The following is a 57,671-nucleotide window of genomic DNA, read 5'->3' as shown; positions in this document are numbered from 1 at the left end:
ACTTCCCAACGGTGCAAAACGTTCTCCTGATGCTGCTTGGGTAAAATTGGAGCGATGGGAAGCTTTAACACCAGAACAACGAAAAAAATTTCCGCCACTTGTACCCGACTTTTTGATTGAATTGCGATCGGAGACAGATCGCCTTGCACCAATTCAAGAGAAAATGCAGGAATACATTCAAAATGGTCTGCGTTTGGGTTGGCTGATTAATCCTCAAGATCGTCAAGTTGAAATTTACCGACTTTTGAAAGCTGTAGAAGTTATACAAATGCCAGCGATTGTTTCTGGAGAAGATATATTACCTGGATTTGAGTTACAGGTATAAGTAAATGATAAGCCGACGGTATAGCTTTGCGATACCGCATTGTCCCAAAAAATACTGCGCTTATAGGCCAATACGCTTGGGTTAGCGCCAAGAACCTTAAACTGCGTAGGTTGGGTTGAGGAACGAAACCCAACATTTTCGGTGTTTTGTTGGGTAACACTAAAGCTCAACCCAACCTACGATTATCCTTAACCCAAGCGTATTGGCTTATAGGCGCGATCGCGTACCTGCCCTTTCCGGTGGCGATCGCATATCGCAACCGAGCATTTCCGACAGAGAAATTAATCTAAAGGAAACGTCCTACGAAATTCAACAAAGCGTGTTAAAAATGGTAACTGAACTAAAAACACAGCTTTTGAAAGAGTAGGGAAGGTTGATTACCAAAGTATCATCAACATCTAGGGTGGAAAAATTTAATATAATTAGCTGTTCTAAAGAATGGTTAAACCTGTTGGTGTACTTGACTAATCAAGCAAGTAATAAGTTTGCAAGTATAAGGTATAGGTTTCAATGGCACCGCCTCTTGTGTCTGTTCCGATGAAGAAAAATAAGAAACCGTCTCTGGTGCTGACGCTCTCGGCTGCTGGGCTATTGATTGGTGCGGGAAGTGCAGCATACTGGTTATTAAGCCAGAGACAACGATCTTCTAGCGATTTGCTAGTGGGTGCAAATATTATTCCTGGTGATGCCCTATTTGCGGTTTCTCTGACAACAGATCCCCAGCAGTGGCAGAAATTGCGGGAGTTTGGCACAAAAGAAACCCAAGCAGAACTGGACAGAAATTTAGTAGAATTGCGCGATCGCTTTCTCACTAATAATGGTTACGACTTCCAGAAAGATATCGCTCCTTGGGTAGGTAATGACGTTACAATCGCAATTCTTGCCCCAGCAATAGCAAGTAAACCTGCACCCAAACCAGTTACCACCAATGAAGATGCTGTCAGTGATCAGCAGTCGATGGTAATGGTATTACCAGTGAAAAATCCAGAAATCGCCAAAAACATTTTGGCACAACCCAAAACCCTAAAACAAGGCAAATGGATTGACCGTATTTATCAAGGAATCGCCATTAAACAAAGTGAGGGACAAGCAGGAGAAAACATCTGTGCAGCATTACTAGATGGGCGTTTTTTAGTTATAACTGATAGCCCCAAAGCCACAGAACGAGCGATCGATGCTTATAAAAATCAAACATCCCTAGCGACAACAGGGGGCTTTGCTGAGAATTTGCCAAAAATTGCCAACTACCAACGCTTTGGCCAGTTTTACGTAAATGTGCCAACAGCAGCTAAAATAGCCGCAGCTTCTCCAAACCGCCCAATACCAGCTCAAGTTTTGGCTCAACTGCAAAATAACCAAGGTTTAGCGGGGACAATGATCTTAGAGGCAGAAGGAATCCGGTTCAAGGGCGTTTCTTGGTTAAACCCTAATAGTCAACGGGTGCTGGCGGTAGAAAACAAAGCTGGGCAAATGCAAAGCCGCCTACCAGCAGAAACCTTAATGATGCTTTCGGGGGGAAACTTACAGAGGTTGTGGGGAGATTACGTTTTAACATCTCAAGGAAATCCCCTCTCGCCGATCGCACCAGAACAACTTAGAAATGGGATAAAATCTCTTACCACTCTCGATTTAGATAAGGATTTGCTCAGTTGGATGAAAGGCGAGTTTTCCTTATCACTAATTCCTACTACTCCCAAACAAGGTTCACCAGATGATTTTCGTATGGGTTTGGTGTTCATGGTACAGGGAAGCGATCACAATTCAGCTGAAACATCCATAAAACAGCTGGATGACGTGATGAGAAATCAATACCAGTTCCAAGTCCAACCGGCGAAAGTCGCAGGGCAACCCGTTGTTAACTGGGTTTCACCCTATGGTACCTTAACTGCAACCCACGGCTGGTTAGATGGAGATGTCGCCTTTCTAGTAGTGGGCGCTCCCGTTACTGAGAAAATTCTTCCCAAACCCAACAACACACTAGCTAGCACGATCCCCTTCCAAAAAACAGTTCCTACAGATCCAAATCCGACAAATGGTCAATTTTTCCTGGATGTGGAACGAACTGTGAAAAATTTTCCTTTACCAACTCTAATTCCCAATCAACAAGCTTGGCTTGATGCAACGCGCTCAATTGGCATGACATCCGCCGTCAGCGACAGTCGCAGTAACATCTACGACATTTTTCTAACACTCAAAAAAGTTAGTAACACGACTCCCTTGCCTAGTCCAGAAAGTAATAAGAACAACTCTGTTAAATAGGGGAGTGGGGAGTAAGAATTTTAGATTTTAGATTTTGGATTTTGGATTAAATTTTAATCTAAAATCCAAAATTTAATTGCCCCATTCCCGATTCCCCTCTAACCATATAGGATCAGAACAGTCAGAATCGATATTTTAAATCATCCACGGAGAGAAGACTTTATGAATTTGGTTGTACTCCAGAACTGGCTGGACAATGCCTCCTTTGCCATTTTATTTCTAACAATGCTGGTGTATTGGGGAGGAGCGGCTTTTCCGAATCTGCCTTATCTAGCCGCTTTGGGGACAGCTGGGATGGCGATCGCTAATTTGTGCATAGCTACTCTATTAGGGGCACGATGGATCGAAGCTGGTTACTTTCCCTTAAGTAATCTCTATGAATCCCTGTTTTTCTTAACTTGGGGAATTACCGCAGTCCATCTAATTGCTGAAAATAGTAGCCGTAGCCGCTTAGTAGGAGTTGCAACAGCTCCGGTGGCAATGGCTATTACTGCTTTTGCTACTATGACACTACCATCCCAGATGCAAGCGTCAGAACCCTTAGTACCTGCCTTGAAGTCAAATTGGCTGATGATGCATGTCAGCGTTATGATGTTGAGTTATTCTGCTTTGATGGTGGGTTCGTTATTAGCGATCGCTTTTTTAGTTGTGACTCGCGGTCAAAATATTCAACTACAAGGCAGTTCTGTTGGTACTGGTGGCTATCGCAGCAACGGCTACCGCTTAAACAAAGCATCTGAACTAATTTCTCAATCACCAGCCCCTGCTGTCGAAAATAACGGCTTTGCCCGTTTTGAAAGTAGTAGCAACGGCAACGGTAACGGTAACACTGCTGTTTTGAATTTAATAACTACCCCTGAATCTCAAGCTGTAGCATCTGCCGAACCCCTTTCACCCCAGCGCCTTAGCCTTGCCGAAACCCTCGACAACATCAGCTATCGCATCATCGGACTAGGATTTCCCCTGCTGACAATTGGCATTATTGCCGGTGGCGTTTGGGCTAACGAAGCTTGGGGTTCCTACTGGAGTTGGGATCCCAAAGAAACTTGGGCATTAATTACCTGGTTAGTGTTCGCCGCCTACCTTCACGCCAGAATTACTCGTGGTTGGCAAGGGCGCAGTCCCGCAATTTTAGCCTCCACCGGCTTGCTTGTGGTTTGGGTTTGCTATCTGGGTGTGAATCTTTTGGGTAAAGGTTTACATTCTTACGGTTGGTTTTTCTAAAAACCTCACTAAGACAGTACTGAGTGTTGAGTATTTTACTTTTACTCATAACTCAGCACTTAGTAAAATCCCACGTAAAACTATGGTGAGTTAAGTATTTAAGTTGAAATGCAGAGGGGTGAAGAGTTTTTCTTCGCCCCTTTGTGCAATACAAAAATTATTACGATAATAATTAACGACTAATGCTCAATGACCAAATTATCATTTTATTTCGGATGAACTGTTATATCTCTGGAAAATATAGATTTATTGACAGGAGATTTTTATGGAAGATGGATTCGAGAGACTAAACCATGATGAAGTTGTGTCTATAGAACCAGACACTTTTAATAAGTTAAATATTGCTAAAACTTTTAAAGTCCGTGATTTGATTACAGCAATTAAAGAATATATTGGAGCAGACGAGGCAGATGAAGTAAATTTGTATACCCAAGGATTAAATTGTGAGGTTTTGCAATTCAGTACTCAGGGGTGGAAAAAAGGAAAAGTTAGACTTGCTTTAGAATTTTGTCCTGAAGATTCGGAATCACCACTTGATGAAATTTTTCAAAGACTCAAACAAGTAGAAAATTAATATCCAATGAGCAAAAGATCCCCGACTTCTTTAAGAAGTCGGGGATCTGATTCTCTCACCTGAATTGCTATCAAAATCTATTAATGAAATAAATCCCATAATCACGAAGACGCGATAAATCGCCGTCTCTACAAAGGAATGATTATTGTAGAGACGGCGATTTATCGCGTCTTTTGCCTTAACCGAACAACATTGCGAGGTTCACAAATGAAGCTCCGAGGTTCATCAACGAAGCTCTGAGGTTCATTAACGGAGTTCAAAGACTCATTCACGAGTATCAAAGACTCGTCCATGAGTATCAAAGACTCATTCACGAGTATCCAAAACTCATTCACGAGTATCAAAGACTCGTCCGCGAGTATCAAAGACTCTCGCGCGAGTATAAAAGACTCGTCCACGAGTATAAAAGACTCGTCCGCGAGTATCAAAGACTCATTCACGAGTATCAAAGACTCTCGCGCGAGTATAAAAGACTCGTCCACGAGTATTAAAGACTCATTACAGCAATTTTGATTTATTTAGAAAACACTCTCGCGTTCTTCTTTGCGCCTTTGCGTGAGACAAAAAATCTTTCCGTCCTGTAATTACGAATTACGAATTACGAATTACCCATTACCCTATCAAGACTTGCACTCACACTTTCAGCATCCGGTGACTTCAATCGCTGCAAAATCTCTAAAGCTGGTTGCAAATAGGATATCGCTTTAGTGTATTCACCCTGCTGTTCTGCCAAATATCCTAACCACCACAGAGTCATTGCTTTGCCTTGGACATCACCAATGCTTTCAAATATTTCCAAAGACTGATTGAAAAGTGCGATCGCTTGATCCACTTCCTCTTGTTGGCGTAGATATATCCCAGATTGTTCAACGTCATCGCTTTGGTTAGGACATTACCAATGCGTTCATTTATTTCCAAAGACTGATTGTAGAGTGCGATCGCTTCATCCACTTCCCCTTTGTTGGCGTAGATCATTCCCAGTTGGTGCAAAGTTACGGCTTTACCTTGGACATTACCAATACGTTCAGTTATTTCCAAGCACTGATTGTAGAGTGCGATCGCTTCATCCATTTCCCCTTTGTCATCTTTCAGCATCCCAAAATGATTATAAATTAATGCTAATTCTCGTTCGTCTTCTGCGGGACAAAGATTTAAAGCTTGTTCGTAATAGTTTAATGCTTGATCAACCTCACCTATTTGGTGTTCACAATAAGCAATTTCTCTGAGAACACTATGGTTTTTAGTAATTTCTAAAGTTGATTTGCACAGATGTATTGCTTCTCGAAATCGACTTTGATTCCACAAGCGGTTCGCCAATGAACTACCTATTTTCCCTGCAATTTCTTCATCCTTCCCCAGCAAAGCCAAGCGATGAATTTCTAAGTCTTGTACCTCCGTAGAACTTTCCACCTCTTCCCACCACAGGCGATACAAAATTTGTGCAGCTTGTTTATACAACTCTTCACCCTTGGGGTTTTCTGGAAACTCTAGCAACGGTGACAAAATCCGGGGAACACGATACAACCTCTCTGTGTTGTTGGTGAGGGTAACTTCCAACAAACCCAAAATTTCAGCGCGTTGAATATGACTTTCCCAACTTGAGATATCCTCACAAATCGGGGAAATAGCAGCTAGAGGAACAGGTAACTCATACACCAACAACTTCCCCAGCATAAGACGCAAAGCTGGAGTTTGCTGCTTCAGCAATTCCTGTGCCAAAATATCCTCACGAAATTCCTTTTCCTTATCTGCCATCTTTTGCAGAATCATCTCAACTCCCCTCTCGGCTTCTGGCGACTTCGGGGAATTTTGCAAAATCTGATCTAACCATTCCAACAGCCGAGGATTTCCATCTGCTGCTTGTTTGGCACGTTCCGGCAAATCTGGCTGAAATTGCCAACTGCCATTAAACGAATCCAGACGATTATACTTTTTAATTAAATCTGCCCCAGCCAAAGCACCCAGAGGTTCGAAGTTAAGATTTGAAACGGTATTAGCAATGTAGGAGCATCATTATCAATTACTTTAAGTCCTTTTTTAGCAGGTGAACAATATGGTTCAGACTCCAGTTAAAAAACTAACTTTTGAAGAGTTTCTAGAGCAATACCCTGATGGTGGCATTTACGAACTGATCGATGGAGTGATTATACCAGTGGAGGCAACTAGAGCGCATAAGAATGTCGCAAGGTTTTTAATGCTTGCTTTCAATGATGAAATTAGACGCTTGGGACTTGAATATATTGCTGACAAAGATATCATCATCAGGACGTTTACTGATGCTGGGCAAGAACAAGGCAGAAATCCAGATGTAAGCGTAGTTAGTGCATCACAGTGGAACAGTAATGTTTTAGCTTATGGGGCGCTGATTGAGCCGATTCAACTTGCTGTAGAAGTTACCTCAACAAACTGGGATGATGATTATGTTGACAAATTAGATGAGTATCAGCGACTTGGTATCATTGAATATTGGATTGTGGATTATCTAGCGATCGCTTCTCGTGCTTATCTCGGTAATCCCAAACTCCCCACGGTTTTTGTTTACCAATTGGTTGAGGGCCACTACCAAGTCCAAAAGTTTACCGGCAATGACCGCATTCTCTCTACTACTTTCCCCGAACTAGCGTTAACTGTTAAACAAGTTATTGCTGCAAGTCAAATCCAAAAACTATGAGAAGTTCTAAAAATGGTATGGACTCCTCTACATGCAAAAATCCATCGCACCATGCGATCGCGTCACTTATTTGAACGCAACCAGCGTTTATTAATCGCTGTCTCCGGCGGACAGGATTCTCTGTGTTTAATAAAATTACTTTTAGATTTACAATCCAAATGGGGATGGAATTTAGGTATTGCTCACTGCGATCATCGTTGGCGTTCTGACTCCGAAGCTAATGCTAACCACGTCGAAAACTTAGCTAAAAGTTGGGGTGTATCCTTTTATTTAGAAACAGCGAAGGAATCTATAAATAGTGAGGCTGCTGCACGCGATTGGCGCTATCAAGCTTTAAGTGCGATCGCCAAAGCAAATAATTATCAGTATATTGTTACAGGACACACCGCCAGCGATCGCGCCGAAACTCTCCTCTACAATTTAATTCGCGGTACTGGTGCTGATGGCTTACAAGCCCTAACTTGGCAACGCCCTCTAACTACAGGCATTATGCTAGTGCGTCCACTGTTAGAAATTACTCGCTCACAAACAGAGCAATTTTGTCAAGAATTTAAATTGCCAATTTGGGAAGATTCCACCAATCAAGATTTGCAATACGCCCGCAACCGCATTCGCCAAGAGTTATTACCATATTTGCGGATAAATTTCAACCCTCAAGTAGAATCAGCCTTAGCCCAAACAGCAGAACTTCTCCAAGCAGAAGTGGAATATTTAGAAAAAGCTGCCCAGCAGTTACGGGATGAGGCATTGGGCATGTGTGATGAAAAATTACCTCTTTCTCCCCTACTCCCCACTCCCCACTCCCCACTCCCCTTACGCTTAAATCGTCGGGTATTGCAGAAAGCACCATTGGCGTTGCAACGTCGGGTGATGCGTCAGGTATTGCAGCAAATACTGGCTGATGCCCCCAGTTTTGAACACATCGAGAAATTAACGGCTTTAATTATAGCGCCCAACCGATCGCAAACCGATCCATTTCCTGGTGGTGCGATCGCTCAAGTAGAAGGCGACTGGATTTGTTTGAAATAATTATTTCAAGTCTTTTTGTTATCAGTGACGATGCACATTATTAGTTTTAGAATCTTAAGAGAATATGCAGAAAACCATGCAGATTGTCAGGAAGCATTAAGCAATTGGTATAAAGTTGCTACTAAAGCGAAATGGTCAAATTTAGTTGAAGTACAGCAAATTTTTATTAAAGCTGAAGCTGTTGGTAACTTTACAGTATTCAATATTAAAGGAAATAAATATCGCTTGATTGTTAGTATAGATTATGAAGGACAGTTAATTTATATTAAATATATCCTCACTCATGCTGAATATGATAAGGAGAACTGGAAAAATGACCCTTACTTTTAATCCAGAGAAATACAAGGAATTATTAACAGCTTATCTTCCCAAGCTGATAAAAAGTGAAGTTGAAAATGAGCAAGCTTTAGGAATAGTGGAAGATTTAATGCATCGGGAACGCACCCCAGAAGAAGACGAACTTTATCAGTTATTAATTACTTTAATTGAAAAGTTTGAACAAGAATATTATCAGCTAACCCAGCAGAATAATCCTTTATCTATGTTGTTATTTATTTTAAAGGAATCTGAGATAAGTAGAGATGATTTAGTAGCGCTTTTAGGGACAGAAGATTTGCTTGATAATATTTTAAATGGACAAGAGAAGATAAATACAGAACAAGCGCGTAAGCTGGGAGATTTTTTTAATGTAGAATCTAGTTTATTTATGGAATAATAACGAAGTTCGTAGTTTGGCTAAAGCCCAAAAAAATAAGTTAGGGCTAAAGCCTAACTAAATAGCAGAGAAATACTATATAATATTTGATTTCATAAAAGCCCCAGAACTTGTTAAGAGGCTAATAATTGTGGCTGAGACATTAAACTTTGGAGAGTATGACGCAACTGAGCGATCGCTTGGACTTGATAATCACCAGTTTCCTGGAATTGATCCAAAGATTCTCTAATTCCTTGCAGCTTTTGCCGTAATCCATCTAGACAATCCTGAATTGGTTGTAGTGCTTCTTGATAGAGATTCACTCGACCACAACATTGGGCAGTTGTTCTTCGTAGAGATAGCAAGTTTTCCTCGATCGCTTTCAGTTCTTGGCGCTTTTCGTCTAAATCGTGAGTTTGATTGTCAATCATTCCCTGATTTAGCTCAATACCAGAACGAATCTGATCAATTTCACGTTCTAGCTTTTGGACTTCCTGTGAATATTGTTGTCGCTGGGTTTCAATTTGTAACAGAATCGGTTCTAAATTAACTTTATTACCCTCTTCTTCTTCAACAACAGTATGTCCTTGTCGCCGTAGCAATACAGCTTGGTGTTGCTTGAGAAACTTTTGATGCTGCAACATATTGCGGCGTTGCCCCACCAAACTGGAGTTTAGCATCTGATAGAGGTCTTTTTCATCTGTTAGTTCCAGTTGCAAATTGATATGGTCTTGGTCAGATGCGTGATTTAATTTAGTTTGCAGTTCTTCTATAGCTTCTTGTTTATATTTCAATTCTTGTTCTTGATCATGAACAAAGCTAGCATCTATTTCTAACTTATACTGCAAATCTTGCACTATCTTTTGCAGTTCTTCTAAAGGCATTTTATCTAAAGCTTCCACATCAGCTTGCTGGCCGATAATTACACCACCAGACGCGGACAAAGAGTGAATCTGTTGATATAACTCTTCGGCGTTTCGTAGCTGCTCTTTGATTATCCGAACATACTCTTGCTTGCTGCTAAGGTCTGCTGTATTTATTTGCAATTGGGCTGTGTGCTGGACTAGAGAATTTTGTGCTTGTTGCAATGCATTTTGGCGATCGCTAAAGGTTTGTGACAAACGCTCCACTTCTTCTTGCTGTTGTGCGATCGCAATTTTTTGCTCCTCCAGTTTTTGCCAGTGCGGGGTAAGAGTCGCTTGCTGCTTTTCGACCAATTCAAAGGCCAGATGCAGGTGTTCTCTGACTGCTTCCGTGGGAGCAACACGACTAGACAAGCGATCGAGTAACTCACTCATTACCCGACTTTGCTCCTCATCTAAAACCGTCCCCTGTTGGAAATCTGCAAGACGTTCCTCCAAGCGGCGCTGCTCACCCCGCAAATGCTCCCAAGCGCCTTCCAATTCTAGGCGGTTGCGCTCAACTTCTGTTTGTAACCGTTCAATTTCCTGGCGGGATGTGTCAACTTCCTGTTTTTGCTGCTCCAGTTGTTGCAACTCATCCTCCATATTTTGCAACTGTTCTGAGCGCACTTCCATGTCCATTTCCCGGCGATTCAACTCTTGCGCCTGAAACGTTAGCGATTGCTTCCACTGATCAATTTCATCTTCCTTGAGCTTAAATTTCTCCAATTGGCGGGAAAAATTCTGCAAAATGTTGACTAGTGGCCGCCCTGCTTCTTGAATCCGTTGTACTTGACGATTTGGATTCAGTTCAACCAGTACCAAAGCACCATCATTTAATTTGCTTGCGTCCTCGGCGCCAATCACTTCTTCTGACACAGTACTCCAATTCTGGTCAGTTCGCTGACAAGCCAATAGCTTCAGTTCAGTTTTGCCACCGCCACTGAGTAAACCACCTTTCTGTTTTTGTACTTCTGCTAAATACAGCACACCGTTAGTCCTTTATTGATGCACTTAAAGTTTATGTTTTGGGATATACCTTAAATAATTCTGTTAACTTGTCTCGCTGAACCCAAGCTTAGGAGAACAAGACAGACAAAACTATAGACGTGAAGATATTACGTCTTGATATTTATAAAAGCGAGTTGATCGCGCCTTTATATTTTGTACTGATGACAGTGATGATGACTTCCGTGTTAACACTAGCTTTATCGAAATATATTACGAAATATTAAGGTTTATGGCTTAATGTATTTCCTAATGACAATAAAAAACAGGGTATAAATATTTTCAGTACCCCATAATTAATACTTAAAGAAGAAGTCGTAATTCACAATTTAGCAATACTTAAGGAGCGCTTTTTAGCTAAATGCAGGGAAATTTAAATGAAATTGATATTTGCAGTATCCTGCAATTGATTGAGTTGGGACAACGAACTGGGCAACTATGGGTAAGAGCTACTAGCTCTCACCATAACAACAAACTGGGTGGAGAGGGAGCAAGCATTGATCGTCTCAAACACCAGTCTTGGTTCGTCTTTTTCCGCAATGGTCAAATTATCTATTGCCAAGAAGGTGAGAGTAATTTATCCAGAATTAGCGATTATTTACGTCATTATCGAGTCGAGATGCGACTTAGCGACAAACAAATTGCCTCCTTACCACCAACCGACGCGCCAGAGTATGCCTATCTGTGGGCACTCTTGGAGCGGAATATTATCAACCCCAAGATAGCTGGTAGTATCATTCACGGCTTGGTACATGAAACTCTCTTTGACCTGCTGAGTTTACACCAAGGGAACTTCATTTTCCATCAGGGTGCGGCACTTGCCCCGCAATTAAACACTTTCGAGATTGCTCCACTTATTACAAAAATTACGAAGCAGGTGCAAGAGTGGAAGCAACTGTATCCACATATTCAGTCTCCAGAACAATTGCCAGTGCTATCTGACAAAGTTCAGCTACAATCCTCACTACCAGAAGCAACTGTAGAGAAATTACAGCATTGGGCTGATGGTAAAACATCCTTGCGTCAACTGGCTCGCTATCTCAACCGAGACATTTTGACAGTCGCCAAGGCCATATATCCTTATGTGCAACAGAGTTGGCTACAGCTAGTATATTCAGATACAACTAAAACAGATGTACCCACTGATAACGAGGAATTGAAGGGAAAACACAGGGGGCGGATAGTATGTATTGACGATGCGATCGCCATCGGTGAGACTATAAATTCGATCTTACAAGCACAAGGTTATGAAGCTATCGCTCTTACCAATCCTTTAGAGGCACTGAGTCTGGTTTTTCAACTCAAACCAGATTTGATTTTATGCGACATTGCCATGTCGGAATTGGAGGGGTACGAGGTTTGCGCCATGCTGCGACATTCAACAGCATTTCGGCTCACACCAATTATCATGCTTACTGGTAAAGATGGATTTATTGATCGAGTCAAAGCTAGTATGGTCGGGGCAACAGATTATTTAACAAAACCATTTACAGACACTGAGTTACTTATGCTCGTAGAGAAATATATCAACAACCAATGAAAATAGGGCATTGGGCATTGATCATTTCTCCCTCATCTCCCCCATCTCCCTCATCTATGGAGTATATAAAGAGATCAAAGATTTGTTGATCTACTAAAAGATGAGTTAAAAGATGTTATCACAGAGTCAGCTAACTTAGTGAAACGTCGATATCCAGGAAAATAGTGAGAACATACAATTAATTTATACAGTTAATATTTGCGGGGGAATCAAAGAATGTTCCAAATAGGAACGTTTACATCAGGAGGTAAATAGACATTTATGAGTACAGTTCTGATAGTGGAAGACAGTATCGCGCAACGGGAGATGATTACAGACCTCCTGAAAGCAACTGGACTAACAGTAACCCATGCCAGTGACGGATTAGAAGCATTGGAGGCAATTCAAATAGCACCTCCCGATTTAGTGGTATTGGATATTGTCATGCCCCGAATGAACGGCTACGAAGTTTGTCGGCGCTTAAAATCCGATCCAAAAACCCAAAATGTCCCTGTGGTGATGTGTTCTTCCAAAGGCGAAGAATTTGATCGTTATTGGGGCATGAAGCAGGGTGCAGACGCTTACATAGCCAAACCGTTTCAACCAACCGAGTTGGTGGGAACAGTCAAACAACTGCTGCGAGGATAAGGACAAAAGCAATATGGTCAGCAAACCGGACTTTTTAAGTGGCAGTGGTCAAGACCATTTCCGACCAGAATTACAAGTAGAAAGTCCTGAAGGTGAGTTACATTTGAGATTTTACATTCCCTCGCATCAGGAGTTTGCACTACAAGCAACTGGCATTCGGGAGGTAATTGAACTAAGTCCTGATAGAATCACCCCGATTCCTAATGCTTCTCCTTTACTTTTGGGTACTCTAAATTTACGAGGTCGAGTTATTTGGGTAGCTGATTTGGGTCAATTTCTTGGGGAAGCAAGTGCATTAAACACGGATAGAGCTGAAATTCCGGTGATTGCCATTGAAGAGCAAGACACAATAGTGGGTTTAGCTGTAGAGGAAATTGGTGGTATGCATTGGTTGGATGTCCAGAATCTCATGCCAACAACTAATGTTACAGATACTATGGCTCCCTTTTTACGTGGAGAGTGGTTATTAGGTGCTAAAAACAATCAGTGTCTGCGACTGCTCGATCAAATGGCAATTTTACGGAGTGCTAGGTGGGCAGGATGAAATTGGAGGAGGAAATGGCAGCAAGTATTGATAATTACGAGCCAACATATCAACAGGCGATGACCGCCTATGTTCAAAGGAATTATGAGGTTGCCGCCACTTTAGTTGACCAAGTGGTGCAAAATTTACCAAATGACCCCAACTCCCATTTATTACGGGGTCACATCTACTATGTTTTACAGCAGTACGATGTAGCAAAAGAAGAATATCAACAGGTATTACACTTGACTGACGATCAAGAAATTATTGGTTTTGCCAATAATGGAATTGAGAATATCAATCAATATTTACAGTCATTCGGTGGGGAGATTGATACATCAGATAGTCATGAGCAAATCAATTCCCCAGAGATGTCTGATGCACTGGCATATAACGAACAAGAATTAGAATATTTGGGGGCTACTGAGGAGTTTGACAGCAATAACCTTGATTTGAACTTTTTTGGAGAGCATCCAGAAACTGTGAATGGTGTTGAAGAACTATCTTCAAAAAGTCCATTTGATATCCCAACAGAAGATACTATTGAAACGGAAAAAATATCAGATTCTTCTATAACTTTTGGTGACGATCCTTTTGCCTTCAATGAAGAACTACAAGAACAAGAGTCTAATAGCAGCAAGTGGGAGGAGAAAACAGAATTAGAGTTGCCTGCTTTCTGGCAGGAAGATTTAACAGAAGAGAGCCACGAAGAATCATTAGTAAATAGTCAGTTTTCAGATAATGGGATAAATTCTGATTACGGAAATTCAGCTATTGACAATAATAACTCTTCATATTCTAATTCAAAAACTGGGAATAACGAGAATAATTTCCCTGATTTGTTGAGTGAGCCAAATTATCCAGAGCCTAATTTTGGGAACTTAGAATATACAGACTCTAGTTTAGGAGATGAAACTTTACTTATTGTTGAAGAACTTAAAAATAGTTCGTCAAAAAATAACAATAGTCAATATGATTTGCCTGAAACCGAAGCACCCAATTGGTTGAAGTCAAAAAATTTTGCAGCCGAAGAAGCTTTTGCTCCAGATTTATCTGATGATGCTTCATCTTTTAGCAGCAATCTTCCTGTAAAGGAAAAGCAGTTTAAATCAAGTGAAAGTATCGGAAAAAATAGCTTTGATGACGATGATAATTTTGATATGGAAGCATTTGAGTCTGCCTTTGGCTCAGAGGGAATAAGCTCTTATGAAGACTCAAACAATATACTGAATGGAGAAAATTCTAAGAGCAATATAGAATTTTTAGATGACTTTGAGGAATTTGATGATTTAGGTAACATTCCAGGGTTTGACCTGCTTGAAGGAGATTCTGACTTCGGCGATCTCGCAATGCATTCTGCTGGATCACAAACCAGTGGCAGTGGACGTTCTCAAGTCGTGGAGGCTTCTGCAAGTAGTGCAGCGAGCGATCGCGAAGAGGAACTATTCACAATGACTGGTTCCCATGAAGGAGTTCCAGTCTTTAGCCAAACAGATGTCTCGAAACTAGAACCCAACGTCAGCGTCGAACAAGGATGGTTAGCACCATTAGAAAATGCCTCTATAGAAAGGAAACAATGGTTAATTGCTGGAAGTGTGGGCATTGTCTCGGCGCTGGTTGTAGCCACAGTTAGCTTTGTCGCTACCACATTCTCGCCAGCCCAACAACGAGAATCAGTGCGGAACACAGGTTGGGCAATGTCACTTGCAGCTGGGATTGCAGGTTTTGCTACCGCAGGTGTCATGGGAAATCTTGCACTCAAACAAATTCGGCGCACAACTGATGATCTCCAAGCTCAGTTTGAGGCTGTACGTCAAGGAAATTTGAATGCTCAAGCCACAGTGTTTTCCGAAGATGAATTGGGCCATTTGTCCACTGGCTTTAATGAAATGGCGCGGGTAATTTTCACAACCACAAGTGAAGCCCAACGGAAAGCCGATGAACAAGAGGAAGCCAAAGAAAACCTGCAACGCCAGGTGATTCGCCTCTTGGATGATGTGGAAGGTGCTGCTAGAGGTGATTTAACAGTCCAAGCTGAAGTTACAGCCGACGTATTGGGAGCGGTAGCTGACGCCTTTAACCTAACAATTCAAAACCTGCGGGATATTGTGCAACAGGTAAAAGTGGCGGCGAAGGATGTAACAAAAGGTGCAACCAACTCCGAAACCTTTGCAAGAGCCTTATCTAGTGATGCTTTGCGCCAAGCAGAAGAGTTAGCGGTGACGCTAAATTCTGTACAGGTAATGACTGACTCGATTCAACGGGTAGCAGAGGCGGCGCGGGAAGCCGAAACCGTCGCTCGTGATGCTAGTACGATCGCTCTCAAAGGTGGCGAAGCAGTAGAAAATACCGTAGCAGGGATTTTGGAAATTCGAGAAACCGTTGCCGAAACCACTCGCAAAGTGAAACGGTTAGCGGAATCTTCTCAAGAAATTTCTAAAATTGTGGCGTTGATTTCCCAAATTGCTTCCAGAACAAACTTACTGGCACTCAATGCTAGTATTGAGGCGGCAAGAGCAGGAGAAGCTGGACGTGGGTTTGCGATCGTAGCAGACGAAGTGCGCCAGTTAGCAGATAAATCTGCTAAATCCTTGAAGGAAATTGAACAAATTGTGATGCAAATCCAAAGCGAAACAGGCTCTGTAATGACCGCAATGGAAGAAGGCACACAACAAGTAATTAAAGGAACAAAATTGGCAGAAGAAGCCAAGCGATCGCTCGAAAACATTATTCAAGTAGCGAATCGCATCGATATTCTTGTACGTTCGATTACCAGCGACACAGTGGAACAAACTGAAACTTCCCGCGCCGTCGCTCATGTAATGCAATCAGTAGAACTCACCGCTCAAGAAACTTCCCAGGAAGCACAGCGAGTTTCAGGTGCCCTACAACACTTAGTAGGTGTATCCCGTGACTTGATCGCCTCCGTTGAACGTTTCCGAGTGGAAACTACAGAAACCAGGTAACAAAGTTAGGAGTTAAGAGTGAGAAGTTAGAAATAAAAATCACAACTCACATCTCATAACTCATAACTCGGAAAAAAGTTAGGAGTTAGGAGTGAGAAGTTAGAAATAAAAATCACAACTCACATCTCATAACTCATAACTCATAATTCATAACTCATAACTCATAACTCATAACTTTTGCTATGCTGCCGGAACAACAACAGCGGATTTTGGGTTACTTTATCGAAGAAGCCAGGGATCACCTGAATACCATTGAGCAGGGCTTGCTGAATTTAGAGGGTACTCTGAACGACCCGGAAATGATCAGTGAAGTCTTCCGGGCGGCTCACTCCATCAAAGGAGGAGCGGCGATGCTTGGATTGACTAGCATCCAGCATACCTCTCACCGTTTAGAAGATTGTTTTAAAATTCTCAAAGATAATCCAGTTCAGATTGACCAAAAGCTAGAGTCTCTATTTCTCGGTGTATCTGATACCTTAAAAGCGCTGTTAGAGCATTTGAGCGGGCCTTATGGTCTTTCTGAAGATGCAGCTAATACTTTGATGTCAGAAACTGAGCCAGTCTTTCAATGGCTGTATCAGCATCTAGAACTACTTGTAGAACAAGCAAAAAATGGAGTAGATAGCACAACAGAACTACAAACAACCTCTGTAGAGAATGTCTCCACACTTACAGAAATTTTCCTGCGGCCAGATATTCCCAGTTTGGCAGAAGACACCCATCAGGAATCTCCAGAAATATCCTTCTCAGTAGCACCCCAAGAGGTGCGAGACGCTCGCGGACTCGCTCTAAGCGAAGCATCCCGAAGGGTATACGCTGCGCTATCGCCTCTCACCGCTAAAGAAAATAATAATTGGGGCGAATTTCAAGCCCAAGTACTGCAAAGACTGCGGGAAATGTTGCAACTGTTTAAGCAAACGACAACACCCTCAACTCGACAAAACCTTCAGGAATGCTGTTACGAGTTAGTCAGACTTGGCGAGACTTGGAACTTGTCCAAGTGGTGTGGTTTGTGTCAAGCAGCAGCCAGTGCGATCGGTAATCCTGAAAATAGTTATCTGACGTTAGCTAAAATTGTCATTACCGAAATCAAGCAAGCTCAAGAATTAGTCCTGCAAGGTAGGGAAGCCGAAATTGCAATTAGTCAGCAACTAGAAGCGCTTTTGAACTTTGCAGAAATTGAGTTATTGCAAGTTACTACTAATTTGTTTGACGAACAGTCTGCGGCTTTGACAGAATTATCAACTGTGTCAGAGCCAATTCTTTCGGGTAATACTGAGCCGTTAGCTATAACTAACCTAATCGAGACAACTGAAGAACTTAATCTAAATGAGGATAATAGCGATCGCGCAGCGTATACCCTTCGGGATGCTTCGCTTAGAGCGAGTCCTGGAGCGTCTAGCTACGCTAACGTCAAGGGCGATCGCCCATCTGTTCAACAAGGGACACCACTAAACGCTGCTACTCACACTAGTCTTAGTTTCACCACACATGACGAAGTACATCCAATCAGTAGCAATATTGACCCCAATGGGCCAGAGGTAGGAGTAGCTGAGTTAAATACCCTTGCCGATTTATTTGACGGTGATACTCCCGAACTAGATGAAAACTGGCATCAAGAAGAAACCTTAGATATTGTTGCTACCGATGATTTTGGGATTGATTTCAGCAGCACTGACGCTGAGGATGCTCATAGCGATTTATCCGATTTCCTCTCCTTTGATCAAGACACTAATAACGAACAGCACCCAACAACCACAGCCACGACAGAAGATTTATCTCTGTTATTTGGCGAAAATTTCTTAGAAAAAGATAATTCAGAACCCCAAAATCAACAAACATCTGCTACGACTTTAGAGTTAAACAATATTGACGGACTCGATATAAATTTAGACTCTTCTCCCCAGTATTTACAAGAATTTATTGATATTTCTAGTGATACAAACCTGTCTCCTGATGTCAACAAAAACGATGTGGACGAAGATTTATTGACACTGGCGCAAAATGATGATAACGAACTATTACTTACAGGCGAAGTAACTCAACCAGAAACAGAGGCGAACGCCTCTGTGGAACTATCTACCAAGCAACAAAACAGTTTTGATAACTTATTCTTAGAAACTAGAAATGCAAATTGGGTAGAAGAAATTACCCCTAGTGACTACATAGAATTACCCCAAGAAACAGGCTTGTCTCTAGACAGCCTATTTGCGGAAATGGAAGAACAATCACTACTGCCTACAAGTGAACCAGAACTCGGTGATTTATTTGATACATCTCCAGTAACAGCACCTGAGTTTTCTCAATCAGAAAATGATCTGAGCAACTTCTGGAACCAGGAAACCACAGAGGAACAGGACGAATTCGATTCCTTAATTGAGCAAAATGTGGAAAGGGCGTTAGAGGAGAGTTTGTTTGCTGCAACTAATGACATTTTTGCCGACAGTCAGCAGCCAATACCTTCTCCTATAGCCAGTTTTGACATAGAAGAAGATTTTGATATCAATTTCGATCAGCAAGAGCAGCTAGATTTGATATTATCATCAGATTCTGGAGATGATTTCTTTGATGAGTTAGTACCGAGTAACTCAACTATTTCGCCTGCAATCAGCGATCGCATACAGCCCTTTGCGCTTGAAACGCAGCATCTAGGGGAAGAAATTATCAAGCGATCGCAACAACCAGAAGCTTTAGATTTTGTTCCAGAATTTACTAATCAGCCCCCAGAGATATCTGCTGTTGATCTGGAACTTAATTCATTCAACCCTTTCGATGAAAATCCGCAGCTGTTGTTTGAGGATGTCGCTACATCCACCTATATTCAGATGGAAACCACAGATAATACTGTGGATGAACTCTCGGCTATAGAAAATATCAATTTTGAAGAAAGTTCAGATTTAGAATCACTTCCAGCAGAACCAGATAATTTGTTCGGTTTCGATGAAAATCCGCAACTTCTGTTTGAGGATGTCGCTATAGATTCCACTTATATTCAGATGGAAACCACAGATAATACTGTGGATGAACAAATCGACATTGAAAATATCAATTTTGGGGAAACTTCAGATTTAGTTTCACTTCAAGCACAGCCAGATGATTTATTCGGTTCCAATGAAAATCCGCAACTGCTGTTTGAGGATGTCGCTACAGATTCTACTTATATTCAGATGGAAACCACAGATAATCTGGATATATCGACTATAGAAAATTCTCTAGATCACAGTTTTGGGGAAACTTCAGATTTAGTTTCACTTCAAGCACAGCCAGATGATTTGCTTGGTTTCGATGAAAATCCGCAACTGCTGTTTGAGGATGTGGAGACATCCACCTATATTCAGATGAAAACCACAGATAATCTGGATATATCGACTATAGAAAATTCTCTAGATCACAGTTTTGGAGAAACTTCAGATTTAGAATCAGTTCAAACAGAACCAGATGATTTGTTCGGTTTAGATGAAAATCCGCAACTGTTGTTTGAGGATGTAGAGACATCCACCTATATTCAGATGGAAACCACAGATAATACTGTGGATATATCGGCTATAGAAAACATCAGTTTTGGGGAAACTTCAGATTTAGCCAAGACTTGCCCAGAAGTTTTAGATACTGAGCCTCAAAATAACTTAGAAGCTGCCTTTGAGTTCCCAGAAAACACAGATTTTGAAGATACAGAGCTTGGTTTTGCAAATGATTTATTGTTTACAGAAACTGCTCTATCAGAAGTAGAAAACCAGAAAGAATTAAGAGAAAGTGCGATAAGAATTGATTTGCAAGATGTCAATGACTTCACACAAACTGTTATTCAAGAAGGTGTAGAAACCGATTTGTGGGATCTAGCAGAGACATCTGAACCTGTACCAGTGTCAGAGGGCGAAAACGCTATTGTTACCTCAATTGAAGAATTGGTAACAACAGAAAACGTTGAAGTAGTTGCTCCAGAAGATGATTTTGCAGACTTGGAAGCATTGCTAGGAGAGGAAGTACCACTTAACCCCAAAGCTAGGGAGATACCAGAAGTAGATTTTGCAGCGCTGGAAGAATTGCTAGGTACAGATAACGCCAGCGATGCCAACGACGGGCTACGCCAACACCAGCCCTTCAACACTCAACCAGTCTTAGCGAAAAATGCCATTCCATCACCAGCTATAGATGAATTTGGTGACTTGGAGAAGTTGCTGGCAGAAGCGGATCAAACAATATCCCATTCACCATCAGTAAAATCTAACACCAACAAACCTACCCGTCCCTCTACTCGTAGGGCTGCGAGATTTGAAGAAACGATGAAGGTTCCAGTTAAGCAACTGGACGATATGAGTAATTTAGTTGGGGAGTTGGTGGTAAATCGCAATACCTTAGAGCAGGATCATGAACGGTTGCGGCAGTCATTAGATAACTTGCTGATTCAGATACAACAACTCTCGGATGTGGGCGCAAGAATGCAGGAGTTGTATGAGCGATCGCTACTGGAAGCTTCTCTATTAGCTGGACGCAAAAAGAAAGACTCCGGCTTCCAAGCGCCTGATTCCAATGCTGATAGGGGTTTTAGCGAGTTAGAAATGGATCGTTTTACTCCCTTCCATACCCTCTCACAGCAGATGATTGAACGCATTGTGCGAGTGCGTGAGTCGGCAAGTGACATTGATTTTGTCACCGAAGAAACCGAGCGCGTCGCAAGGCAGTTCCGCCAAGTAACCACCCAGCTACAAGAGGGATTAACAAGAGCGCGAATGGTGCCTTTTGCCCAAACTATTGATCGCTGGCGGCGAGGAGTACGTGACAACGCTATCAAGTGTGGCAAACAAGTGGAATTGGTAATTGAAGGTGGTGATACCTTAATTGACAAGATGATTTTGGATCATCTCACCGATCCATTAACTCACATGCTGAATAATGCGATCGCTCACGGTATTGAAACCCCAGAAGAAAGGCACGCTGCTGGAAAACCACCTGTAGGAATCATTACTATCCGTGCCTTCCACCAAGGCAACCAAACGATCATTTCTGTAGGAGATGATGGCGCAGGTATCGATTCAGCAAGGGTTAAAGCTAAGGCGGTGAAGATTGGCATGATTACAGAAGCGCAATCATTAGCCATGTCTCGCCTGGAAGTCTACGATCTGCTGTTCCAGTCTGGTTTTACAATCAAAGACCAAGCAGATGAAATTTCTGGTCGTGGTGTGGGTATGGACGTAGTACGCTCCGAAATTAGCGAAATTCGGGGGACAGTGAACACCGATTCTGCGATCGGTAAGGGAACCACCTTCACCATCCGTCTGCCACTAACTCTGAGTATTTGTAAAGCTCTCTGCTGCGTCTCTGATCGAGCCAGAATCGCCTTCCCGATGGACGGTGTAGAAGATACCCTGGATATACCAGTCAAAAATATCCAGCACGATGCCAATGGGGAATCATTTATTTCCTGGCGCGATACGGTGCTGCCATTCCGACCCCTGAAGGAACTTTTAACCTTCAATCGCCAAATCAGTCGCGGTAATGTCTATGGCGGCACTAGAGATGATGATATGGTTTCTGTGGTCGTGGTGCGATCGGCAAATACCTTAATTGCTCTGCAAATTGACCTAGTGTTGAGCGAACAAGAAATTGTAATTAAGCAATTTGAAGGCCCAGCACCTAAACCCATTGGTGTAGCTGGTGCTACAGTCCTGGGTGATGGTCGAATTATGCCCATTGCTGACGTACTAGAAATAATTGACATCTTCCAAGGACGGATTTCTACACAAATTGGTGGCAATTCTTGGCAACAGAAGGGAATTCCTGTAGACACTTCTCCTGCGAAGATTGACCCGACAGTGCTAATTGTCGATGACTCGATTACAGTCCGAGAGTTGCTCTCCCTAACCTTTAATAAGGCAGGTTATCGTGTAGAACAAGCGCGTGATGGGCAGGAAGCTTGGGATAAACTCCGCTCTGGTCTGCCTTGCGATATCGTATTTTGCGACATCGAAATGCCCCGTTGCGATGGTCTGGAGTTACTCTCTCGCATTCAGAAAGACTCCAACCTCAACCACTTACCGATCGCCATGCTCACCTCTCGCGGTGCAGACAAGCACAGACAAATTGCAGCTCAACTCGGTGCTAGTGGCTACTTTACCAAGCCTTATCTCGAAGAAGCTCTACTTGAAGCTGCGACGCGGATGTTGAAAGGGGAAAAACTTGTTAGCGGTACGAGTAATGTTTAGTAAGCAAACCCTAAATAGGGAGACGTAATTAAATTGAGTACTTAAAAAACCTTGACAGGTTTACTGCCAAGGTTTTTTACTTAAAATTTTCGATCTTTTCCATGAAGATGCACTTACAGCAGTTTTCAGGTAAATAGCTGTAATCTTAAAAAATGAACCGCCAAGGAAGGACAAATAATCATTTAATGCAAGCTTATAAAAAATTAATATAAGTTATATCGCGCTTCCTCGGTTATAGTTTTCTTTTGCAAGGGTTTTAAATGGGCATTATTATAAATAATAATTATTTAGATTAGATAATTAATCAAAATATATTATATATTAACCATTCAATTTGGCAAAACCAAACTAATACAAGGGGCTTTCCAAATTTCTGTGCTTTAGTTTATACAGCTTTTTGGAGATAATTCCAAAATAGCTGAAAATATTGCCTAAATGGCAACATTGCTCTGCTTAGTTTAGGTATTGTCAGTGTTGAGTTTAGTTTATCCATTCTGAATTCTCTACTTAGACTTGTCTATTAACTACGTAAGGCTTGTACAAATAACTACTAAAGGTTTGTTCTCAGTATTGAATAGCCAATTTCCAGTGTTATCTGCTCAACTTTATATATAGAGGAGAAGCGAATTTGGTATACTTAATTCTCTGTCTATACCAAAATCTACGTTAGAAAGAGAACAGAGTAAACATCTAAGCAAAAGAAAGCATAACGATGTAAAACTACGTTATAGCCTCTAATAACACTCTCTTGGGCTGCACCTCGCCAATAAAAGCGAAATATGTAACTTTTCTGTAGTTGACTACTGCTAGATTTAAGTTACTCTTAAAGCGGATCGCTTCTTGTAAGAATCTACCCTGACAGAAGTGTATAAAGATATAGTTAAATTTAGCAATTCTGTCCGAGATTTTTAATTTGCAAACTGAATAGTTTGATACGGCGCTCAAAAACCTGATCCACTACCCTAAACAAGGTAGTCAATTAACGACTCAATATCATCTGTCTGGTAATTGTATTGAATAGTTTACAATACCAGTGGATGAGAAAATCTAAAGAAAATATAAAAGAAACTCAAATTACTGTGGTGTCTGGAGGACAAAAGTGTTTCTGAGACTAGCACATCAACATCGACAATTCGTCCAAGACTTGGTAATGAACCTACAAGCCTTGGCGGTTGTATTAGAGCGGCGCGGGTATCCTGCATCTTGTTACACCTGTGGCGACCAAATGAATAGTGCATCGTTTATGGTTAGCTTGGGTGATAACCACCTGATTCGGTTTTTGGTGTCCGATTACGGGATTACTTGGACGGAAATGCGGGATGACCGCGAATTAATGAAGCTAGAAGGTGCGGAGGCAATTAGCCAATTAGACGAACTGGCTGATCTTGTCAAGCAATCTATGCAAACCGATACAGGCTCTAAAACTCTTGCCAAGAAGTATTAAGGTTTCAAAGGTCGATGGCAAATTAGAAATTCATTATCGGTAATTGGTAATGGTGAGTTAGCGATCGCTCTTACCTATTCTCCATTACCATTAAGTGATTGGCTCGTGGCTGGCCCATCGCACATTTTTTTGTATCTGCCAAAACCTCACGAGCCGCATTTTGAGCCTTTAGCTGGAAGGTTAGTAAAACGCACAAGATAATTAGTAATTACTAATTCATAATTCATAATTATAAAGACAGGTTAAAAAAGCTGCAACTATCAAGCAAGCAACTCCGTTTTGCCTGGGTCTAAATCTACTTATATAACGAAATTATGAATTATCAATTATGAATTATGAATTTTTAATGAATTTTTTAGCTGACCGAAGAGGCAGGGATCAGGGTGAAAAGGGGAAACGTTTCTCGCCAGCAAAGCGCACCCTGCCTTGTCTGATTAATTTTGCTGGATTCGTAGTAACCACAAAACGTGCTTAAAAATCTAGGATTAAAGTCCTTAGTACGAACTTTTTCCCCCCTCAAAATTAATGACATAAACCACTAGTGGTCTGTCCCATTAATTTTGCTGGGTTGTAGAGACGCGAAATTTCGCGTCTTTACAGGGTTTTGGTAATAAACTAATCAATCAGAACTAATGGGACAAAACACTAGTAGTCTGTCCCATTAATTTTGCGGGGTTGTAGAGACGCGAAATTTCGCGTCTTTACAGGGTTTTGGTAACAAACTAATCAATCAGAATTAATGAGACAGAGCACTAGTGGGACTTAAACAAAAAATCAAACCTAAGCAAGGTATACCGTTATACTGCTGGCTTGGTGTATTTTCAACTCGGAATAGGTTTCGGCGAAAAGATTAAAGGTTTTTTATGCTATTCAATAATTTGTAAAATTTATTAGGTGCTGAGAAATTTGAAGATGTCAGAAGAAAAATCTAGCCAACCAAAACTACCACCAACCACCGCCCTTGACAATCCATCAAGTCATGAATTTGGGAATTGGTTTGAATATCCTGTCAGAGTGCAACCCCACCACACTGACTATGCAGGTGTTGTCTGGCATGGTTCTTATATTGCTTGGATGGAAGAAGCACGGATTGAATGCTTGCGATCTATAGGGATTGAATTTGCTGATTTAGTCGCTATAGGTTGCGATTTACCAGTTGTAGAATTGTCGGTGCGCTATCATCGTGCAATTCAATTGGGTATGGCAGTGATGGTAAAAACGCGCATGGCTGAGGTGACAGGTGTCCGCATCAATTGGGATTATGCCATTGTCTCAACTGATGGACAAGAATTATACGTCACGGCTAAGGTGACATTAGTGGCTTTAGATCGCGACAGAGGCAAGATTATGCGTCAGTTGCCGCCGAGTTTTAAGGATGCCTTAGCCAAGATTTCAGCATTAAATAAAAATTGACCAAGAAAGGTTGTCATTTAATATTTTTATACTTCACTTTTGCTCATGAAAGGTGAAGTATAAATTTTTACTTTCCTGTTTGGATCTGCGACAGATTTTGAGCAAACTGGGTTACATAATGCCAAATATCTTGTGGAGTAATGCCAAAACTAATATTTAATAAAACAAGGATTGCCGCAAGAGTTAATGCAGTGCTCACGGTTGCTTTCAACAATTTCCATAATATTATGAAGACTATCCAAGCTATAATCAACGTAATAATCATATATATTAATTCCTTAATAATTGCCCTTGTCTGAGAAGGTCTTTATTTAGAAAGGGTAAATTTTTATCTGAAGTCAAAATTACTATTGCTAAAGCTATTAGACCTAATTTGGAATAGATACTAAAGCTAAGATTTTTGTCTAACTGTGTCAATGCCATATTAGCTGAAAATGATCCAATTATTCGGGTAAAAGGCAACTTATTTGGCAATTTGGCAGAATTGCTGGAAGTTTTTTGAACAAGGTAGCAAGCTAACAATACTGGCAATTAGACTTGGATTTTTAGCTGTTAGCCTTCAGCATTAGGCTGAAGGCTAAATAGGAATTGGTCAAGAGCCAGAAAATCTGCCTTTTGGGTATCTGAATGAAGTTTTTTATCGCAAAGAAATTATCCGCGAGTGAGTTTCTAACTTTTCAGTCGCTGTTAAAACTTCTTGTCTTGCCCATTTATCTGCTGCCAAAATGTCATCTAAAGAGGGATTTGCACGGTGATCATTTTGATGGCGATCGCACACCCATTCGATACACCGGGGAATATCTAAAAAGCGAATTTTTTCATCTAAAAATAAAGCTACAGCTTGCTCATTTGCGGCATTTAACACAGCTGGCATCGAACCACCAGCTTTACCCACAGCATAAGCCAACTGCATACAAGGATACTTCTGGTGATCTGGTTCACGGAAGGTTAAGTTTCCAGCTTTGACTAAATCTAGTCGTTCCCAGTTGGTGTAGATGCGATCGGGCCAAGATAGAGCATACAGTAACGGTAAGCGCATATCCGGCCAACCGAGTTGGGCTAAAACGGAAGTATCTTGCAATTCAATCAGCGAGTGAATAATGCTCTGGGGATGAATGACAATTTCGATATTGTCATAATCCAACCCAAACAGGAAGTGAGCCTCAATTACTTCCAGTCCTTTATTCATCAAAGTAGCAGAGTCTACTGTGATTTTCCGCCCCATCGACCAATTAGGATGCTTGAGCGCGTCAGCAACAGTTACATCTGCTAACTTTTCTACATCCCAGTCTCGGAAAGCCCCACCCGATGCCGTGAGTAAAATTTTCCGCAAGCCCGCCTTTGGCACACCTTGGAGACACTGAAATATTGCGGAATGTTCGGAATCGGCTGGGAGTAATTTTACACCGTGTTTTTCAACTAGGGGTAGAACCACAGGGGCCCCAGCAATCAGGGTTTCTTTGTTCGCTAAGGCAATATCTTTACCAGCTTCAATAGCTGCGATCGTGGGTAGCAAACCAGCACAACCAACGATCCCAGTCACAACAGTTTGAGCATCGCCGTAGCGAGCGACTTCTATCACTCCAGCTTCACCAGCCAGTAAAATCGGTTGGGGATCAAGGTCAATGATAGCTTCTTTGAGCGCTGGTAATTTATCTTCTGAGCAAATGGCTGCTATTTCCGGTCGAAACTGCCGAATTTGAGCAGCCAACATCTCTACATTGTTCCCAGCTGCCAATCCCACAATCCGAAACTGATCTGGGTACTGAGTGACAATATCTAAAGTCTGAGTACCAATAGAACCAGTGGAACCAACAAGAGTAATCGCTTTCACAATTGCTTAAGGATTTACAGACAACTCCCACTATAAATTGCTGGGGACTCTTTAATAACAGGAATCACTATAATCGATACACTGAGGGCAACGAGAGGGAGAGGGGGAGACGCAAAGAAGGAAAATTTACCTGTGTCCTCGTCAGTGCCTTAGCCCCAATCCGTTAATTTCAACTCGATATGCTAGCCATAAAGTACTAAAATTGCTCAATTTTCATATAAATAGACAAAAATTGTATTTGTAAATAGTATATTTTAAAGATAAATTCCGAGACAATTGGCAAAAGTAACTAAATAGGGAATACTTTTAAGTAATTTTTAATCTGTCCAGTTTGTTAATTATGTTGGTGGAAGATTTAATATGCAAAATGTTAGTCATAAATTGCTGTGTTGCAGCTATATGTAAAAGAATGCATAAAGGAGTTTGTTGAAGCACTCAACCTTATGGTCAAAGTTCAGATAGTTATAAAAAAAGTTTTATGGAAAAATGATTTCCTGTTTCCAGCAGCAATATGGCTTGCCAGCCGAATATTTATCTGGACTGCTATGTTGCTGATTGCGCCAAAACTACCGTTACCAGCAGAAGAATTTTTGCCCCATTTTGGCTGGGGTGTTTTTGATGCATGGGATAGTACGCATTACCGAGCGATCGCAACTTCTGGTTATGAATTTGTAAATGACGGTAAGCAACACAATCTTGCCTTCTTTCCCCTGTTTCCCTTAAGCATTTGGCTTTTGATGAAATTGGGCTTACCGTTTGAATTAGCAGGGACGTTAGTCAACAACTTGGCATTTTTCGCAGCCCTTTACTGTTTGTACTTTTGGATCAAAGAGAATTATGGGATCAATGCAGCGCAGTGGACGACTTCTGTAGTTTCTTTGTATCCATCTTCCATGTTTACAGGGGTAGTTTACACAGAGGGGCTGTATTTGTTTTTGAGTACATCGGCTTTGCGGGCGTTTGATCAAAAGCAGTATGGCTGGACTGCCCTTTGGGGCGCGATGGCTACAGCAACACGTCCTACAGGTATGGCACTAATTCCAGCATTTGCGATCGCAGCCTGGAAAGAACGCCGACCACCCATTGCCTATATAGCCGGTTTTTCTACCGCAATTGGCATACTTCTATTCAGTTTGTATTGTGCGATTTATTTTGGTAACCCTTTAGCTTTTATCGAAGCACAACGGGGATGGCGACCAACTCTAGGTTTTGATTGGCAGGGTTGGTTAAACATGATCATGCAAATTGCAGTTGGCAGTAAAAATTGGCGATTTGGTTGGGTTCAAAACCCCTCTGGTGGGATTCAAGACCCCTGGTATATCTTGCTTTTTGGCGTGATTATTGCTAGCGGCTATCTTTTTTGGCGTTTCCGTCAACTTTTTAGTTCTGTAAAATTATTTTATGGCTTTTATGGTTTAGTCTTATTTTTGTTGATTCTGGCAAGCGAACAGTGGATCAATAACTTCCTCAACTTGTTCATGGTCTTGGGTGGTGGCTATATGTTGTGGCGCTTACACAGGCAACTGACCCCAGTTACAGTGATTTATGGCTTTTGTGGTATTGGTTTACTGCTAGCCTCTGGAGGTACTATTTCCTTGAGCCGCCTTGCATACGGTATTGTGCCCTTGAATATAGCCATTGGTGTGCTGTTATCTCGCCATCCTCGTCAGGGATATTTAATATTGGGCGCCTTTGTGACACTACTAGCCAAAATAGCTGTAGGATTTGCCCAAGAGCGCTGGGTTGGTTAGAGGGTTTGATCCATATATATGAGAAGTTGCGTTTAAATTTCCTAATGAGTGTATTTAATCAAACGAAGATAGCGATCGCTTCATTATTTCTAGGTGTAGTTGCCATTTCTTTTGGCTCTATTTTTATGAAATTGAGCGAAATTGAACTCAGCCCTAGTGCAACTGTATTTAATCGCTTTTGGCTTGCTAGTGTACTCTTCTTGGTCTGGCATGGATACAAGGCAATACGGCAGCGATTTTCTGGAGACAAACCTGTAGAACAGCAGACCTACACCAGTCAGGATCTGTTGCTATTGTTAGGCGCTGGTATTCTTTGGGCTGCTACTTTAGTCTTGTTGGCTTGGTCGCTGACTCAAACTAGCGTTGCGATTTCTAGTGTGTTGCATAACCTCGCCCCCATATTTACTAGCTTAGGGGTGTGGGTGTTATTTCGTCAGGGTTTTGAGAGGCAATTCCTAATTGGGATGGTTATTGCGCTTGGGGGAGCGATCGCTATTGAATTTGAGGAACTGCAAATCGCCATAGATGAAGTTCAGGGGGGTTTTGCTGCGATCGTTTCTGCGGTTTTCTTGAGTGGATACCTGCTGATTGTAGAAAAATTACGAACCAAATTTTCTCCGGCGACGATTCAGTTATGGATCTGTGCGATCGCGGCTTTAGTAATCTTCCCCATACTTTTGTTCACTCAAGATCAGGTTTTCCCCTCTACAGCCAGTGGGTGGCTTTGGGTGATTTCTCTAGCCCTGATTTGCCAAGTTTTAGGTCATGGGCTTTTGACCTATAGCCTCGCTAAGTTTTCCTCTGTGGTTGTCTCCTTGGTGCATCTGTTAGAGCCAGTATTTAGTGGCATTTTCGCTCTTGTAATATTTTCGGAAAAATTAACTTTCTCAAATTGGCTAGGTTTTGCTGTAGTTTTAATGGGTTTATACTTAGCCATATCTAGCCAAGCTGTTGTTAATTTGCCGTTTCAGAAATCAGTCAAAACTATAGTTAACACTTTCGTTAAAAGTATGACAAGCAAACTGTCATTACTAAAGCAACAATTCTCCGAAACACCAGCTTTATTGGGAGCTATATCGTTATTTGTTGCCCTAATTCCTATATCTTTGGCACCATCTCTAGCAAAATTATGCGAACAAGAAATTGGTGCAAATGCTGTAGGATTTCATCGGAGTTGGATTGCCGCAGTCGTCTTTGCGCTGTGGAATGGACTTGAGGCTTTGCGCCGCCAACAACCCGATCATCAACCTATAGAACAGAAGCCTTTTACAAAACAGGACGTGTGGCTGTTATTGGCAATGGGAAGTGCTGCAACGACCTCCCTGTTGTTGTGGGCTTGGTCGCTGAGTCAAACTAGCGTTGCTAACGTGGCTTTATTGTCTAATTTAAATCCCTTATTCGTTGCTGCGGCTGGGTATCTGTTATTAGGCCGGCGCTTCGATAACAGGTTTGTTATTGGTCTGGTGATAGCTTTAGGGGGAGCGATCGCCTTTGAACTTCATAAGATGCAATTTGCATCTGACCAAATACTTGGTGATGCACTAGCATTTTTAACTGCCGTTTTTATTGCCACCTATTTGCTGCTGATAGAACAACTCCAAACCCGATTTACTACCGCAACCATAATGCTCTGGCGTTGTGGTGTGACTACAATGTTTCTGTTGCCTATCCTCCCATTTATCGAAAAGAGATTGTTTCCCTATTCTTGGATGGGGTGGTTTTTCATCATTTTTCAAGCCCTCTTTTGCCAAGTGTTGGGTCAGGGACTTGTAACTTATAGCCTCAGCAGACTCTCGTCAGGCGTTGTTGCCGTTACCCTTCTCTTAAATCCAGTCCTGTCCTCCATTTTTGCTTGGTTCATTTTTTCAGAACAAGTAGGTTTGTTTGACTGGGCGACTTTTGCCGTAGTTTTAGCAGGTATCTATCTAGCCCAATCTAGCCAATCCACTGCTCAAGTAACGAACGAAGGCTCCTAGCAGCATGACAGCTAGTAAATGGGGATTTAGGAGGCTCTACAAGTTTTGGATAATCACAAAAAACTTATTAATTTATCCTCTTGATTTAGTATTTGGACACAGCCAACTTGACTGATACAATTTATGACTAAAGCTTCCGACAAGACATTATTAAAATTAGTGAAATCTCAGTTCAATAGGCTATTAATGTCTCTCCCTTTTCCGGTTACTGGATACTTGGCTATTGGTATTATATTAGCAGTATTGATTCGATTGATTTGTGTTCCCAATGAATCGCTGGATTATAAATATTTTTTAGAGCCTTGGTATGATTTCATCGCATCTAATGGCGGATTTAGCGCTCTAAAATATAGTTTTGCTGACTATACACCCCCCTACCTCTACTGGATTTTAATTTCTGCCACCCTGCTATCTGGATTGCCGAAAATTTTCGCCATCAAGCTTTTTGCAATGACTGTTGATTTTTTTTGTGCTTTTTTAACTTACAAAATTGTCAGATTAAAATACCCAGAAGGGAGAATGCCAAATTTTGCTTTTTTGGCAGTTATATTCAGTCCTAGTGTTATTTGTAATAGTGTCATCTGGGGTCAATGTGACGTTATCTATACAACAGGATTGATTGCCTGTATCTATTTTTTATCTATTCAAAAACAACTTCTAGCATTAGTTAGCTTTGGTATAGCACTTTCTTTTAAATTCCAAGCTATGTTTATAGCACCTTTATTATTGATTATGTTGCTTAAAAAAATAATTTATTGGTATTACTTACCATTAATTCTATTAGTATATGTAGTTTTAATATTGCCAGCTTGGTTTGCTGGCAGACCAATCTCAGAATTGCTATTAATATACTTTAACCAAGCTAATAAATATAAAGATCTCACTAAAAACGCACCTAATCTTTATCAATGGATTCCCAATAATTTTTATAATATTTTTGTTCCTATAGGTTTAGTTTTAACTATATGTACAATATTTTTATTTGCATACATCGTTTATAAAAGTAGACTAGAAATTACTCAAGACAGACTGATACACTTAGCTACAATATCAGTTTTATTTATGCCATATATCCTGCCAAAAATGCACGACAGATATTTCTATCCTGCCGATATATTTTCTCTTATCTTTGCCTTTTACTTTCCCCAATATCGTTGGGTGGCTATCGTCGTGCAAATGTCCTCATTTTTTGGCTATTTGGGGACTCCCATATATATTCAGTTGTTTTCTATACCTTTAGGTTTCACACTCTGGTTTGTTGTGCAAAATTGTGACATTATTTATCCCAAATTAAAAGCTTTACCTGGCGAAAATATCAATTAAAAGTTAATTTATCTATCTGCAAAGATGAATATAAAGAAAATTTTTTTGGCTAATGACTTATTTTTTGTCATAGCAATGTGGCTTTCTAGTAGACTTTTAACAGCCATCGCTATGTTACTGATTGCCCCATTATTTCCAAGTTCATCAACTGGCGTTGCTGCCACGTTCGGTTGGGATGTTTTTCATGCTTGGGATAGTGTTTGGTATGAGAAAATTGTGACTTCTGGTTATGATTTCTCTAGTGATGTAAAGCAAATTCACACAGTTGCATTTTTTCCTTTATTTCCATTGTTAAGCCGGATAATTATGTTCATTGGCTTGCCTTTTAAAGTGGCAGGTATATTAGTTAATAATTCAGCTTTTTTAGCTGCCTTACTCATACTTTATTTTTGGGTGCAGGAGCTTTACGACACAAGCACAGCACGATGGGCGACAGCTACTTTAGCATGGTGTCCCTATTCTCTTTATGGAACTGTAATTTACACTGAAGGTCTGTTTTTGTTGTGTACTACATCTGCCTTACGAGCTTTTAATAAAAAGCAATATATTTGGGCAGCATTCTGGGGAGCATTATCTACAGCAACCCGACTCCCTGGAGTTGCTCTTATCCCCGCTTTTCTGTTTGTTTCTTGGAAAGAACGTAGAGGTATAAAAGCTTATATTGCCACTTTAACTGTTGGTTTGGGTATATCTCTGTACAGCCTTTATTGTCAAATTAAATTTGGCGACGCTTTGGCTTTCATCCATGCACAAAAAGCATGGCGTGGTGATGCAACAGGGTTTGCTTGGGAGGGTTGGTGGAAAATGCTGATGCAAATTACGGTAGGTTTCACTAATTGGAAATCTGGTTATATTAAAGACCCTTTATATCCATTATTATTTTTAATAATTATTGGTAGCGGCTGTTTGTTATGGCGCTTTCGTTTACATCTGGGGATGAGTAAATTCCGCTATGGATTATATTTTTTATGGCTATTGTTGTGGTCATTGACAGGAGATGAATTATTTAAAATTGCACTAGTTTTTGGCGGTATCTATTTATTATGGTTATCACGAGATAAAATTCCCATTGTTACTGTTGTCTATGGGTTTTCTTCCTTCGCTTTAATTTTAAACACAGGGATTACAGCCTCGGCTGAACGCTACGCTTACGGTATTGTATCGCTGTCAATAGCATTCGGGTTATTACTTGCCCGTTATCCTCGCTGGGGATACCCAATTATGTACTTTTTTGGAATACTAATGTTCACATTTTCTATTCGATTTGCCCGCGATCTTTGGGTAGCTTAGGTTTAATTCTGAATTGTATTTTGTTAATTTTTGGTAATCAGTGTAAATCCGTTAGCTGTGCCTATAATTTTACTACCAGTTAAATTGATTTTCTGTAAAGCCTCATTGTCTAACAGCAAATAAGATTTATTAGATAACATTTTTTGTAAAATTGGCACAGTTGCAGCAGTTACCTTGCGATCGCTATAAAAATCTAAACTAGGACGGTTATAAGAAAATGAGGTATAAACTGTTGTTCCTGGTGAAACATTTGCCCGAATTAATTCCGCTACTGGTTTAACTGGGAAAGCTTCATTTAATTCCCAAATCCAAGATTGCGAACTTACCAATAGGGTTAAAACTAAATACATTCCTGTAAATAACACTGGAATAAAGTTGCGATCGCGCTGTTTAACTAGCCATGCTGCGATACCCATGCTTATTACCAAAACAATGCTCATGACTATCAAAATCGGCTCTTTTTTAAGAAAAAAGTAAACACAACCTCCTAAACCCGCAATAGAAATAATAGCCAGAAATATTGTCCAACTTCGCACTCTAAAATGACGATTCTGCCAAACTTCGCTCAAATTAGCACCAATTGCCAAAGCTAAAAATGGATATACAGGCATAACATACCACGGGAGTTTAGTTCTCATCAGAGAAATAGTTCCTAAGTAAATAATTGTACCCAAAAGAACTAGATAACCCCAAGTATTATGACGTTTTTTCCAAGCTAGATAAAGTCCTCCAGGCAAAAATAACAGCCAGGGAAAACCATATTTGAGTATTTCTAATAAATAGTACCAAACAGGCCCGCTATTACCTTCAACAGGTTGTAAAAGGCGGTCAAAAGCTTGTGCTTGAAAATGCACTTCTAAAAAAGTACTACCATAATGTTGCCATTGAGCAGTGTACCAAGCGATCGCAGGAGCATTTCCTAATAAAATTCCTACCCATAGATAGGGACTTTTCAATAAAGCCAATTGTCGATCTGCAAGTAAGAATAAAATTGCGATCGCGCCCAACAGCAAAACTATCATTCCCTTAGTTAGAATAATTAACCCCAGACAAAATCCCACGCCTAGAGCATATTTTCGGTTTTGACGTGCCTTCAAAAGACAAAACAACAACAGCAAGAAAAAAGAAATAGTCATTCCATCTAACATTGCTAGCCGTCCATGACGCACCACAGGCAACATTGTCAAGTAAATTAAAGCAGCAAATAGAGCCGGTAAACTTTCGTTAAAAGCCAAACGCCCCATCAAGTAAAGTAAGGGCACTCCCAAAGCAGTTAAAACCGCACCAGGTAAGCGTGTCGTTAACTCTTGCACTCCTCCTAAGTGGTAGCACCAAGCAATTAACCATTGCATCAAAGGCGGTTTTAATAAAAATGGTTCTCCCTGAATAGTGGGATAAAGCCAGTTACCAGTCCGGTAAATTTCTCTAGCAACTAGAGCGTAAGTACCTTCATCCCAATCTCGTAAAGTGGAGTTTCCTAAAAATATCAGCCATAGAACTAGAGATATTACTAGTAAGCTAAATAACCATTCTTTTTCTCTGAATATGACTGTTCTTTTTGTGAATAGCTTTACAATATTTGTGCGATACATTTAGGGCTGATTGTGGTATGGAATAATATTGCTAATTATGTCTCTAGAATACTCACAATGGATACTTTTTTGATAGTATGAGGAAAAAACTTAATCAGCTTGGTTATCTGGGTTGGATAATTGGCGTGAGTGCCTTAATTTTGTTTGGGTGCAGCAGCTTACGACACGAATTATTTCAATCAACCGCTTTTGACTTAGGAATTTTTGACCAGGCGGTTTATTTAATTAGTCAAGGGCAACCGCCTATTACTTCTTTCATGGGTTTTCATATTCTCGGCGATCATGCTGCTTGGATATTCTATCCTTTGGCTTTACTCTATAAAATCTACCCTAGTGTTTACTGGTTATTTGTTGTGCAGGCAGCTGCCTTGGCATTAGGCGCTTTGCCGGCTTGGCATCTAGCCCACCAAGCTGGACTGAAGGAAAACCAAGCAATAGCGATCGCATTTGTATATCTCCTGTATCCATTGGTCTTTAACGCCAATTTATTTGATTTTCACGCAGAAGTGATAGCTTTACCACTACTCTTGGCGGCGGTTTTAGCAGCACGGTTAGGTCAGATAGGGTGGTTTTGTTTAAGTATTTTACTAGTGTTGGGATGCAAGGCGGTATTGTCCCTCACCGTTGCAGCAATGGGAGTTTGGTTAATTTTGTTTGAAAAGCGGCGTTTATATGGCGCGATCGCTATTTGTGCTGGTATTGGCTGGTTTATTATTGCTACTCAGGTAATTATTCCTTTTTTCAGTGGTGCAGAAGCAGCAGCAGTGGGACGTTACAGCTATTTAGGTAATTCAGTTCTAGGCATTGCAAAAAATATAGTATTTCAGCCAGGACTAATCTTGGGAAAAGTTTTTTCACTGGATAACCTGGGATATTTGGTTCTGCTGCTAGCACCTGTGATTTGGGGACTTTCCCTACAAGGAATAAAACCTTTGGTAGGAGCTATTCCTTGTTTGGCGCTCAACATTTTAGCTGATTACCAACCTCAAAAAGACTTGCTACATCAGTACTCTATTCCAGCGATGCCCTTCCTGTTGTTGGCTATAATTTCTAGTCTCGCCGCAGGTAAAGGATGGATACAAAATAAACGAGCGATTATTTTATGGTCATTGGTGGCGTTTTTAAGTCTGGCAAAATTTACCCATTTTGGAGGTAGATACTTAGAATCTATAGATACTTGGCAAGCTACAAAACAAGCGATCGCTCAGATTCAAACTAAAGGAAGTGTTTACACCACAGCAGAAATTTCTCCGCATTTAAGCAATCGAAAATTGATCACCTATACAAATGCCGATTCTTCACCTGCTGATTTAAATGTTTTTAATTATGTATTGCTGAATGTCCGTCATCCCGGCTTTTCAAGTAATCAGGAGTTTGCTGCTAACTTGGTCAATCAACTGAAAACTAATCAAGAATTTCAGTTGAAATATCAGCGTGATGATGTGTATTTATTTGTCAAAGTCGCTTGATGATTGGAGTAATAATTCTCATTGCTGTTGATAGAAAGTCGATATATCCAAATAGCAACTATTACAATTCATCAATTGTTACTAAACCGCCCTCGATAAACTGTATAACAAGTTCATCCTCATCAACTAAACCAGTTCCTAATAAAGGTCGCTTTCCTGTCGCAAGTCATTCACTTCCCTTTCTTCTCCATTCCAAATAATCTTAGCTTGATGTACTGGGAAGATTACATTACTCTTGTCAGCTAAATTTGCATACATATCAAAAACAAACTGTACAAAAAAACACTCTTGTGTATTACTTAAATCAATCATATTCTCTAAAAACTCTCTAGTAATTCAGACTAATTCCGCACCTAAAAGCCTACCTTCAATTGGTTGATACTCATCTTCTAGTAACCATAACTTGGCTGCATTATAGTCATTACTAGAAAATACAATTTTATAATTCTGCGCCGGATCATAAACTTGACAGTTATCTTCACTGTTGCAAAGCAATAAAAGAATATATGAAGGGGATAACATTGGATCTATCCATACTTCTGTAAATTCCCAGTTATTCTTCACTCGGTCTTGTGCGGGGGATGACGTGGTATTGGTCGTCTGCATTGATTTTTATTTCCCCATAGTAAAGTAGAATATGGCTAACATCTGGACTGATTCTATAACCTATAGGTTCATTAAAAAACATTCCATACCGATCATAAGTGGTTACGCAAAATTATTTATGTCATTTCGCTTTCCTTCATTCGCAATGACAAATGTATATTTAATTTTGCACTACTACTTAACTGTGTAGCAGGTTGACAAAGTGGTGCAAGCGTATCATCCTAGAGTGTTTAGAAGGTAAACCACATGAGTAACCACATTAAGAGTCTATGCTAACAGCACAACCTATCACTATTGATTTGTTTGCTGGGGCTGGCGGCTTTGGTCTAGGTTTCGAGATGGCAGGTTTCTCTGTTCCTTTATCCGTTGAGATTGATACCTGGGCTTGTGATACACTGCGCCATAACCGCCCTAATATGACAGTTATTCAACAGGACATCCGTGATTTAAACACTGCAAGTAGCGTTAAGGATATCTGTCACTTCAAGCCGGATATTGTTATTGGTGGGCCTCCATGTCAAGGCTTTAGTATTGCCGGGCCAGCACAAAAAGATCCTAAAGACCCTAGAAATAGTCTATTTATTAACTTTGCCGAGTGGATATGTTTTCTCGAACCTAAAGCTTTTGTAATGGAGAATGTTAAAGGTTTACTTTCGCGCAAAAATATTGAAGGTAGAAAGGTAACAGATATCATTACAGAAACTTTTGAAAATCTAGGATATTTTGTAGAAGTCTGGTCATTAAATGCTGCTGAATATGGTGTACCACAAATTAGGGAGCGTATTTTTATTGTTGGAAATAAAACAGGAAAAGAATTAGGTATTCCTCCCAAAACACATTCCTTAGATTTATTGCATATCAATGGCTCTCAATTATCAATATTTGCCTGTATGGGTTTACTTCCTGCCATAAGCTTGTGGGATGCTATATCAGATTTACCACAATTGAATGCACGGGAGGGTGAAGAGGAACAACCTTATATTTCAGAACCTCTCAATAACTATCAAAGCTGGATTAGAAATGCCAGTCAAACACTTTATAATCATGTTGCAATGGATCATTCCCAGAGGCTTGTAGAACGCTTCAAACATATTAAATGGGGTGAATCAAGTTCAAACGCACCAAAAGAACATGGGGCCAGACGGCGTAGTGGAAATGGTGAGTTATCTGAGATAAGTTATGACCAAAATAACCGACGTTTAAATCCATATAAACCATCACACACAATAGCAGCTTCGTTTTATGCCAATTTTCTTCATCCTTTCCAGCATCGCAATTTGACAGCCCGTGAAGGCGCACGTGTTCAATCTTTTCCTGACACTTATCGTTTTCTAGGAAAGAAGACTGTTGTATCTCACAAGTTATTACATCGAGAAGAGAGATTCGACGAGAAGTTTCTTTGCCAGTACAATCAGGTAGGTAATGCTGTACCACCTATTCTTGCTAAAGCGATCGCACTTCATCTTCAAAATAAATTACAGCTATGCCCAAAAGCGATAGGAACCCTTTAGTTCACGGCTCTAATCTTGAACAAAAGGAGAATCACCGCACAAAATACAGAGATGTTGATAGTAAAAAATATCTCATTGAAATTAGAACTGAGTATGATAATTGGCGTTCTGCTAATCTCGAATTAGTTGGCCCGACATCAACACCTACTGCTCAAGATGACGCAATTATTGCTACTAGGGTAGAACTTCTATCAAAATATAAGGATTTTTTAGACCAGCAGCATTATGCTGAAAAGTTTGATTCTCGATCGAACCTTCACTCTAGCGTGTTGGAGGAATTTCTCTATTATCTGTTTAAAGATTTAGTCAGAGACTTTGGAGAAAATGCTCTCATAGGCAAATCACATACCTTCAAAGATATTTTCTTTGTGCCGCCAAAATACTCTGAGATGCTTAAGCGACCGTATGCACGTATTGAAAAGAAAGATCATGACTTTGTAATTGGAGCGACTATTCAAGTATCATTTGAAGCAGCAACCCCACCAGAGAAAGATGAAAATCCTGGTGAAATACTGCCACTTCTTAAAGAGGAACCGGAAAACTACTCTGAAGTTACAGTTACAGGAAATACCGAAACGCACATTTTCGATATTCCAGTTGTTGCTATTGAATGTAAGACATATCTAGATAAAACTATGCTCGAAGGTTCATCACGAGCGGCAGAGGACTTAAAGGCAAGAAATCCAAATAGTTTATATGTTGTACTTATGGAGTGGATCAAGTTGACCAGTGATGTCAATCTTCGGAAGTACAAGGTTGACCAAATTTACGTACTACGTCAGCAGAAAAACACTGACAGAGAATTTAGGTATGAAGAAAAATATGTTAAAAATTCAATTAATCCAGTTGTAGTTCAACATCTATTTCATAAAGTGCGGAAGCATCTGAAAATGGACTGGACTGGCGGAATTAAACACGGTATAGAGCGTGGGTGGCTAATTGACGAGTAGCTACTGACCTTATTCGGCACTTGTGACACTTGCGTAGGTTAATAAAACCTGAAATAATCTGCGAAAGGCGATCGCAATATCTTAACTATTAATACAATGCTCCAAATTTTGCTAATAAAGCAACTACAATTCATCAATTGTTACTAAACCGCCCTCGATAAACTGTATGACAAGTTCATACCCATCAAGTAAAGCAGTTCCTAGTAAAGGTCGCTTTCCTGTCGCAAGTACATTCACTTCCCGTTCTTCTCCATTCCAAATAATGTTACCTTGATGTACTGCCAAGATTACATTACTATTGTCAGCTAAATTTGCATACATTTCATACACGAAAGGGAAACCCAGTAGAGTAACTGCTGCTGGAGGCAGAGAAAGAAACTCTGCAAAACCTGTATCGATAACAAATTCAATAGTAAAATCTGGTTTATTTGTAAGTCGAAATATGATATTAACTGTTGCGCGTCCGTTCTTGACAATACCAGAAATCACCGATAATCGCGCTCCATGTCACCACTGAAGGAAACAGCTACTTTGTAACCAATGCGAATACCAAAAAGTCGAGCAAATGGGTGTTTATTACGTAAATATCGTGCCGATTCTAAGCCTGTTTTATCAATTGCGTATTCACCTGTTTCTATATCGATAATCACCATTTTACCGATGTTTTCTTCTCGTTCCACTTGTTGACGAATGCTATTTTCATATAATTCTTTCGCTCGTCGTCCAACTTCTTCACTGCTTAAAAGTATGCTTTGCACGTTCTTGCTCCTTGCTGTTATTTTTTCGCGTTTGCAGTTCATGTTAAGGAATAGGTTGTCTTTGGGTTAGTCTTCGTTGAAATAAGACTCCACATCCATACGATCATGCAAAATACGAATAATATCGATAGTTTCATTAGTTTCCTGATAAAAGATCAAATGTCGTCCGATGTGGTACTTGCGATATCCTGAGCGAATATCATCACAAGTACGTCCTCTGTGTGGCTCTCGTGCCAAGACATGAAAGCAATCGTCCAAGATAGCAAGATAACGGTTTCTCTGCTCAGTTCCCCATGTTTTTTGGGTGTAGCGACCGATTGATAGCAAGTCTTGAGTGGCTAATTCAGTAAGGCGAAATGCTGACATGCGCTATTCACGGTCAAGTTCTGCAAGCAATCCTGAGAGAGAATACTCAGCAAATCCGCTATTTTCCCCGTCTGTCAATGCTCGTTGCAAAGCGGCAAGTTTTATTTCTCGCTCTTCTAAAAGGCGCAGTCCTGCTCGAATCGCTTCACTGGCGCTGGCAAAACGACCGCTTTCAACTTGATTGGCGATAAACGCTTCAAAATGCTCACCCAAGGTAACACTTGTATTTTTTTGCATACAATTTCCTCCTGTATAATACCAATATATAATATTTTTGGTATTAATCCAGATGAAAATTGTAATTGATGATGTCTAAAAACCTCATTAAATAAAAACGTAGAGCAATAAATACTCTACCGTAAAATATGTTAAAAATTTAGGACTTACGAACTGTACAAAAGAACAATCTTGTGTATTACTTAAATCAATCATATTCTCTAAAAACTCTCTAGTAATTCAGACTAATTCCGCACCTAAAAGCCTACCTTCAATTGGTTCATACTCATCTTCTAGTAACCATAACTTGGCTGCATTATAGTCATTACTAGAAAATACAACTTTATAACCCTGCGCCGGATCATAAACTTGACAGTTATCTTCAGTGTCGCAAAGCAATAAAAGAATATATGGAGGGGATAACATTGGATCTATCCATACTTCTGTAAATTCCCAGTTATTCTTCACTTGGTCTTGTGCGGTGGATAACGTGGTATTGGTCGTCTGCATTAATTTTTATCTCCCCATAGTAAAGTAGAATACGGCTACCATCTGGACTGATTCTATAACCTATTGGTTCATCAAAAAACATTCCATAACGGTCATCTCCTCAAATCATTCTGGTGAACGATACCTAAAATCAGATGCGAAAAGCGATCGCATACTTCATAGTACATTCTAAGTATTTGGGTAGGGTAATTGGTTTAGCTTGACGTAACAGCTAAGTAACCACAAAAGAGTCGAGTATCTAATTATTTTAAGAATATAGTAATCACACTTAAAATTATTAAAAATCCTTTATTAATACAAAATTAATCAAAAAACAAGTATTTATACATAAACTGATTATTTTTAACTGTATTAAATTTGGATAAACATTTAAAATTAGGGTTTACCAGAATATGAATAGAGAAGTTGGAAAAGTTAAATGGTATGGCGGATTGAACTCAAAAACAGGTCGCCCCAATGATTACGGTTTTATCTCTCAGATCATAAATTCTGATGATTTGTATTTTAATAAACGTGATATTAAATGTAGTGAAGATTATCTTAAACAAGATGCTATTGTCTCTTTTTATGTTAAGACAGTAACAAATAAAAATGGCAAGATAAGTTACCAATCTTTTGATATAGATTTAATACAGAATGAAGAAGATTTAGATGTTATAAAAACCTGTGCTTTAAGCAATCAAGTCATGTTTTGGCAGCCAATTTTTAGTAAATATTTGCAAAATTGTATAAAGAATAAAAGTCAATCTGTAGATGATTTGGCTGCTCTTTGTATAAAAAAGTTGAATTTGTTAAGCATTTATCAAAAATATTCTTTTCTCCAATCTTTACCAGAAGAGATATATCTGGCTTCTAAAGATATTCGGAAGTTATTACAACCCCAACAAGCTATTAAAATCTTTAGTCAAATTGTGGAGGAAACTGAAAGCAAAGACATAGTTGATGAAATATTTGAATATCTTAATAATCATGAGAACCTCGTAACTGAATTACCACAACAACTACTCAAAATTCCCAAAATTTATGATATAGCACCCAAAAAACTTCAAGCAAAGTATATTATTAGCGCATCTAATAATAATTTAAGTAAGTCACAATTGGATAAACTAGTTGATATATTAAAAACTGCCACTACAGCAGAACTTAACTATATTGTATCCATACTTCCTTCTGAGTTACAAGCACAACCAATAATTTTTGATTTTTTGCTCCCAACAGTTCAGGTAGATATTATATGGGATAAGTTTAAGTATGACACAGTTAGTATATGGGAAAAACTTTCACAAGAGGCAAAGGTATTTAGTTTATATAGAGCAGTTCAAGAAAACTTGGATTTAAATATTTTAACAAAAAAAGCTGATAATAACGATATTACTCTTGTCTCCTTTTGTCTAAAACTTTTTGCATATCCTAAAATTTCATTTCTCAAACTACATGAATCATTGCTGAAACTGATAGTTACTGTTAATGGCGATACATCTCAATTATTTCCTTTATTTAGAAATGAAGATTCAATGTTATTTGATGACATTTCATTGGATGATATAACCATGTTACTTGCTAATATCTCCTCTGATAAGGGTGATTTAACAAGCTGCTTAGAAAAAGAAAGTAGTACTAATAAATGTTATAAGTGGAACCTTAGACATTTTTTAGTTGCTAAAAGTATTCAAATTCAATTTCCACGAGTTACTTTAGATGTAGATAAATATATACGAAAAATTAAAGCTTGGGCTAATTTTGTACAAAACAATTCTCAGAGATTAAAATGTAAATTTTGTGGAGAGATAATGACATTCAATCCTGAATACAGTAAGTATTCAACTACACAGGAGATAACAGTTTTTTGGTGCCCAAATGCTGATCCAATAGAATGTTCAGGTATTTCTGGATTAGACGGTAGAAATCATAATTACAATGTTTATATAAATCATTGTTGGAATTGCTCTAAAACTGTTGATAGTAGGAATAGTTTACAACATTACGGAATTAATTATAAAAGTGACGGTTGGGTTAAATGTACTAATTGTGGTGCAGGAAAAAAGCCAGGATATTAGAAACACAATATTACTATGGTATTTTTTGGTTTTTCCTAAAACATACACGAATCTGCTACTGATTACTCCCTTAATTTTTTCATAGTTTCTTCATTCACAATACCGGTTACTGGAAGTCTATTTGTTCGCTGAAAATCTTTCACTGCCAGTTCTGTATCTTCATCAAAAATTCCACTAGGTAGATAGGGATAAAAATTCTTGTCCAGCAACTTCTGTTGGATATTGTGAATATCAGTTCCAGTATCACCTTTTGAGTAAGCTGTTAAAGCTTCATATTCCTCGTTTGTTAAAAATCTTCCACCAGAATTTTGAAGTAAGTTTTCTACTTCCTTTGAATCTGTTTCAACTAAAATGAGATATTCATTCGTCTGCGGATTTTTCGATGTTGATAAAAATCTTTCTATTTTTTTATTTTGCCACTTCTCCATTAGTTGTAGTTTCAATTTATCCACAATTTCTTGGTCTGTAAATCCAAGATGGAATCTATTCATGTCTACTACCTCGGATATAAAGTTATAGCTTTCCAAGCTAACTCGTAATTATATGGATATTTTTGTATAATGTCATTTTTTGGCATTAGAAAAGCAACAAACTTTAATTAATATATTTTTTAGGCTAAAAAAATTTATACTTCATCTTACAAATAAATAAAAACGGTAGAGCAATAAATACTCTACCGTTTTCTAATTTTCTATTTGAGATTTAAATCCCAAACCCTAAATCTTACTCAACACCTTGGGGTAACAATTCCCGACGCTGTTGAGAACTAACTTGGACAATGCCATTTTCATCCACATCAACAAGGGCTGTATCGCCATCTTTAATCCGACCAGACAGAATTTCTTCTGCTAGGCTATCTTCTAACAGGCGCATAATTGCCCGACGTAATGGCCTTGCGCCGTAGCTGGGACTGTAACCTTCTTGGATCAAACGATCCTTGAAGCGGTCTGTGACTTCTAAGGTGATACCCTTTTCCGTCAGACGACCAAATACTTCCTTGAGCATAATTTCGGCGATTTGGGTCACTTCCGGCTTGTTCAACTGACGGAAGACGATAATTTCATCGAGTCGGTTGAGGAACTCTGGACGGAAGTACTGTTTGAGTTCTTCGTTGACCAAAGAGCGAATCCGGTTGTAAGTTGACTCGCTGGCATCTTCGGAGAATTCAAAGCCGATACCGCTACCGCCTTTTTCAATTACCTTAGAACCAATATTGGAAGTTAAAATCAGCAAGGTGTTCTTGAAGTCCACCGTGCGACCTTTAGCATCAGTTAACCGACCGTCTTCCAAAATTTGCAGCAGCATGTTGAAAACATCGGGGTGGGCTTTTTCGATTTCGTCGAACAACACCACGGTGTAAGGACGCCGCCGCACGGCTTCGGTCAGCTGACCACCTTCGTTATAGCCAACATAACCTGGAGGGGAACCAATCAGCTTGCTGACGGTGTGACGCTCCATGTATTCGGACATATCTAAGCGGATCATCGCTTCTTCGGAACCGAAGAAGTAAGCAGCTAAGGATTTCGCCAACTCGGTTTTACCTACACCAGTAGGCCCAGAGAAGACAAAGCTAGCTATGGGTCGATTGGGATTTTTCAAACCGACACGAGCGCGGCGAATTGCCCGTGAAACTGCTTTCACAGCTTCATCTTGACCAATTAAACGCTGGTGCAAGGTGTCTTCCATGTGCAGCAGCTTTTCAGATTCAGATTCGGTGAGTTTGTTCACCGGTACTCCAGTCCAGGAAGCGACAATGTGAGCAATGTCTTCTTCTGTAACTACAGGTTCTTCACCTTCTGTGCCAGTTGCATTGGTCTTGCTTTGAGCGATCGCCCGGATTTCGGCTTTGATTTCCATTTCGCGATCGCGCAATTCTCCAGCTTTGTCAAAGTCTTGAGAGCGCACCGCGTCATCTTTCTCTTTTAATATCTGACGCAGTTCTTTGTCTAACTCTTTGGCTGCGGGTGGCAGTTGGGAGTTAATTAAGCGCACTCTAGAACCAGCTTCATCAACTAAGTCGATGGCTTTATCTGGGAGGAAGCGATCGCTAATGTAACGATCTGATAATTTCGCCGCCGCTACCAATGCTTCGTCGGAGATTTTTAGTTTATGGTGTTGCTCGTAGCGTTCGCGCAGACCATATAAAATTTCAATTGTTTCATCAACTGTAGGTTCACCAACCATTACTGGCTGGAAACGCCGCTCTAGCGCTGCATCTCGCTCGATGTGCTTCCGGTATTCATCTAGGGTTGTAGCACCGATACACTGCAACTCACCTCTGGCCAAAGCTGGCTTGAGGATATTCGCTGCGTCAATAGCACCTTCTGCCGCCCCTGCACCAATTAAGGTGTGTACCTCATCAATCACGAGAATGACATTACCCGCCGAGCGGATTTCATCCATGATTTTTTTCAAGCGTTCTTCAAATTCACCCCGGTACTTGGTTCCTGCTACGAGCAAACCAATATCCAGCGTGACGACGCGTTTATCTTCCAGGATGTCAGGGACATCTTTGGTGGCAATGCGTGAAGCTAAACCTTCAGCGATCGCCGTTTTGCCAACCCCTGGTTCCCCAATCAGCACTGGGTTATTTTTAGTTCGGCGACCCAATATCTGGATCACTCGCTCAATTTCTTTAGCGCGTCCCACCACTGGATCGAGCTTATTATCTATTGCCATCTGGGTCAGGTTTGAACCAAATTCATCCAGAGTCGGGGTTTTTGTGCGCCCGGATGAACCGCCTGGTGAAACTTCGGCAGTTTCTCCCAACATGCGAATAACTTGGGTTCTTACCTTAGATAGATCCACGCCGAGGTTTTCTAGCACCCTGGCTGCGACGCCTTCCCCTTCGCGGATTAGGCCCAACAGCAGATGCTCGGTGCCAATGTAGTTATGCCCCAGTTGGCGTGCTTCTTCTAGGGAGAGTTCTAAAACTCGCTTTGCCCGTGGCGTAAACGGAATTTCCACGGCAACAAAGCCTGATCCCCGTCCTATAATTTTTTCAACTTCAATTCGGGCATCTTTGAGATTGACGCCCATTGATTTCAGCACCTTTGCAGCCACCCCAGTGCCTTCGCCAATCAGACCCAAGAGGATCTGCTCGGTTCCAACAAAGTTGTGACCTAAACGGCGGGCCTCTTCTTGGGCCAGCATGATTACCTTAATGGCTTTTTCAGTGAAGCGCTCAAACATGGCTTTATCCCATCATCTGCGGTCGTGCCGGTATGCTGATTTTAGCACAGGCAAAGCTTTTGGATGCCTGTATAACAGATTATAGACATCCTGAAGCTATGACTTTAGTTGATGGGCTAATTGTTAACTATTGACTACTCTTATCTGGCTAGTGTACTGAGGAGCTTTAGTTCACCAGCCTTTTTGGGATTTATTACAAATAGCTGACTGCTTAGATTAAGGGTTTCTTGACTCAATCCCAAACATTTATATTTAACATATATATTTTTTAATATCAAGCAAAAATAATTAATATATAATTTACTTATATGAATGAGTTTTTAGATAAAACATTTGAATAAAAATAGGCGCGGTAAAGTTACATTTTTTTGCTGAAGCCGATCGCAAGCGCCAGTAATTCCAAATTACTCATACCCAACTAAATAGGTAGGCGCAAATAAACCTAACTATATAACAAAATGTAGAAAGTTTAAAACCCATGTGATTGCTTCACTTTGCTCCGTTTGTACATAGTTATAAATTTTCTCGCCTACCTACTTAAAAAGCAAGTGCCAAGAGGATTTTTCGAGGCGATCGCTGACAATGGAATACCATTGGTCTAAAGTTGCTTTAAATTTGCGGTGTTGTAAATCTGGCAGCCAAAGGATTAAAGCATCCTCATCGTTATCTTGGTAGTAACGCCGCCGCCGCCCAGCTGTTTGAAAGCCAAATTTTTGATATAAAGATATTGCCGCCAAGTTGGAAGCTCGGACTTCGAGGGTAGCTCGCTCCATTTTGCGATCGCAAGCTGTCTTAATGAGTGAATATAATAAAGCTGCACCCAAACCTTTACGGTGATATTGAGGATGAACCGCCAAAATTGTAATGTGAGCTTCATCTAAAATTGACCAAAAGCAACCCATTCCTAGCAAACTTGTGCTGGAGGAGGGGGAAAACAAGCCGAGTATATCGCTGTTGGGACTATCCAATTCTCGTTTGTAGCCATCGAGAGTCCAAAGTCCACCAAAACAAGCTTGATCGAGTTCCAGAATAGCACTGAGATTTTCTAATGTCAGTAATTTAATTTCTAAGTCTAATGAGATCACATTTATTGAATAACGTTACAAACCCTTTGTACACTGGGAATCGGGAGACAAATTCAAAGCCCGTAATTTGAACAAGGAAAATTTTTATAGTTATGGTATCGACTCACCCCACTGGGGTTCAACATTCTGGAAGTCAATATTTACCTCAAAGGCACGACACCAAGGCAAATCCATCGCCTAATCAGGAACTTTTACCCTTAACTGCCAGAGTCCATAATCATGACTCCTTGGAAATTGGTGGGTGTGATGTCACAACCCTAGTTGAGCAGTTTGGTTCACCTTTATATATTTTAGATGAAGAAACCCTGCGTTCGGCTTGTCAGCAATACCGAGATGCTTTTAAGCAATACTACAAGGGTGAATCTCAAGTATTGTACGCCTCAAAAGCTTGGAATTGTTTAGCAATTTGTGCGATCGCGGCTTCCGTTGGTTTAGGAATTGATGTTGCATCAGGCGGTGAACTTTACACCGCGCTGCAAGCAGGTGTCAATCCTGAGAAAATCTATCTTCATAACAACAATAAATCTCGTGAAGAACTGATTTTTGCCACTGAAGTCGGTTGCACTATTGTGGTGGATAACTGGCACGAGTTACGCACTTTGGTAGAAATTGTCGAGAGGGCAAATTCTCCCTCTGTACAGCCTCGATTCCTGTTGCGTCTGACCCCAGGTATTGAATGTCACACACATGAATATATCCGCACGGGGCAACTAGATAGTAAATTTGGTTTTGATCCAAATGAGTTAGAGGAATTATTTACTTTTGTCAGCAAACAGTCTTTCCTTAACTGCGTAGGGTTACATGCTCATATCGGTTCCCAAATTTTTGAACGCCAACCGCATCGAGATTTAGCAGCTTTGATGGTGCAGTGGTTGCGGGAAGCGGCAAAGTATGGTTTAAAACTGACAGAGTTAAATGTTGGTGGCGGTTTAGGGATTAAGTACACAGAATCAGACGATCCCCCTAGTATTGAAGAGTGGGTGAAGCCGATTTGTGAAGTAATTCAAGAAGCTTGTGCGGACGAAAATTTACCTTTACCAAAATTATTGTGTGAACCAGGGCGATCGCTAATTGCCACAGCTTGCGTCACTGCCTATACTATTGGTTCATCCAAAGTTATCCCAGAAATTCGTACCTACGTAGCGATCGATGGGGGAATGTCTGATAATCCCCGTCCGATTACTTACCAATCAGTTTATCGGGCAGTTGTTGCTAATAAAATGTCTTCTCCCTTGACCGAAACAGTCACAATTGCTGGGAAACATTGTGAATCAGGAGATATTCTGATTAAGAATGCACTACTTCCAAAGACTGAACCAGGAGATATTCTCGTAGTTATGGGAACTGGTGCGTACAATTACAGTATGGCATCTAACTACAACCGCTTGCCGCGATCGGCAGCAGTTGTTGTGGCGAATGGCGAAGCAAATTTAATTTTGCAACGTGAAACTTATCAAGATTTAATTCGACAAGATCGCCTACCAGAAAGGCTGAAAATTTAGTCATTAGTCCTTAGTCCTTAGTCATTAGTCATTAGATTAGGAATTAATTACAAATGACTAATGACAAATGACCAATGACTAATGACTAAATGTAATTAGAGGCAAAAGTGTAATCCAGATGTCATGAGAGATTGGTGGAAGCAATGGCTGATAAACCTAGGATGGTCACAGTCCTTGCTACTTGGGACTCTGGATATTGTGTTAGTGCTGGCGCTGACGTACATGATACTAGTTATTATTAGTGAGCGCCGGACACTGTGGATGGTGAGGGGATTCATTATCTTAATGCTAGCCTCCGCACTAAGTGGCAGACTAGGACTACCTCTGCTAAATTTTGTACTGGAAAAGTTGGTGATTGGTTGTGCTGTAGCGATGGCAGTTGCTTTACAGTCAGAGTTTCGGCGGTTTTTGGAACAATTGGGGCGTGGCGAATTCCGCCAGTTGTTTCAACCCGACCGGCTGGCAATCCCCAAATCTGATAGTGTAATTGATGAAATTGTTGAGGCTGTTAAAGAATTGTCAAAAAACCGCATTGGAGCTTTACTAATTGTGGAAACCACAGGGCCAATAGATGAGCGAGATTTTTCTGTGCCAGGAGTAAAGCTAAATGCGGAGGTTTCTAAAGAACTAATCCAGACAATTTTTCAGCCGAAAACTTTGTTACACGATGGGGCTACATTGATTCGTGGCTCACGGATCATCTCATCGGGTATAATTTTACCACTTTCGGGACGCACAGCCTCGCGCCAGTTGGGAACACGCCACCGGGCGGCAATGGGAATTACTGAGCGGATCGAAAATTGCATTTGTGTCGTTGTGTCTGAAGAAACGGGTTCTATTTCCTTAGCGGAACGGGGAACCCTAAATAGACCCCTGACGATTAGGAAGCTGAAAGAGTCATTAGAGGCTCTTTTGTCCCCAATCGTGGATAGGGAAGCTGTAGCTCCTGGTCTGTTAAGTTTTGTTCGTCAGATAGGTAGTAAGACACGAACACTGGTTTCACGTTTACTCAGATTACCATCGACCGCTTCTCGAGATAAAAAATGACAGCACAACAAACTAAACTGCAAGATTTGCCTACTGATTTAAAACAAGAACTATTGCCGCAGCACGTTGCGGTGATTATGGATGGCAATGGTCGATGGGCTAAACGTCAGGGTTTACCTCGGATTATGGGCCATAAGCGCGGAGTAGATGCTCTTAAGGATTTACTTCGTTGTTGTCAGGATTGGGGAATTCAGGCGCTGACGGCTTATGCTTTCTCAACGGAGAACTGGAAAAGGCCGCAAGAAGAAGTAGATTTTTTGATGACTCTGTTTCAAAGAGTTTTGCGCCAAGAATTGCGGGAAATGGTCGAAGAGAATGTGCAAATTAAGTTTGTGGGAAATTTGCAGGCTCTCCCACGATCGCTCCAACAAGAAATATCCCGTTCAATGGAAGCAACCAAGGATAATGGTGGTATCCGGTTTTCAGTAGCAACTAATTATGGCGGACGACAGGAGATTTTACAAGCTTGTCAAGCGATCGCAAAACAAGTCCAGCAAGGTCTGCTACAACCCGATGAAATTAATGAACAGGTATTTGAAAGCCACTTGTACACAGCCGGAATTATTGACCCAGATTTGCTAATTCGCACCAGTGGAGAAATGCGTCTTTCAAATTTCCTGCTCTGGCAAATGGCTTATGGAGAAATTTACATCACCGATGCTCTCTGGCCCGATTTTGATCGGGCTGAGTTTCACCGCGCCTTATGTGCCTACCAACAACGCGAACGGCGATTTGGTAAAGTGTAAATCAAGAATCGTCGTGAAATAGGGCTTTGATATCTCGATAGCCACTGACGACACGGAAAATCTCCACATCTTGCTCTATGGGCATGTAGAGGATGAGGTAATTATCTATTGAGAGGCTACGGATACCAGGTAAAATTTCATCACGTAATCGTCCGAGACGAGGGAACTGAGCAATTTGGGCAAATTTCGCGTCCAGCTTACTTAAAAAACCCTCAGACTGAGCCAAACCAGATTGTCTCGCAATATAATCTGCTATTTGCTCGATATCTTGAATTGCGGGTTTGGTAAGGCGAAATTGTGGTGTCATGCTTCGTCCGAAACACCGTAGCGCGATCGCATATTGGCGCGAATTTGAGCCATTGCAGCCGAGCCATCAACAACTTCGCCTCGCCCGGATGCTTCCCGCCCAATACGCGCTTCTTGTTGCAAGTCTTGCAGCCGTCCTTGATAGATGTCTTCTTGCTGTTCCAGGAGTTTTATGCCTGCAAGAATAACTGCGATCGCGTTCTGATACTTACCGCTAGTGATTTGGCGTTGAACTAGGGCTTCTACTTCAGGTGGCAGAACGATTTGCATAGATTTTTGTCAAAGTAGGAGTAACTTTAATTGTAAGCGATCGCTTTTGTCAGCTATACCTTACAAGATTGGCAATCACATTTTTACGATGAACTGGACTCAGCACTTCATCTATGGCCCAGAAAACACGGCTTGTTCTACATCATCCCGACTAAGAGAATACTTAAATGAACGTTGGATATCTTGCCCATTTTCCCCAGATTGGACATATCGCACTACAATTTGCTCAACATCGAGCCATAGTTCAGCTTTCCAACTAGGGCGCTGTATATGCCAGCAATGCCTCTGTGTGTCGTCTTGTTGACAGCCTTGGTTTTTTAGCCACTGTTCAATTTGTGGCAGAGGATGATTATATAACGGGGTATCAGAGGGAAGAAGAGGCATAGGAATTTTGGATTTTAGATTTTGGATTAGGAAATTTTTTAGTTTTTAATTACTATAGGGGTAATTAGTTGCAATACATGGTTAATTTGCTGTTGTACAGATGGAGTTGGCTGTAGCAAATGCGTTTGAAAAGCAGCCTCACCACGAGTTAAGCCAATGGCAATTGCTAGTATCAGACAACCTACAAATGTTAACACCAGCATAAATAAAGCAAAAATTTCGCCAGATGAAAGGGGGCGATCGCTCGCATCGAGGTAAGCTGATTTTGACCAGTCATGACGCGAGACGGGACGGTTCAAGTCAGGGGGTGGTTGAATCACCGCAAAGCGAGAATAGCCAATTTTTGAATCATAGCCCAAGCGCCGTTCTGGATGGCTAAGGGTAGCGTAGGCTTCGTTGATTTGCTGAAATTTGAGAGTGGCGATCGCAGTGGGCAAATCTGTAGTATCAGGATGATAGCGTTTGCTCAGTTGCCGATAAGCACGACGAATGTCGATTACCGATGCCGAGGGATGCAGTCCTAGCAGGGAGTAATAAGTTGGTTTACTGCTTTGTGGCATTGCCCCGTTTTGATTCACGGCTGTTTGAGTCACCTTGCTCAAAGATATTTTTTATATTCTAAATCCTTTGTGATTGGTGAAGACGGAAGAAGACAGAGCAGGTCAAGTATTTGATAAAATATTTTATAAAGCATTGAATTAGATGCGATGGATATCAAAATTAATCTCGAAAATATTCAAACTCTCACAGATTTCAAACGCAATGCCAAGGATTACCTAGAGCGAATTAAGTCCACAAAGTCGCCACTTGTACTAACTGTAAACGGGAAAGCGGAGGTTGTGGTACATGAAGCGCAAGCGTTTCAGCAGATGATAGATAAACTCGCTCGTCTTGAGGAAGAACTCGAAAAATTCAAACTAGAAGCGTTACGCACTCAGATCGACATTGGGATTAAGCAACTTGAGAGCGGCCAGTATACTGAATATAATGACGAGTCACTTTCGGCTTTTTTTGCAAATATTAAAGCACGAGGGCAGGAAAAATTGGCTGACAGCGATTCTGTATGAGTCGATTTCGGATTTCTACTCAAGCAGCGCAAGATATTGAAAATATCTGGAAATATGTAGCGCCAAATAATTTAAAAGCTGCTAATAGACTTTTTGATACTCTGCGAGAAAGCTTTCCAAAACTGGCTAAATTTCCCCAAATGGGCAGAGAACGACCTGAATTAGCACCTTTTTTGCGAAGTTTTCCGGTAAAAAATTATTTAATTTTTTATCGCCCAATAGACGAAGGTATAGAAATTGCACGTATATTGCACGGCTCACAAGATATAGAAACTATTTTTCAAGATGAAAGTTGAGGTCAAAATAATTCGTAATTCATAGTTAAGTCTCTACGAATAAATGAGAGGGCTTGAAATATTGATTACATTTTTTCCCCACTGATAAATTAAGGGATTTGTACCATTAATTACAAATTATTTTGGTTAATAAATAGCTGGATATGCTATCTCATTCCTAACCCAATAAATCAGCACGGGGTTTAAAAGTTTCAATTTGTCGCAATTTTTCGTAGAGTTCTCGTTCTTCTTGAGTAATATTTTTTGGGGTAACTATTTGAATTTCCACTAATTGATCGCCACGTTTACCGTCATCGCTAGGGTAGCCTTTATTCCCTAGTCGGAATTTTTGACCAGACCTAACTCCTTCAGGGATGGTCATTTTTACAGGCCCGTCCAAAGTTGGTGCTTCTACCTGTCCTCCTAAAACTGCCTCTGTGGGAGTAACTGGTACTTGGCAGAGGATATTTAAACCATCTAGCTTAAATAATGGATGGGGATCAACGGTAATTTTTAAGTATAGATCGCCACCACCAACGCCTTGGTTCCGCAAACGGATGGTTTGACCTGTTACCATCCCTGGAGGCATACTAACTTCTAGCGATCGCCCATCTTCCAAACGAATGCGTTCATTACCACCTTGATAAGCTTTTTCTAGTGGGAGCGTTAATCTGGCTTCTATATCTCGACGGTTAGTGCGAGGTGGGGGGCTAACTGTGTAGGCAACTTTTGTTCTGGGGGAACGAAACGGATCGGTATTATTGCCATTATTAGACTTACTTGCCGTATTTTTATTTTTGACGCCGATAACTTGATTAATAAAGCTTTCAAAATCAGAGAATTGGCTTGGATCTACGTCCTGATTACTGTTGCGATCGCTAGGGCTACTCTGCCAGGTTTTAGCCTTTGGCGTCTGTTTGTTGCCCGCGAAGCCTTTTTGCTTCCAATAGCGGCTAAATTGGTCGTATTGCGATCGCTTGGCTGAGTCTGAAAGGACTTCATAAGCCTCGCCAATATCCTTAAATTTTTCCTCAGATTCTTTGTTACCCGGATTGAGATCGGGGTGATATTGTCTTGCTAACCGCCGATAAACTTTTTTAATTTCCTCACCAGAGGCGTCTTTAGATACTCCCAAAATCTCATAGTAATCGCGGAAATTAGGCAAATTTTGCATAGTTAGTTATTTAAATTTTAGATTTTAGATTAATTAAAAGAGAAGAGTTAGGAGTTAGGAGTTAGGAGTTAGGAGTTCTGAGTTCTGAGTAGAGACGCTATTAATTGCGTCTTTACAGGAGTTATGAGTTGAAAGATTTAATTTTTAACTCCTCACTTCTAACTCCTCACTCCTCACTTTTAACTCCTCACTCCTCACTTCTAACTCCTAACTTTTCTTACAACCAATCATTGTCTTCTTCATCGTCCCAGTTATCTTGGTAGCTGGGACGGGATTTACGTGGCGGACGGCTTTGGCTTTCATAAGAGGAAGAACGGCTGTCTCGGCTATAGTCTCTGCCATAGTCTTTACCGTAATCTCTGCCATAGTCCTTACTGTATGAGTCGCGTTCTCGATATGTATCTTTGGGAAAGTCGCGTTCTTTATCTTTATCACCAGTAAAGATGTCACGGATTGTACCAAACAAGTCGTCATCTTCATCTTCAGCATAAGTTTCTCTAACTTCCCGATTTAGCTCATAGAGAGCATCTTGCAAATCGGCGTAGGCTTGATCAATACCGCGATCGCTATTTTCTTTAAGACTCTCTTTTAAGTCTCGGCAAATATTATCAATTCTTTGGCGGCGGTTTCGGGCAAACTGCATACCAAATTCTAGTGCTACTTCTCTAAGTTGTCGTTCTGCTTGGAAAATTAACGCCTCTGAACGAGTCCGCTTTTCTACCCGTTCTTTACGTTCGCGATCGACATCGGCGTATTTTTGAGCATCTTGAATCATCCGATTCACTTCTGACTCGTTCAAGGTGGAAGCGCCTTGAATGGTGATACTCTGCTCTCGCCCAGTGGTTCTATCTAGGGCTGTTACCTGTAAAATACCGTTAGCATCAATATCAAATGACACCTGTACCTGGGGAATTCCTCGTGGCGCTGGTGGAATGCCATACAGCTTGAAACGTCCCAAAGACTTATTGTTTGCTGCCATTTCCCGTTCGCCCTGGACTACGTGGATTTCCACAGTATTCTGGTTATTTTCGGATGTAGAAAAAATATCAGAGCGGCGGACTGGGATGGTAGTATTGCGGGGAATGAGTTTTTTCATGACGCCGCCGATGGTTTCTAACCCCATAGAAAGGGGTGTGACATCCAAAAGCAGCACATCTTTGAGTTCGCCTGCGAGAATTCCGGCTTGAATTGCTGCACCTACTCCCACTACTTCATCAGGGTTAACGTTTTCGTTAGGTTCTATGCCAATCAAGTCCCGTACTAGCTGCTTCACCATTGGCATCCGTGTAGAACCGCCAACTAACACCACTTCTTCAATGTCTCTGGATGAGAGTCCGGCATCTTTGAGGGCGCGTTTCACTGGTGTCCGCAATCGCCCTACCAAATCACCACACAACCCTTCAAATTGAGAACGCGTTAGACGAGTTTCTAGATGTTTGGGGCCTTCCTGATCGGCAGCAATAAAAGGTAAGTTAATTTCGGTGACGCTGACAGCAGAAAGCTCAATTTTGGCTTTTTCCGCCGCTTCCATCAGACGTTGTAAAGATTGTCTCTCGCGTCTTAAATCTATCCCTTCGGTTTCCAGAAATTGCTCTGCTAGCCAATCTACTATAACTTTGTCAAAGTCGTTACCACCAAGTTGCGTATCTCCACTGGTAGCTTTAACTTCAAATATGCCATCGCCTACTTCTAAAATTGACACGTCAAAAGTACCACCACCCAAGTCAAATACTAAGATAGTTTCCGTGTCACCCCGATCTAATCCATAAGCCAAAGATGCAGCAGTTGGTTCATTGAGAATCCGCAGCACCTCTAAACCGGCAATTCTGCCAGCATCACGGGTTGCCTGCCGTTGAGAATCGTTAAAATAAGCGGGTACTGTAATCACTGCCCCTGTCACCGGTTCACCCAAATAGCGACTAGCATCGTCGGCCAATTTCTTCAGCACCATTGCCGAAATTTCTTCTGGGGCGAAATCCTTATTGAGACGGGGACAAGCAACTTTAATATTGCCTACTTCGTCCTTGCGAATGGTGTAGGGTACACGCTTGGAATCTGGACTAAGTTCGGCATACTTGCGCCCAATGAAGCGTTTCACTGCAAAAAAGGTATTTTGGGGATTGAGGACGGTTTGTCGCCGTGCCATTTGCCCAACAACCCTTTCGCCTTCTTTGCTAAAGCCAACTACGGAGGGGGTTGTTCGCATTCCTTCTGCATTGGCAATCACCACCGGCTTGCCACCCTCCATAACGGCGACTACTGAGTTGGTTGTACCCAAGTCGATGCCGACTACCTTGCCCATGCGTTACTCTTCTCCTAAAGTGTCTTATATATATTATGATTGGGCGGAACTACCTCTAGCTTTGTGCTATTGGATGAAAACACCTCAATGGTATAATAGTCATCATTAAGGCAATAAGCTAAGAAGTTCAGCTAGAGCAGATAGTTGCAAGACTAGGATAGCATTGACGATGATTGGTATGTCCAAGCAGCCTCAATTCTTGTTACCCGGTTACTTCTATGCACTCGATATACAAGTTGCTAAATGCACTTTAATCAATTTCTGCTTCTTTAAATGCCTGAAAACCTTAATATTGAAGCTATTTTAAACATTTGAATTTAACAGAGCGATTACAAACTTACCTGGCTGCGATCGCGCGAGAACGCGATCCTTATATGGCAACGGCTGGACATTTTTTTGTTCAAGAATACATTCGCCAGCAATTTTCCCAATGGGGGAGTGTGGAAATCCACACCTTTGATGTCAGGGGTAAAGCTTGTAAGAACTTGATATTAAATTTACCTTCCCAAGAAAGACGACAACAAAAGGATTTGCCACCGATTTTAATTGGCGCTCATTATGATGGCGTTCCGGGAACAGTAGCGGCTGATGATAATGCCACTGGTGTGGCAGTGTTGCTGGAATTAGCTAGAAAGTTTGCTGCCCAAGCTATAAGATATCCCTTAAGGCTGGTTGCTTTCGATATGGAAGAATACGGCTTACTGGGTAGT

General features: G+C 40.8%; 54 protein-coding genes (2 of these 54 only partly in view). 30 read left to right on the top strand and 24 right to left on the bottom strand.

Annotated features, from left to right (window positions below):
• The 5 genes from D1367_RS02715 to D1367_RS02700 form a co-directional block, all read left to right on the top strand.
• Positions 1-325 carry the 3' portion of a Uma2 family endonuclease gene (locus D1367_RS02715; RefSeq protein WP_118162539.1) on the top strand. 239 nt of this gene lie to the left of the window's left edge, so only the last 325 of its 564 coding nucleotides appear in the window; the start codon falls outside the window, past its left edge; its stop codon occupies positions 323-325.
• A gap of 149 nt (positions 326-474) precedes the next feature.
• Positions 475-615 carry a hypothetical protein gene (locus tag D1367_RS30380; RefSeq protein ID WP_181985045.1) on the top strand — a complete coding sequence of 47 codons (141 nt, stop codon included), beginning with the start codon at positions 475-477 and terminating at the stop codon, positions 613-615.
• 220 nt (positions 616-835) lie between these two features.
• A complete protein-coding gene (locus D1367_RS02710; protein WP_118162536.1) occupies positions 836-2,584 on the top strand; it encodes a DUF3352 domain-containing protein in 1,749 nt (582 codons plus the stop codon).
• Between the two features lie 162 nt (positions 2,585-2,746).
• Entirely contained in the window at positions 2,747-3,808 is a 1,062-nt protein-coding gene (gene ccsB / locus D1367_RS02705; RefSeq protein ID WP_118162534.1) for a c-type cytochrome biogenesis protein CcsB, read from the top strand.
• A 265-nt stretch (positions 3,809-4,073) separates the two neighbouring features.
• Complete coding sequence (locus D1367_RS02700) at positions 4,074-4,382, top strand: KGK domain-containing protein (RefSeq protein ID WP_118162532.1); 309 nt, start codon at positions 4,074-4,076, stop codon at positions 4,380-4,382.
• Positions 4,383-4,543: 161 nt separating this feature from the next.
• On the opposite strand, the gene D1367_RS02695 is transcribed toward D1367_RS02700, so the two are convergent.
• The 3 genes from D1367_RS02695 to D1367_RS31995 all read right to left on the bottom strand — a co-directional run bounded on the left by D1367_RS02695 (position 4,544) and on the right by D1367_RS31995 (position 6,338).
• The gene (locus D1367_RS02695) at positions 4,544-4,864 is read right to left on the bottom strand and encodes a hypothetical protein (RefSeq protein WP_181985044.1); all 321 of its coding nucleotides are present in this window, start codon (positions 4,862-4,864) and stop codon (positions 4,544-4,546) included.
• A gap of 116 nt (positions 4,865-4,980) precedes the next feature.
• On the bottom strand, positions 4,981-5,214 hold the full coding sequence (locus D1367_RS32000) for a tetratricopeptide repeat protein (RefSeq protein ID WP_244944977.1): 234 nt from the start codon (positions 5,212-5,214) through the stop codon (positions 4,981-4,983).
• Entirely contained in the window at positions 5,136-6,338 is a 1,203-nt protein-coding gene (locus D1367_RS31995) for a tetratricopeptide repeat protein (protein WP_228674661.1), read from the bottom strand. The genes D1367_RS32000 and D1367_RS31995 overlap by 79 nt, the downstream gene beginning before the upstream one ends.
• 97 nt (positions 6,339-6,435) lie before the next feature.
• Between D1367_RS31995 and D1367_RS02680 the strand changes: the two genes are divergently transcribed.
• The 4 genes from D1367_RS02680 to D1367_RS02665 are packed head-to-tail and all read left to right on the top strand — an operon-like array spanning position 6,436 to position 8,797.
• Positions 6,436-7,053, top strand: a complete 618-nt coding sequence (locus tag D1367_RS02680; RefSeq protein WP_118162530.1) for a Uma2 family endonuclease — start codon at positions 6,436-6,438, stop codon at positions 7,051-7,053.
• Positions 7,054-7,065: 12 nt separating this feature from the next.
• Positions 7,066-8,082 (top strand): tRNA lysidine(34) synthetase TilS, encoded by a 1,017-nt coding sequence (gene tilS, locus D1367_RS02675; protein ID WP_118162528.1) that lies wholly within the window; start codon positions 7,066-7,068, stop codon positions 8,080-8,082.
• Positions 8,083-8,112: 30 nt separating this feature from the next.
• Positions 8,113-8,412, top strand: coding sequence for a type II toxin-antitoxin system HigB family toxin (locus D1367_RS02670; RefSeq protein WP_118162526.1), 300 nt, complete (start codon positions 8,113-8,115; stop codon positions 8,410-8,412).
• Positions 8,396-8,797 (top strand): helix-turn-helix domain-containing protein, encoded by a 402-nt coding sequence (locus D1367_RS02665; RefSeq protein WP_118162523.1) that lies wholly within the window; start codon positions 8,396-8,398, stop codon positions 8,795-8,797. The genes D1367_RS02670 and D1367_RS02665 overlap by 17 nt, the downstream gene beginning before the upstream one ends.
• Before the next feature lie 113 nt (positions 8,798-8,910).
• On the opposite strand, the gene hmpF is transcribed toward D1367_RS02665, so the two are convergent.
• Positions 8,911-10,668, bottom strand: a complete 1,758-nt coding sequence (gene hmpF, locus D1367_RS02660) for a pilus motility taxis protein HmpF (RefSeq protein ID WP_118162521.1) — start codon at positions 10,666-10,668, stop codon at positions 8,911-8,913.
• A 379-nt stretch (positions 10,669-11,047) separates the two neighbouring features.
• On the opposite strand from hmpF, the gene D1367_RS02655 reads away from it, so the two are divergent.
• The 7 genes from D1367_RS02655 to D1367_RS02625 all read left to right on the top strand — a co-directional run bounded on the left by D1367_RS02655 (position 11,048) and on the right by D1367_RS02625 (position 25,402).
• Entirely contained in the window at positions 11,048-12,226 is a 1,179-nt protein-coding gene (locus D1367_RS02655; protein ID WP_118162518.1) for a response regulator, read from the top strand.
• A 261-nt stretch (positions 12,227-12,487) separates the two neighbouring features.
• Positions 12,488-12,853, top strand: coding sequence for a response regulator transcription factor (locus tag D1367_RS02650; RefSeq protein WP_069073698.1), 366 nt, complete (start codon positions 12,488-12,490; stop codon positions 12,851-12,853).
• 13 nt (positions 12,854-12,866) lie between these two features.
• Positions 12,867-13,397 (top strand): chemotaxis protein CheW, encoded by a 531-nt coding sequence (locus tag D1367_RS02645; RefSeq protein ID WP_118162516.1) that lies wholly within the window; start codon positions 12,867-12,869, stop codon positions 13,395-13,397.
• A complete protein-coding gene (locus tag D1367_RS02640) occupies positions 13,394-16,342 on the top strand; it encodes a methyl-accepting chemotaxis protein (RefSeq protein ID WP_420845965.1) in 2,949 nt (982 codons plus the stop codon). The genes D1367_RS02645 and D1367_RS02640 overlap by 4 nt, the downstream gene beginning before the upstream one ends.
• A 182-nt stretch (positions 16,343-16,524) precedes the next feature.
• Positions 16,525-22,545, top strand: a complete 6,021-nt coding sequence (locus D1367_RS02635; RefSeq protein WP_118162514.1) for a hybrid sensor histidine kinase/response regulator — start codon at positions 16,525-16,527, stop codon at positions 22,543-22,545.
• A gap of 1,099 nt (positions 22,546-23,644) precedes the next feature.
• Complete coding sequence (locus tag D1367_RS02630; RefSeq protein WP_118162512.1) at positions 23,645-23,989, top strand: DUF1815 family protein; 345 nt, start codon at positions 23,645-23,647, stop codon at positions 23,987-23,989.
• A 912-nt stretch (positions 23,990-24,901) separates the two neighbouring features.
• On the top strand, positions 24,902-25,402 hold the full coding sequence (locus D1367_RS02625) for an acyl-CoA thioesterase (protein WP_118162509.1): 501 nt from the start codon (positions 24,902-24,904) through the stop codon (positions 25,400-25,402).
• 67 nt (positions 25,403-25,469) lie between these two features.
• Here D1367_RS02625 and D1367_RS31990 read toward each other — a convergent pair whose 3' ends face one another.
• Positions 25,470-25,667 (bottom strand): hypothetical protein, encoded by a 198-nt coding sequence (locus D1367_RS31990; RefSeq protein WP_118162507.1) that lies wholly within the window; start codon positions 25,665-25,667, stop codon positions 25,470-25,472.
• 372 nt (positions 25,668-26,039) lie between these two features.
• Complete coding sequence (gene dxr, locus D1367_RS02610) at positions 26,040-27,236, bottom strand: 1-deoxy-D-xylulose-5-phosphate reductoisomerase (RefSeq protein WP_118162502.1); 1,197 nt, start codon at positions 27,234-27,236, stop codon at positions 26,040-26,042.
• A 443-nt stretch (positions 27,237-27,679) separates the two neighbouring features.
• Between dxr and D1367_RS02605 the strand changes: the two genes are divergently transcribed.
• From D1367_RS02605 to D1367_RS02585, 4 genes are all read left to right on the top strand, one after another.
• Positions 27,680-28,987 carry a mannosyltransferase family protein gene (locus D1367_RS02605; protein ID WP_118162499.1) on the top strand — a complete coding sequence of 436 codons (1,308 nt, stop codon included), beginning with the start codon at positions 27,680-27,682 and terminating at the stop codon, positions 28,985-28,987.
• Positions 28,988-29,031: 44 nt separating this feature from the next.
• Positions 29,032-30,963, top strand: a complete 1,932-nt coding sequence (locus D1367_RS31520; RefSeq protein WP_220450997.1) for a DMT family transporter — start codon at positions 29,032-29,034, stop codon at positions 30,961-30,963.
• A gap of 123 nt (positions 30,964-31,086) precedes the next feature.
• Positions 31,087-32,286 carry a hypothetical protein gene (locus D1367_RS02590; RefSeq protein WP_118162497.1) on the top strand — a complete coding sequence of 400 codons (1,200 nt, stop codon included), beginning with the start codon at positions 31,087-31,089 and terminating at the stop codon, positions 32,284-32,286.
• Between the two features lie 24 nt (positions 32,287-32,310).
• Positions 32,311-33,576 (top strand): mannosyltransferase family protein, encoded by a 1,266-nt coding sequence (locus D1367_RS02585; RefSeq protein ID WP_181985043.1) that lies wholly within the window; start codon positions 32,311-32,313, stop codon positions 33,574-33,576.
• A gap of 23 nt (positions 33,577-33,599) precedes the next feature.
• Here D1367_RS02585 and D1367_RS02580 read toward each other — a convergent pair whose 3' ends face one another.
• Complete coding sequence (locus D1367_RS02580) at positions 33,600-35,168, bottom strand: ArnT family glycosyltransferase (RefSeq protein ID WP_118162494.1); 1,569 nt, start codon at positions 35,166-35,168, stop codon at positions 33,600-33,602.
• A gap of 77 nt (positions 35,169-35,245) precedes the next feature.
• On the opposite strand from D1367_RS02580, the gene D1367_RS02575 reads away from it, so the two are divergent.
• Complete coding sequence (locus tag D1367_RS02575) at positions 35,246-36,637, top strand: DUF2079 domain-containing protein (protein WP_118162492.1); 1,392 nt, start codon at positions 35,246-35,248, stop codon at positions 36,635-36,637.
• Positions 36,638-36,973: 336 nt separating this feature from the next.
• Here D1367_RS02575 and D1367_RS02565 read toward each other — a convergent pair whose 3' ends face one another.
• A complete protein-coding gene (locus D1367_RS02565; protein ID WP_118162489.1) occupies positions 36,974-37,243 on the bottom strand; it encodes a hypothetical protein in 270 nt (89 codons plus the stop codon).
• Positions 37,191-37,325, bottom strand: coding sequence for a DUF6972 family protein (locus D1367_RS33185; protein WP_410477543.1), 135 nt, complete (start codon positions 37,323-37,325; stop codon positions 37,191-37,193). The genes D1367_RS02565 and D1367_RS33185 overlap by 53 nt, the downstream gene beginning before the upstream one ends.
• Positions 37,326-37,512: 187 nt before the next feature.
• On the opposite strand from D1367_RS33185, the gene D1367_RS02560 reads away from it, so the two are divergent.
• The gene (locus tag D1367_RS02560; protein WP_118162487.1) at positions 37,513-38,754 is read left to right on the top strand and encodes a DNA cytosine methyltransferase; all 1,242 of its coding nucleotides are present in this window, start codon (positions 37,513-37,515) and stop codon (positions 38,752-38,754) included.
• Positions 38,727-39,704, top strand: a complete 978-nt coding sequence (locus tag D1367_RS02555; RefSeq protein ID WP_118162484.1) for a Bpu10I family restriction endonuclease — start codon at positions 38,727-38,729, stop codon at positions 39,702-39,704. The genes D1367_RS02560 and D1367_RS02555 overlap by 28 nt, the downstream gene beginning before the upstream one ends.
• Positions 39,705-39,827: 123 nt before the next feature.
• Here the strand turns inward: D1367_RS02555 and D1367_RS02550 are convergent, their stop codons facing one another.
• The 6 genes from D1367_RS02550 to D1367_RS33180 all read right to left on the bottom strand — a co-directional run bounded on the left by D1367_RS02550 (position 39,828) and on the right by D1367_RS33180 (position 41,636).
• Positions 39,828-40,193: a clan AA aspartic protease gene (locus D1367_RS02550; RefSeq protein ID WP_118162481.1), complete on the bottom strand. Its 366-nt coding sequence runs from the start codon at positions 40,191-40,193 to the stop codon at positions 39,828-39,830.
• The gene (locus D1367_RS02545) at positions 40,190-40,462 is read right to left on the bottom strand and encodes a hypothetical protein (protein WP_118162479.1); all 273 of its coding nucleotides are present in this window, start codon (positions 40,460-40,462) and stop codon (positions 40,190-40,192) included. Before D1367_RS02545 ends, D1367_RS02550 begins: the two co-directional genes overlap by 4 nt.
• A gap of 66 nt (positions 40,463-40,528) precedes the next feature.
• The gene (locus D1367_RS02540; protein WP_118162476.1) at positions 40,529-40,828 is read right to left on the bottom strand and encodes a type II toxin-antitoxin system RelE/ParE family toxin; all 300 of its coding nucleotides are present in this window, start codon (positions 40,826-40,828) and stop codon (positions 40,529-40,531) included.
• A gap of 3 nt (positions 40,829-40,831) precedes the next feature.
• A complete protein-coding gene (locus D1367_RS02535; protein ID WP_118162474.1) occupies positions 40,832-41,065 on the bottom strand; it encodes a type II toxin-antitoxin system ParD family antitoxin in 234 nt (77 codons plus the stop codon).
• Positions 41,066-41,284: 219 nt separating this feature from the next.
• Entirely contained in the window at positions 41,285-41,554 is a 270-nt protein-coding gene (locus D1367_RS02530; RefSeq protein ID WP_118162471.1) for a hypothetical protein, read from the bottom strand.
• A complete protein-coding gene (locus tag D1367_RS33180) occupies positions 41,502-41,636 on the bottom strand; it encodes a DUF6972 family protein (protein WP_410477544.1) in 135 nt (44 codons plus the stop codon). The genes D1367_RS02530 and D1367_RS33180 overlap by 53 nt, the downstream gene beginning before the upstream one ends.
• 310 nt (positions 41,637-41,946) lie before the next feature.
• Between D1367_RS33180 and D1367_RS02525 the strand changes: the two genes are divergently transcribed.
• On the top strand, positions 41,947-43,611 hold the full coding sequence (locus tag D1367_RS02525) for a hypothetical protein (protein WP_118162468.1): 1,665 nt from the start codon (positions 41,947-41,949) through the stop codon (positions 43,609-43,611).
• A 62-nt stretch (positions 43,612-43,673) separates the two neighbouring features.
• Here the strand turns inward: D1367_RS02525 and D1367_RS02520 are convergent, their stop codons facing one another.
• The 3 genes from D1367_RS02520 to rimI all read right to left on the bottom strand — a co-directional run bounded on the left by D1367_RS02520 (position 43,674) and on the right by rimI (position 47,888).
• A complete protein-coding gene (locus D1367_RS02520) occupies positions 43,674-44,102 on the bottom strand; it encodes a peptidoglycan-binding domain-containing protein (RefSeq protein WP_118162466.1) in 429 nt (142 codons plus the stop codon).
• A 232-nt stretch (positions 44,103-44,334) separates the two neighbouring features.
• Complete coding sequence (locus D1367_RS02515) at positions 44,335-46,803, bottom strand: ATP-dependent Clp protease ATP-binding subunit (protein WP_069071487.1); 2,469 nt, start codon at positions 46,801-46,803, stop codon at positions 44,335-44,337.
• A gap of 533 nt (positions 46,804-47,336) precedes the next feature.
• Positions 47,337-47,888, bottom strand: a complete 552-nt coding sequence (gene rimI, locus D1367_RS02510) for a ribosomal protein S18-alanine N-acetyltransferase (RefSeq protein WP_118162464.1) — start codon at positions 47,886-47,888, stop codon at positions 47,337-47,339.
• Between the two features lie 92 nt (positions 47,889-47,980).
• Between rimI and lysA the strand changes: the two genes are divergently transcribed.
• The 3 genes from lysA (at position 47,981) to D1367_RS02495 (ending at position 51,183) form a co-directional block, all read left to right on the top strand.
• Positions 47,981-49,390 carry a diaminopimelate decarboxylase gene (gene lysA, locus D1367_RS02505; protein ID WP_118162461.1) on the top strand — a complete coding sequence of 470 codons (1,410 nt, stop codon included), beginning with the start codon at positions 47,981-47,983 and terminating at the stop codon, positions 49,388-49,390.
• A 123-nt stretch (positions 49,391-49,513) separates the two neighbouring features.
• Positions 49,514-50,437: a diadenylate cyclase CdaA gene (gene cdaA / locus D1367_RS02500; RefSeq protein ID WP_118162459.1), complete on the top strand. Its 924-nt coding sequence runs from the start codon at positions 49,514-49,516 to the stop codon at positions 50,435-50,437.
• Entirely contained in the window at positions 50,434-51,183 is a 750-nt protein-coding gene (locus D1367_RS02495; protein ID WP_118162457.1) for an isoprenyl transferase, read from the top strand. Before cdaA ends, D1367_RS02495 begins: the two co-directional genes overlap by 4 nt.
• A gap of 1 nt (position 51,184) precedes the next feature.
• Here D1367_RS02495 and D1367_RS02490 read toward each other — a convergent pair whose 3' ends face one another.
• The 4 genes from D1367_RS02490 to D1367_RS02475 all read right to left on the bottom strand — a co-directional run bounded on the left by D1367_RS02490 (position 51,185) and on the right by D1367_RS02475 (position 52,703).
• Positions 51,185-51,490 (bottom strand): type II toxin-antitoxin system RelE/ParE family toxin, encoded by a 306-nt coding sequence (locus tag D1367_RS02490; protein WP_118162455.1) that lies wholly within the window; start codon positions 51,488-51,490, stop codon positions 51,185-51,187.
• Positions 51,487-51,759: a ribbon-helix-helix domain-containing protein gene (locus D1367_RS02485; RefSeq protein WP_118162453.1), complete on the bottom strand. Its 273-nt coding sequence runs from the start codon at positions 51,757-51,759 to the stop codon at positions 51,487-51,489. The genes D1367_RS02490 and D1367_RS02485 overlap by 4 nt, the downstream gene beginning before the upstream one ends.
• A 111-nt stretch (positions 51,760-51,870) precedes the next feature.
• A complete protein-coding gene (locus D1367_RS02480; RefSeq protein WP_100898769.1) occupies positions 51,871-52,143 on the bottom strand; it encodes a DUF3143 domain-containing protein in 273 nt (90 codons plus the stop codon).
• 38 nt (positions 52,144-52,181) lie between these two features.
• Positions 52,182-52,703 (bottom strand): J domain-containing protein, encoded by a 522-nt coding sequence (locus tag D1367_RS02475; RefSeq protein ID WP_118171047.1) that lies wholly within the window; start codon positions 52,701-52,703, stop codon positions 52,182-52,184.
• Positions 52,704-52,850: 147 nt separating this feature from the next.
• Between D1367_RS02475 and D1367_RS02470 the strand changes: the two genes are divergently transcribed.
• Positions 52,851-53,210 (top strand): type II toxin-antitoxin system prevent-host-death family antitoxin, encoded by a 360-nt coding sequence (locus tag D1367_RS02470; protein WP_118162450.1) that lies wholly within the window; start codon positions 52,851-52,853, stop codon positions 53,208-53,210.
• A complete protein-coding gene (locus D1367_RS02465) occupies positions 53,207-53,506 on the top strand; it encodes a type II toxin-antitoxin system RelE/ParE family toxin (RefSeq protein ID WP_118162448.1) in 300 nt (99 codons plus the stop codon). Before D1367_RS02470 ends, D1367_RS02465 begins: the two co-directional genes overlap by 4 nt.
• A 157-nt stretch (positions 53,507-53,663) precedes the next feature.
• Here the strand turns inward: D1367_RS02465 and D1367_RS02460 are convergent, their stop codons facing one another.
• Both D1367_RS02460 and dnaK read right to left on the bottom strand, forming a co-directional pair.
• Positions 53,664-54,659, bottom strand: a complete 996-nt coding sequence (locus D1367_RS02460) for a DnaJ C-terminal domain-containing protein (RefSeq protein WP_118162445.1) — start codon at positions 54,657-54,659, stop codon at positions 53,664-53,666.
• Positions 54,660-54,876: 217 nt separating this feature from the next.
• Positions 54,877-56,961: a molecular chaperone DnaK gene (dnaK, locus tag D1367_RS02455; protein WP_118162443.1), complete on the bottom strand. Its 2,085-nt coding sequence runs from the start codon at positions 56,959-56,961 to the stop codon at positions 54,877-54,879.
• Positions 56,962-57,272: 311 nt separating this feature from the next.
• Between dnaK and D1367_RS02450 the strand changes: the two genes are divergently transcribed.
• Positions 57,273-57,671, top strand: partial view of a M28 family peptidase gene (locus tag D1367_RS02450; protein ID WP_118162441.1) — the 5' end (the start) only. It continues 450 nt past the right edge of the window; only the first 399 of its 849 coding nucleotides appear in the window; the start codon lies at positions 57,273-57,275; its stop codon lies beyond the right edge, outside the window.

Source organism: Nostoc sphaeroides (assembly GCF_003443655.1).
Taxonomy (GTDB): Bacteria; Cyanobacteriota; Cyanobacteriia; order Cyanobacteriales; family Nostocaceae; genus Nostoc; species Nostoc sphaeroides.
Note: the sequence above shows the minus strand (reverse complement) of the source record. Positions and strands in the feature narration are given on the sequence as shown.

Coding starts and splice junctions, on each gene's coding strand:
- D1367_RS02525 (WP_118162468.1), top strand. CDS start 41,947: ATGAATAGAGAAGTTGGAAAAGTTAAATGGTATGGCGGATTGAACTCA.
- D1367_RS02700 (WP_118162532.1), top strand. CDS start 4,074: ATGGAAGATGGATTCGAGAGACTAAACCATGATGAAGTTGTGTCTATA.
- D1367_RS02670 (WP_118162526.1), top strand. CDS start 8,113: ATGCACATTATTAGTTTTAGAATCTTAAGAGAATATGCAGAAAACCAT.
- D1367_RS02480 (WP_100898769.1), bottom strand. CDS start 52,143: ATGCCTCTTCTTCCCTCTGATACCCCGTTATATAATCATCCTCTGCCA.
- D1367_RS02515 (WP_069071487.1), bottom strand. CDS start 46,803: ATGTTTGAGCGCTTCACTGAAAAAGCCATTAAGGTAATCATGCTGGCC.
- D1367_RS02665 (WP_118162523.1), top strand. CDS start 8,396: ATGACCCTTACTTTTAATCCAGAGAAATACAAGGAATTATTAACAGCT.
- D1367_RS02580 (WP_118162494.1), bottom strand. CDS start 35,168: ATGTATCGCACAAATATTGTAAAGCTATTCACAAAAAGAACAGTCATA.
- lysA (WP_118162461.1), top strand. CDS start 47,981: ATGGTATCGACTCACCCCACTGGGGTTCAACATTCTGGAAGTCAATAT.
- D1367_RS02575 (WP_118162492.1), top strand. CDS start 35,246: ATGAGGAAAAAACTTAATCAGCTTGGTTATCTGGGTTGGATAATTGGC.
- D1367_RS33185 (WP_410477543.1), bottom strand. CDS start 37,325: ATGTTTTTTAATGAACCTATAGGTTATAGAATCAGTCCAGATGTTAGC.
- D1367_RS02535 (WP_118162474.1), bottom strand. CDS start 41,065: ATGCAAAAAAATACAAGTGTTACCTTGGGTGAGCATTTTGAAGCGTTT.
- D1367_RS31990 (WP_118162507.1), bottom strand. CDS start 25,667: ATGATTATTACGTTGATTATAGCTTGGATAGTCTTCATAATATTATGG.
- D1367_RS02560 (WP_118162487.1), top strand. CDS start 37,513: ATGCTAACAGCACAACCTATCACTATTGATTTGTTTGCTGGGGCTGGC.
- D1367_RS02585 (WP_181985043.1), top strand. CDS start 32,311: ATGAATATAAAGAAAATTTTTTTGGCTAATGACTTATTTTTTGTCATA.
- D1367_RS02565 (WP_118162489.1), bottom strand. CDS start 37,243: ATGCAGACGACCAATACCACGTCATCCCCCGCACAAGACCGAGTGAAG.
- D1367_RS02555 (WP_118162484.1), top strand. CDS start 38,727: ATGCCCAAAAGCGATAGGAACCCTTTAGTTCACGGCTCTAATCTTGAA.
- D1367_RS02590 (WP_118162497.1), top strand. CDS start 31,087: ATGACTAAAGCTTCCGACAAGACATTATTAAAATTAGTGAAATCTCAG.
- D1367_RS02470 (WP_118162450.1), top strand. CDS start 52,851: ATGGATATCAAAATTAATCTCGAAAATATTCAAACTCTCACAGATTTC.
- D1367_RS02645 (WP_118162516.1), top strand. CDS start 12,867: ATGGTCAGCAAACCGGACTTTTTAAGTGGCAGTGGTCAAGACCATTTC.
- cdaA (WP_118162459.1), top strand. CDS start 49,514: ATGAGAGATTGGTGGAAGCAATGGCTGATAAACCTAGGATGGTCACAG.
- D1367_RS33180 (WP_410477544.1), bottom strand. CDS start 41,636: ATGTTTTTTGATGAACCAATAGGTTATAGAATCAGTCCAGATGGTAGC.
- D1367_RS02490 (WP_118162455.1), bottom strand. CDS start 51,490: ATGACACCACAATTTCGCCTTACCAAACCCGCAATTCAAGATATCGAG.
- D1367_RS02650 (WP_069073698.1), top strand. CDS start 12,488: ATGAGTACAGTTCTGATAGTGGAAGACAGTATCGCGCAACGGGAGATG.
- D1367_RS02640 (WP_420845965.1), top strand. CDS start 13,394: ATGAAATTGGAGGAGGAAATGGCAGCAAGTATTGATAATTACGAGCCA.
- D1367_RS02540 (WP_118162476.1), bottom strand. CDS start 40,828: ATGTCAGCATTTCGCCTTACTGAATTAGCCACTCAAGACTTGCTATCA.
- D1367_RS02680 (WP_118162530.1), top strand. CDS start 6,436: ATGGTTCAGACTCCAGTTAAAAAACTAACTTTTGAAGAGTTTCTAGAG.
- D1367_RS02460 (WP_118162445.1), bottom strand. CDS start 54,659: ATGCAAAATTTGCCTAATTTCCGCGATTACTATGAGATTTTGGGAGTA.
- D1367_RS02465 (WP_118162448.1), top strand. CDS start 53,207: ATGAGTCGATTTCGGATTTCTACTCAAGCAGCGCAAGATATTGAAAAT.
- dnaK (WP_118162443.1), bottom strand. CDS start 56,961: ATGGGCAAGGTAGTCGGCATCGACTTGGGTACAACCAACTCAGTAGTC.
- D1367_RS02495 (WP_118162457.1), top strand. CDS start 50,434: ATGACAGCACAACAAACTAAACTGCAAGATTTGCCTACTGATTTAAAA.
- tilS (WP_118162528.1), top strand. CDS start 7,066: ATGGTATGGACTCCTCTACATGCAAAAATCCATCGCACCATGCGATCG.
- D1367_RS02655 (WP_118162518.1), top strand. CDS start 11,048: ATGCAGGGAAATTTAAATGAAATTGATATTTGCAGTATCCTGCAATTG.
- D1367_RS31520 (WP_220450997.1), top strand. CDS start 29,032: ATGAGTGTATTTAATCAAACGAAGATAGCGATCGCTTCATTATTTCTA.
- D1367_RS02635 (WP_118162514.1), top strand. CDS start 16,525: ATGCTGCCGGAACAACAACAGCGGATTTTGGGTTACTTTATCGAAGAA.
- D1367_RS02530 (WP_118162471.1), bottom strand. CDS start 41,554: ATGCAGACGACCAATACCACGTTATCCACCGCACAAGACCAAGTGAAG.
- D1367_RS02605 (WP_118162499.1), top strand. CDS start 27,680: ATGGTCAAAGTTCAGATAGTTATAAAAAAAGTTTTATGGAAAAATGAT.
- ccsB (WP_118162534.1), top strand. CDS start 2,747: ATGAATTTGGTTGTACTCCAGAACTGGCTGGACAATGCCTCCTTTGCC.
- D1367_RS02485 (WP_118162453.1), bottom strand. CDS start 51,759: ATGCAAATCGTTCTGCCACCTGAAGTAGAAGCCCTAGTTCAACGCCAA.
- D1367_RS02710 (WP_118162536.1), top strand. CDS start 836: ATGGCACCGCCTCTTGTGTCTGTTCCGATGAAGAAAAATAAGAAACCG.
- D1367_RS02625 (WP_118162509.1), top strand. CDS start 24,902: ATGTCAGAAGAAAAATCTAGCCAACCAAAACTACCACCAACCACCGCC.
- D1367_RS02520 (WP_118162466.1), bottom strand. CDS start 44,102: ATGAATAGATTCCATCTTGGATTTACAGACCAAGAAATTGTGGATAAA.
- D1367_RS02475 (WP_118171047.1), bottom strand. CDS start 52,703: ATGCCACAAAGCAGTAAACCAACTTATTACTCCCTGCTAGGACTGCAT.